Raw genomic sequence first — 41,497 nt, 5'->3', positions numbered from 1 at the left:
CGTCGCACGGGCCGGCCGCGTCGCACGGGCCGGCCGCGTCGCACTGGCCGGCCGCGTCGCACGGGCCGGCCGCGTCGCACTGGCCGGTCCCGTCGCACGGGCCGGCCGCGTCACACGGGCCGGTCCCGTCGCGCGCGGCGCCCGGCTCGTTGCAGGCGCCCGTCTCGTTCCGGGTGAGCGCGCCCGCCCTGGCCGTCGCCGGGCGCGCGGTGGCGGAGCTGGAAGCGGCGATCGGCCGTACCCTCGGCGGGGTCACCGACTCGCCGGCGTTCCTGGACGGGCGATTCGTCGGGAGCGCCGGGTTCGCCGGAACCGACCTGGTCGCCGCCGCCGGAACGCTCACGACCGCTTTGGTTCATCTCGCCGAGCTGGGCGTGGCACGGCTGCACCGCCTGCTGGACGCCGAGGTCACCGGCCTGACCCGGCAACTCTCGGACACACCCGGCGTGCACGCCGGGATGGTCGCGGTGCACAAACGGGCGGCCGGGGTGGCGCACCGGCTGCGGCGGTTCGCGGGGGCCGCGCTGATCGGCCCGGTGGAGACGTCGGCGGGGCAGGAAGACGTGCAGAGCTTCGGCTTCGAGGCGGCGGAGTGCCTGGACGAGGCGATCGGCGGTCTGCGCGACGTGCTGGCCTGCGAGATCCTGGCGGTGCACCAGGCGTCCCGGCTCGGCGCGGCCGTCGCGCCACCGGTGGCCGGCATCGCCGGGAGACTGCCGGGAAGCACGCATGATCGCCCGTTCGGCCGCGACCTGGACGTGATCATCGAGATCTTGGAAGCCGGTTAGGGCGATCCGCAAGGGTTCGCGCTGACGGGCGGCCGTGGTCTTCGGGTGGCGCCGTGGTCTTCGGGTGGCGCCGTGGTCTTCGGGTGGCGCCGTGGTCTTCGGGTGGCGCCGTGGTCTTCGGGTGGAACTGCGGCTGATCAGCGAGGGCTCGCCGTGGAGCCGCGGACCACCAGCTCCGGGCGGAACGTCGGCGCGCCCGGTGTCTCGTCCTGCAGCAGGCCGACCAGCTGGCCCACCGCCGCGTCCACGATCGCGTCCTCGTCCCAGGCCATCGTGGTCAGCCCCGGACTGACCAGCCCGGCCAGCTGATGGTCGTCGTAGCCGATCACCGACAGCTCGTCCGGGATCCGGACGCCGACGTCGCGGGCCGCCCGGTACGCCGCGAACGCCAGCGAGTCGCTCAGGCAGAACACCGCTGTCGGCCGGCCCGGATCGGACAGCAGCCCGGCGGCGACGGCCACCGCCTCGGCGGTCGCGGCGGGCGCCGCGACGGCGACCAGGTCCAGTCCGAGGCGGCCCGCCACTTCGACGGCGAGGACCTCGGCCGGGCGGCCGGGAGTGGACGTCAGCGCCGGGGCGAGCAGGCCGACCCGGCGATGACCGAGCGAGGCGAGATGGGCCAGGGCGGTGTGCACCCCGTACCGGTTGTCGAACAGCACACTGCCGGTACCGGGACGGCTGGTCAGCGCGTCACCGATCGCCACGACCGCGACCGCCGGGTCGAGCAGCCGCCAGTACGACGCGGACGGGTCGACGGGTGAGACCACGGCGCCGTCGACGCGCTGGGCGACGAACTGCTCGACGATCGTGCGCTCCTGTGCCGGGTCGGCGTCGGCGTCGGCGATCATCGCGTACCGGCCGTGCCGCCGCAGCGCCTGGGTCAGCATCACCGACAGATCCTGCTGCCACAGGTCGCGCAGCGAGCCGCTGACGCCGACCGAGCCGGTACGGCCGCTGGCGAGGGCGCGGGCGATCGGGTCCACGGTGTATCCGAGCTCGTCGGCGAGCTGCCGGACCCGCAGGATGGTGCCGGGGGAGCCGCGGACACCGCGAAGCGCGTACGACGTGGCGGCCAGCGAGAGACCCGCGGCGTCCGCCAGGTCCTGCAGGGTACGTCGCCGTGGCATCGACAGAGAGTAACACCGCCCGTTGTCTGAGATCACGTTGCTTTAACCGGGCGGAAGCGCTTCACTTCTCTCATGAGTGAAGCGCTTCCCCCTCCCGGTGGGGTGGACTGCCACCAGCATCTGTGGCCGTCCCGCTTCCTCGATGCGCTGCGGCGCCGCGACACCCACCCCTATCTGCGGGGGTGGACGCTGCATCTGGCGGGCGAGGAGCCGTACCCCATCAATCCGGACGACCACGACGTGAGCGCGCGGCGCGCGATCGAGCTCGCGGAGGGCAGGGAGCTCGCGCTGGTCTCGCTGTCGAGCCCGCTCGGCATCGAGCATCTGCCGGCCGGCGAGGGCAGCGAGCTGATCGACATCTGGCACGAGAGCGCCCTCGAGCTGCCCGACCCGTTCCGGGTGTGGGCCGCCGCCTCGGTCACCGATCTCGCTCCCGGCTCCCTGGCGAAGACCCTTGCCGAGGATCGGGTCGTGGGGCTGCAACTGCCCGCCACCGCGCTCGCCGACCCGGCCGCGATCGCCCGGTTGCGGCCGCTGCTCGCCGAGCTGGAGTCCGCCGGCAAACCGCTGCTCGTGCACCCCGGCCCGGCGCCCGCCTGCCCGCCGGACCTGCCGTCGTGGTGGCCGGCGCTGGTGCCCTACGTCGCCCAGCTGCACCAGGCCTGGCTGGCCTGGCACGTCTGCGGCCGGGCCCAGCACCCCACGCTGCGGATCGCCTTCGTCGCCCTCGCCGGGCTCGCCCCGCTGCACCACGAACGCCTGGCCGCCCGTGGTGGCGCGCTCGGCGCCCTCGATCCGTACGTGTACTACGAGACCTCCTCCTACGGCACCCGCGCCATCGACGCGATGGTCCGGGTGGTCGGCGTCGACGGGATCGTGAACGGGTCCGACCGGCCCTACGCGCGGTCCGGCGACCCCGGTCTCGGCGACGCGTTCCGGCACGCGATGTTCCGCACCAATCCCCGCCACCTGCTCACCGGAGAACCACGATGACGATCGACACCGTCGCGGTCACCGACCCCGCCGACCTGCCCGACCTGCCCGGCCGCGTGCTGACCCCCAAGGAGTTGCAGCGCTGGGTGACCGAGCTGGCCGCCCGCCCCGAACTGTGGGAGCCGCTCGTCCGCCACGACACCGGGAAACGGCACTACGCGTCGCTGTACCGGGACAGTGACATCGATGTCTGGGTGCTCTGCTGGAACGTCGTCGACGACACCGGCTGGCACGATCACGACACCTCCTCGGGCGCGGTGGCGGTGACCCGCGGCGCGGTCACCGAGGCGAACCCGCGGATGGGCGGCGAGCCGGTCACGCGGGTGGTGGAGGCGGGACGGGCGTTCGCGTTCGGGCCGGACCACATTCACCGGATGGCGGGCGCGGTCGACGGCTCGGTGTCGATCCACGCGTATTCGCCGCCGCTGTGGCGGATGGGCCAGTACTCGATCAGCCCGGCCGGGGTGCTGCGGCGCCACGCCGTGTCGTACGCGGACGAGCTGCGCCCTCTCGACGCCCCCGTCCCCTGACCCGGGAAGCCCGCACCGGCGGCGACCAGGGCACACCGAAGCCCGCACCGGCGGCGACCAGGGCACACCGATGCGGTGCGTGTGACTCCATCCCTGCCCTGGCGCCGAGGGAAGCGCACAACGACGTTACGTGTGCTCTGGTCGCGGCCCCCCAGCTGCCCTACCCCCCGGAGCGTGCCGGTAACCGAGTTGACGTCGGCGCCGTGCGGAAAGCGGCCGGTCACAGGCGGCCCCGACAAGGGTCAGAGGTCGGCCAGCTGGGGTAGCAGCGCCGCCGCCTGTTCCAAGCTGGCGCCCAGCGGAGTGTCGTCCTCATCCGGATCCAACGCCTTGTCGGCCAGCGCGAACGCCCGCAACACCACCCCGTCCGTCAACCGCCCCGGGGCCATCCGCAGAGCCCGCACCGCGGCGACCAGTTCGGCGGCGAGCATCATCGGGGCCAGCGCGGTCATCGTCCGCAGCGCCCGGGCACCCTGAGTGGCGAAACTCGCATGTTCCTCCAGCCCGAGCGAGATCGACAGCGTGCCGGCCGCGGTGGGCTGCATGCCGACACGGATCTGGGTGAGCAGGTCCTGGACCACGTATTCGCTGATCATCATGCCTGAGCTGCCGGGCGGGCCGGCGGCGAGGAAGGCCCGCAGACCGGTCAGGTCGGGGCGCATCAGCAGGCCGAGGCGTGCCGAGGAAAGAGATAGAACTGGTAGGAAAGCCGACCGCATCGCGTCGAGAGCGGTGGCTAGGGTGGCGGTGTGGAACTGCCCGTGGTGGAGGACGCCGTCGTCGGTCACCAGCGGGTTCTCGACGGCTGCGTTGAGTTCCGCGGTGAGCACTCCCTGCAATTCCCGGGCGGCGTGGATGGCGGGGGCGGTGACCTGGGGCACAACCCGCAGGCCGAAGGGGTCCTGGATGCGGACGGCCGGGCCGCAGCCCGCGACGAGGGCTTGCAGGCTCGCCGCGACCTTCGCCTGCTGGGGGTGCGCCCGCGCCTGGTGCACGGCCGGGTCGTACGCCTCGGGGTTGCCGCGCAGCGCCAGGAACGACAGGGCGGCGACCACGATCGAGGCGCGCAGCTGGGTCTGCACGCTGGTCAGGGCGAGCGCGGCGGTGGCGACGGTCAGCGCGCTGGAGCTGATCATCGGGAGCGCGTCGGTGCCGTCGATCGTGGTGGTCGGGCCGATGCCGTCGCGCCAGGGGCGTTCGCCGGCCAGGGTGAGCCCGAGCTCGGCGAGCGCGGACAGGTCGGCGGTGCCGATCGCGCCCCACGGGTGCAGGGTGGGCACGGCGCCGTCGTGCACGGCGGCGGCGAGCGCCTCGGCGATGTGCCGGGAGACACCCGAGCCTCCGGCCAAGATCTGATTCAGGCGTACGATCATGGCAGCTCGCGCCGTGACGTCGTCCTCCACCGGGCCGACGCCGGCGCAGTGGCTGCGCAGCAGCCGCAGGCCATGGTCGGTGGAGTCGCCGGTGCTCTCGTGGCGGTTGGCGCCGACACCGGTGTTCGCGCCGTACACCGCGCCGTGCTCCAGGGCGGCCCGCAGCACGGCGTGCCGCGCGCCGACGCGGGCCAGCGCCGCCGGGTCCACGGTGATGTTCGCCATGCCGGTGGCGATCGCCACAAGACTCTCGATGGCCAGCGACTGTCCATCCAGCGGGATCGGCGGAACACCGTCTTGTGCCTGCATAGCGGCCCTCACGCAGCTGTTAATGGACGGTAAAGGCGTGACCTCTGCCGTTGACATCCTATTCACTACAACGCAAGTATGAATAGCAGTATTCACGAGCTACCGCCAGGAGCGCCATGATCACATTCGACGACGTCGTGAAGGTCTATCCCGGCGGCAGCACGGCAGTCGACCACCTCTCTGTCGAGCTGCCCACCGGGAAACTGACCGCCCTGGTCGGGCCGTCCGGCTGCGGGAAGACCACGTCGCTTCGCATGATCAACCGGATGGTCAGCCCGACCTCCGGCCGGGTGCTCATCGACGGCCAGGACATCGCGACGCAGGACGAGGCCAAGCTGCGGCGCGGCATCGGCTACGTGATCCAGAGCGCCGGGCTCTTCCCGCACCGGACCGTGCTGGACAACGTCGCCACCGTGCCGGTGCTGCTCGGCAAGAGCCGCAAGGAGGCCCGCACCGCGGCGCTCGGGCTGCTGGAACGGGTCGGCCTCGCGCCCGAGTTCGCGAAGCGGTACCCGGCGCAGCTCTCCGGCGGCCAGCAGCAGCGCGTCGGCGTGGCCCGGGCGCTCGCCGCGGACCCGCCGATCATGCTGATGGACGAGCCGTTCAGCGCGGTCGACCCGGTGGTGCGCGGCCAGCTGCACGCCGAGTTCCTCCGGCTGCAGCAGGACCTCGGCAAGACGATCGCGCTCGTCACGCACGACATCGACGAGGCGATCAAGCTGGGCGACCGGGTCGCGGTCTTCCGGCAGGGCGGCATCCTGGCCCAGTTCGGCACGCCGCAGGACCTCCTGGAGAAGCCGGCTGACGACTTCGTGGCCGAGTTCGTGGGCCGCGACCGCGGGCTGCGGAGCCTGTCGTTCGACTCGGCGGCCGCGCTGCCGGTCCGCCCGGTCACCGAGGAGCCGTCGCTGCTCCTCGACGACGCCGGCCGTCCGGTCGGCTGGAAGGACGCGGGCGATCTCGGCGGCGTCTTCCGGGTCACCGACTCGCTGCGGGTCGTCACCGACCTGGCGATCACCTCACCGGTCGGGATCGCCGTCCGGGTCGACGAGTCCGGCAAGGCCGACGGCGTGGTGCGGCACCATGACCTGGTCGATCACCTGCTGGAGCGCCGGCGTTGATCCAGTACCTGCAGAACAACTACGAGGTGGTGCTGACCGCCCTGCGGCAGCACGTGTGGCTGGCGCTGGTCCCGGTTGTGCTCGGGTTCGTGATCGCGCTGCCGCTGGGGTACCTCGCGGTGCGGTTCACCTGGCTCTACCACCCGCTCGTCAACGTGTGCGGCGTGCTCTACTCGATCCCGTCGCTGGCGCTCTTCGTGTTCCTGCCGGTGCTGCTCGGCACGAAGGTGCTCTCCCCGATCAACATCGTGGTGGCGCTCACCATCTACACCGTGGCGCTGCTGGCCCGGACCGTCGCGGACGGCCTGCGCGCGGTCGATCCGACGATCGTCCAGGCCGCGACCGCGATGGGGTACCGCCCGCTGCGCCGCCTGGTCGACGTCGAGCTGCCGGTCGCGCTCCCGGTCATCCTGGCCGGTCTGCGGGTCGCCACCGTCGCCAACATCAGCCTGGTGAGCGTCGGCGCGCTGATCGGCGTCGGCGGTCTCGGCCAGCTCTTCACCCGGGGGTTCCAGCTGTTCTACCTGGAGCCGATCCTGGTCGGCATCATCCTGTCGGTGCTGCTCGCCGGCGTATGCGACCTGATCATCGTGCTCATCCAGCGCGCGGTCACCCCGTGGGCCCGGTTCCAGCGAGGCGGCGCGGCATGAACTTCTCCTACCTGACCGACCCGGAGAACTGGCAGTTCGGCGAGCCCGGCAGCTTCCCGCAGCTGATTCTCTCGCACCTGGGGTACTCGGCCCTGGCCCTGCTGCTCGGCGTGCTCATCGCGCTGCCGGTCGGGCTCTACATCGGGCACACCGGCCGCGGCTCGTTCCTGGCCATCAACGCCGGCAACGCGGGCCGCTCGCTGCCCACCCTCGGCCTGCTGATGCTCATGGTCACGCTGCTCGGGCTCGGTCTGCTGCCGGTGCTGATCGCGCTGACCGTGCTGGTCATCCCGCCGATCCTCACCTCGACGTACGCCGGGATGCGCAACGTCGACCACGCCGTGGTGGACGCCGCGCGGGGCATGGGCATGCGCCCCTGGCAGGTGCTCACCCGGGTGGAGTTCCCGATGGCGCTGCCGGTGATCATGGGCGGGTTCCGCAGCGCGGCGCTCCAGGTCATCGCGACCGCCACGGTGGCGGCCTCGGTCGGGCTCGGCGGTCTCGGCCGCCTGCTGATCGACGGGCTCGCCGTCAACGACTACTCCCGTGTGCTGGCCGGCGCCGTCGTCGTCGCCGTGCTCGCCGTCGTCCTCGACCTCATCCTGGCGCTCGTGCAGCGCTGGGTCGTCTCACCCGGCGTGTCCGGGCGGCGTGTCCGACGCGCCACCGTTTGATGTCCCTCCCACTTGAAATCCCTCCCACTGGAAGGTCCCTCATGTCCCGCATAAGAATGGTCGGCGCCGCGGTCACCGGCCTGGCCCTCGCGCTCTCCCTCGCGGCCTGTGGCGCCGACGAGGACCCGCTGGCCCAGGAGACCGGCGCGGCCTCCTCCGGCGGCGCGGTCACCGTCGGCTCGGCGAACTTCGCCGAGTCCGAGCTGCTCGCCGAGATCTACTCGCAGGCCCTGGAGTCCAAGGGCGTCGAGGTCAAGCGGTCGTTCAACATCGGCGCCCGGGAGCTCTACCTGAAGGCGCTGCAGGACGGCTCGATCGACCTGCTGCCGGAGTACAACGGCGCGCTGCTCGCCGCGCTCTCCCCGGGTGGCGCGCCGGAGGGCGTCAGCAAGCCCGAGGACGTGCTCGGCGCGCTGAAGAAGGTGCTGCCGGCCGGCACCGAGGTTCTCGAGCAGTCCACCGCCGAGGACAAGGACACCCTGACGGTCACCGCGGAGACCGCCGCGAAGCACAACCTCAAGACGATCGAGGACCTCAAGCCGGTGGCCGGCCAGCTCACCATCGGCGCCGGGCCCGAGTGGGGCGAGCGTTACCAGGGTCTCAAGGGCCTCAAGGAGGTCTACGGGCTCGAGTTCAAGGAGTTCAAGCCGCTCGACGCCGGCGGCCCGCTGACCGTCAACGCTCTCAAGGGCGGCCAGATCGACGTGGCGAACATCTTCTCCACCGACTCGTCGATCGTGCAGAACAAGTTCGTGGTGCTGGAGGACCCGAAGAGCCTCTACCTCGCGGAGAACATCCTGCCGCTGATCCGTACCGAGGCGAAGAACGACACGGTGGCGGGTGCGCTGAACGCGGTGTCGGCGAAGCTGACCACCGAGAACCTGACCCAGTACCTGGCCAAGGTGCAGGTGGACAAGCAGGACACGGCCACCGTCGCGAAGGCGTTCCTGAGCGAGAACGGGCTGGTCTGACCGGCGGCTCGGTCTGACCGGCGGCTTGGTCTGACCGGCGGCTTGGTCTGACCGGCGGCCTGGTCTGACCGGTCGCTGAGAACGGCCCGGCTCCTGGAACCCGCGAGGAGGAGCCGGGCCGTTCCGCTGCCGCTATGCCGGCGGGATCGCTATGCCGGCGGGATCGCTATGCCGGCGGGATGTTGTGGTTCAGCCGGAAGAGGTTCGCCGGGTCGACCCGGCGCTTGAGCGTGCGCAGCCGCCGGTAGACCTCGGGCGGGTAGGCGTGCCGCACCGCGTCGGGGTCCGCGTCGTCCACGCTCATGAAGTTCAGGTTCATCCCGCCGGTGCTCCACGGCCGCAGCCGGCGGATGATCGCGTCCTCGGCCGCCCGGATCGGCCGGGCCAGCTCCGGCCCGCCCATCCCGACCATGAACAGCGTGAACGCCGCGTCGCGCTGGGACACCGCGCTCGGCGCCGCGGGACTGCGGGACAGGGCCCCGCCGAGATGCCGGATCTCCACCATGGTGACCGGGAACGGCGCGTCCGGCCCGGCCATCTCGACGAGCGCGTCGACAGCGCCGGCCGGCAGCTCGCGCAGCAGGCCGGTGCGCTCGTAGGCGGTCACCGGGCCCTCCGGGTCGGCATGGATCGCCCCGAAGGCCGCATACGGCCGCTCGGACACCCCGTCGATGATCGGCTTCGCCACCTCGCGCAGCGGCCGGACCAGCGCGGCGCCCTTCGCGGCGTCGCCGAGATAGGCGATCCGCAGGCCGGCCACCGCCTTGCCGCGCAGCGGCGGCGGGAAGCCGTCGGCGTCGGGGAAGTGCATCAGCGCCACCGAGGACGACATCGCGTCCGGCACGGATTTCACCCATCGACGGTACGTGTGCAGCAGGGTCGCCGCGTCCGCCCCGGCGAACATGATCGAACCGCCGTAGAACGTGCTGACCGGGAAGAGGTCGAACTCGATGGCGGTGACCAGGCCGAAGTTGCTCTTGCCGCCGCGGAGGCCGAAGAAGAGCTCCGGGTCGGACGAGGCGGTGACGGTGCGCAACCGGCCGTCGGCCGTCACCACGTCGATGCCGCGGACGTGGTCGGCGGCGTAGCCGTACCGGCGGCCCAGCGCGGGGCTCAGGCCGCCGCCCAGGGTGTAACCGACAACGCCGATGGCGCCGGTGGAGCCGCCCAGCGGGGCCAGGCCGGCCGGGGCGGCCTTGTCGACGACCTGCTGCCAGAGCGCGCCGGCCTCGGCGCGCGCCACGCGCCGCTTCACGTCGACGGTGACCCCGCGCATCGCCCGGGTGGAGACCAGGACCGCGTCGCGGCCGATCGGGACCGAGGGCTGGTGGCCGGTGGCGAGGACGGCGACGGGTGCGTGGCGCTGCGCGGCATAGCGTACGGCGGCGCGCACGTCCCGGGCGTTCGTGGCGGCGACGACCACGCCCGGATTCGGCGTCCGCACCCGGTTGAACGTCGCGACCTCCGCGGCGTACCCGGGGTCGCCGGGCCGGAAGATCTTGCCCTTGAGGTCGCCGGGGAAGGCGGCCGGCATGCCCTGTGCCGGCATGCCCTGTGCCGGCATGCCCTGTGCCAGCGTGGCGAGTGTCGTCGCGCCGGCCATGCCGAGGACGGTCCGGCGTTTCACGTGCTCCATCGTGGGTGCTCCGTTTCAGGTGATTGTCGTCGACCTGAGCGAACCGGAGCCCGGGCGGCGCCGTGTCACCGTTTCGCCGAGGACACCCGCTTGAGTGTGCGCCGGAGCCGGATCGCCGCCCGGTCCTTGAGCAGCGACAGGGCACGGATCCCGTCCGCGTTGGGCTGCCGGCTCAGCGCGTCGGCGTGCTCCAGCATCCCGACGATGGTCTCGATCGCGGTCGCCAGGATGCGGGAGTCGTCCAGGTCGTCCGGGCTGGACGTCTCCGTCATGTTCGCCGGGCGCAGCTCGTCGAGGTCGCCGACGACGTGGCACGGATAGTCGCGGAGTTCCGCGATCTGCTGCTCGGCCATCTCCGCGACCCAGCCGGCGCGGTCCAGCCCGACGCCGAACCGCACGTCGTTGCGCCCGTTCTTGAGCACCGCGTTGACCAGGTGCCTCTGCACCACCAGCTGGTACGGGGTCCGGTGCGGGAAGCGGTCGCCGAGCGCCGCGTTGACCCGGCGCAGCACCTCGATCTCGGCGGCGCCGAGCGACGGGTTCGCGGTGGGGTCCTCGAGGTCGCAGACGCCGTCCGGGATCCCGGTGACCCCGGCGAACCGGTGCCAGAGCGTGTCGCGCGGCGCGCCCGGCCCGGGGACCGTGATCAGGTGGCGCCGCTCGGCGGGGACCAGGTCGCCCCACTTCCTCAGCATCCGGTTGGGGGTGTGCATCTCCCAGAACGTCTCGAACCGGCCCTGCTCGACCGCTGTCAGGAATTCGGTGAAGCTCCACTTGTTGCGGGCCCGGACGCTCTGCTGCCACATCGAGGGGAACGTGCGCCACAGGTCGCGGCCGCTGACGATGACGTGCACCTCGGCCGGGGCGAACGCCGCGACGCCGCGGGCCGCCTGCGCCGGGGTGGCGCCGCCGAGCGCCTCATTGCTGACGATCGCGTCGCCGTCCCATTTCCGGATCTCCTCGGCGAGCCTCGCCCAGGTCCAGCTGGCTCGCGGATCACGCCATTCGACCTCGCGAAGATCGGTCATCGCCTGGTCCTGGGCCCAGGACCCGCCGGGCAGCAGAATGCCCGCGCTTTTCAGCGCGTCCGCGTTGTTCCAGAGCACATTCTGTACGTAGGTGCTGCCCGTCTTGGGTGCGCCGACGTGCAGGAACACGCGTCGCGCCATGATGCCTCCCGAGCCTTCCAAGATCCGCTGCCAGACAGGGTGGCATACGAATGCGGCAGATGACCCGATGGCGAATTCTGTTCATTCCCCGGCCATTTCCCGATAACCGTTTCCGTGAAATCCTATCGGGTTAAAAGGAATGCTGTGTCTCCTAGGACTATTTCTCCTGGATCTTGGTGAGGCCGGTGGACGGCGCGACGATCGCGTTCCACTTCTGCAGCAGGCTGCCGTCACACCTGGCGACAGTGACCCGGCCGATCCGGTCGCCGAGCCGGGTGTAGAGCTCGGTCTCGCTCGGCTGCAGGCAGAGCCCGGCCGCGTCGACCAGCGTGTACGCCTTCGTGGCGTCGCTGTGCGCCACGTACCGGGTCCAGGTCACCTCGGCGGCGATCGAGGTGGCAGCGATCGAGGTGGCAGCGATCGAGGTGGCAGCGATCGAGGGGGCGCAGACGGTTACCGTCACGTACTGGCGGGTCGCGGCCGAGCGCGGGCTGCGCAGGCAGTAGGTGAGCTTGTCCTTCGTCGACGTGGTGGTGACCCGGCCCGTACCCCCGGCGGTCTTGTCGGTGACCGCCGGCAGGGTGAACCGCTGGTTCCAGGAGACGTTCGCGGCCACCGGGTTCGCGGTGCACGGCCAGGCGATCAGGTAGCCGTAGCCGACGTTGCCCTCGGTGACGTCGAGGCACCGGCCGAACTGCTGGTAGTTCACCAGTTGCTCGGTGCTCTCCCCAGCGGCGCCGGCGCCGACGCTCGGCTCCGGCTGCATCGTCGACGTCGCGTTGTACACGCTGCTCGTGCACGGCCCGTAGACCAGCCGGCTCTGCTCGGCGGCCGGGTTCTCCAGGTTGACGCACCAGCCGTTCAGCGACTTCGCGTCGTCGGTGCCGGCGAAGCTGGCGTGCCCGGCGTGCAGCGTCCAGAGCTGGCGCGGTGGCGACTGGGTGGTGGTGTCGTCCAGCGGCACCACACAGGGCTGGAACGTCACCACGACCGGGCTGCCGGGGGACGGGCTGCCGGGGGACGGGCTGCCGGGGGACGGCCGGGTGGCGTCCAGGCACATGTCGCTGCCCGGGGACAGGGCCGGTTTCGGGTGCGCCAGAGCCATGCTCTTGACGTACGCGAACATCTGCCGGTGCGGCCGTTGCCTGTCGCACGGCATCATCCACACCTCGTCGCCGGCCGCCGGCTGGTCCTTGCGGGCGTCCATGCAGAGCGCGCCGCTCGGATAGTTGTGGATCAGCCCCATCGGGACCTGCACGTTCGGCACCCGGAACGGATAGGTGGCCTCCAGCACCCGGGGCGTCACCGTGGAGGTGCGCGCTGTCCCGCCGGCGGTGCCGTCGGTGACCTCCCAGGCCCGCAGCTTCGCGGTGGCCGGCGCGTACATCGGCGGGCAGGTGAGCCGGCTCCCCGCGGCGTTCAGATACGTCACTTCGACCCGGTACGCGTTCCCGGCCGCCGGCGAGACCGTGCCCTGCAGCGTCCCGCACGGCAGCGCGGACGGCTTGCCCTTGCCGTCGGCGTCCACCGCCGCGCGGATGTAGCCGAGCGCCACCTGCAGCCCGGCCTCGGCAGCAGCGAGCGACGACCCGCGATCGGACACCCGGCGGACATCCTTGACCTGGCTGAGCAGCGCCGAGCTGAGCAGCCCGCTGATCGACAGCGCCAGCACCGTGATCAGCACGGCGACGGGAAGCGAACCCCGGTCCTCTCGCACGGGCCTGTATTTCAGCACGGGTCTGTATTTCAGCACGGGTCTGAATTTCATAGGCCTGCTTCTCCCGGGCATGCTCTTCATGGGGCAGCCCGCCCCTCGCCGCAGACCGTGGCGTTCGACGTGGTCGCCGAGGCGTCCGAGTTGAGCGCGGTGAAGAGGAACTCGGTGGTGTGGCTGCCGGCCGCCGGGCCCGTCGAGGCGAACGTCGCGGTCAGGCTCAGCCGCAGCTGCTGGCGCACGTTGCCGTTGCTGGAGACGGTGAACGGCGTGCTGCTGGTGATCTCCCCGGCCAGGGTGCTCCAGCCGCCGGACGGCGTGTCGCCGCTGGTCCAGGTGCGGCGCTGGAGCACGCCGTCGCGCAGCCGGAGCTCGGTGCAGAGCTGCGTGCCGCCGTTGACGTTCAGGTACTCGACGTAGTGGTCCTGCCCGTCCTCGCCGGTGCTCGGTGTGCTGATCGCGGCCGCGTACCGGATCTCGGTGTCCAGGCGCTCGAAGACCACGTTGAGCCTGCTCTGCAGGGACTGGGTGGCCTCGGCCTGGTTCGCGGTGTGGTACATCTGCGCGATCGCGGTGGCGACGATCGCGGTGAAGAAACCCATGATCGACATGGCCACGACCAGTTCGATCAGGGTGAACCCGCGGTCCTCGCGACAGTTCACGCGCACGTCCCGGTGATGGTGAGATCGGCGCCCCGGACCTCGACCGTGTCGCCGATGATCCCGCACTGGAAGACGCTGTACGACCCGAGCAGCCAGATGCCGCCGGCGAGCGCCTGGACCGGGCCGTAGACGGTCGCGTACGAGCCGGAGACGGAGATCGCCGGAGTGGCCGAGGAGCCGCTCAGCAGCCCGGTGGTGGCCGGTCTGCTCTTGCTGCCGATGGTCACCTTCGCGGCGGCGACGGTGATCGTCCCGGTGGCGACGAGCAGCGGGGCCACGTCGGTGGTGACGTTCACCGCGCACGGGACGTAGACGACGGTGGCTGTCGGGGGGACCGAGCCGGACGCGTACGTCCAGGTGCCGGAGGCGCAGGCCGAGGCGGGCACCGGGTAGTAGCCGGAGCCGGCCGCTGCCGCCCCGGTGCCGCCCGGCGCGTAGTCGGCGACCACCCGGGTGCCGGTCGGGACGGACGTGGTCACCCGCACCGGCGTGGGGGCCGTGCCGGTCACCGACTGGCTGGTGACGTACTCGATCCGGGGCGAGACGGTGACCCCGCTGCCCTCGATGCGCAGGTCGGCGTTGGTATGCACCAGGCCGGTGACGGTCAGCGTCGACGAGGCGATCCAGAGGGCGGCCGGGTTGGTGTAGCCGCTGCTGCGGTTCGCCCAGATGGCGGTGCCGCCGCCGGTCGCGGACGGGCTGGGCGACAGCGACGGGCTCGGTGACAGCGACGGGCTGGGCGACGGTGACGGGCTGGGCGACGGCGACGGGCTGGGCGACGGGCTCGGTGACGGGGCATAGGTGGGCGCGGTCGGGAAGACCGGGTCCGCGCCGGCGTTCACCAGCGTCGCCAGGAAGTACGCGCACGTGCCGCTCGGGCACTCCTTGTCCGGCCACTCGACGGCCACGACCACCCGGAGGAACGCGACCCCGGAGCCACCGCCCGCGCAGGCGCTCGTGCTCGTCGATCGCCAGCACTTCACCACGTACCAGTTCTGACGGTACGTGATGCCGTTCAGCCGGACGCCGACCGCCGCGGTGGGCAGCGCCGCGGTGGCGCCGTCGCCGGCGGCCGCGCCGGTGTCCCAGACCGCGACCGCGTCGGCCAGATATTGCTCGACGCCGGGGACCTGCGCCTGCCCGGCGACGGAGGCGCGGTCCCGGCGGGTCAGCACCGCTTCGCCGCCGAGACCGGTCGCCACCTCCAGCGCGGAGGTGGCGACCCGGACCGCGTCCTCCCGGTCGGCGTAGTGGTGGCCGAGCGCGAGGCTGCGGACGAAGAAGACCGTTGTCGCGGTGAGCACGGAGCTGACCAGGGCGATGGCGATCACGACCTCGACGAGCGTGAAACCGCCCTGGTCGACGGATCGCCGCACCCCGATCAATCCTTCCCTGACGACTCTTTTACCGCTGAATCGTCAGGAACGGCGTAAACCTGAGGATCAGGCCTGTTTGGTCTCCCAGAAGATCTTGGAGATCTCCTCGATCTTCTCGAGCAGCTTGCCGGCGACCTCCGGGTCGGCCGAGCCCTTCGCGCCGCTCGCGCCGGCCAGCTTGGTGGCCTCGTTGAAGAGCGCGTGCAGCTGCGGGTACTTCTCGAAGTGCGGCGCCTTGAAGTAGTCGGTCCAGAGCACCCAGAGGTGGTGCTTGACCAGCTCGGCCCGCTGCTCCTTGATGATCAGCGCGCGGGTGCGGAACTCCGGGTCCGTGCTGGCCTGGTACTTCTCCGCGATCGCCTTGACCGACTCGGCCTCGATCCGGGCCTGGGCCGGGTCGTAGACGCCACAGGGCAGGTCGCAGTGGGCGCTCACCGTGACGGACGGGGTGAGGAAGCGGGGCAGACGCATCAAAGGTGTCCCTTTTCTTGAGTGATTTCTTCGGTGATGAACTCGCGGTCGTGGTAGACGAGCCGGCCCGCGCCCGAACCGAGAACCACCTCGTGCACCTCGGCGACGACGACCGTCGCGTCACCGACGCCGACCAGGTGCAGCGGCCTGCCGCGCAGCGAGGCCAGGGCGCCGGCCAGCACCGGCTCGCCGGTGGGCAGCACGTCCCAGCCCTGCTCGGGCGTGAAACGGGGCCGGCCCGGGCGCGCGAAGTCGTGCGCCAGCACGGCGTGGTCCGGCCCGAGCAGGTTCACGACGAAGCTGGGCGCCTCGACGATCGCGCGGGCCGACCTCGTGCCCATCACCGAGAAGGACAGCGCGGGCGGCGTCACGGAGACCGACGCCACGCTTGACGCGGTCAGGCCCACCGGCCCGTCCGGCCCGATCGCGGTGATCACCGCGACGCCCGTCGGATACCGGCGGAACGCCGCCCTGAACTGGTCACCCAGATCGATCTCGGTGTGGAACACGGGCAAACGCTAAAACCTCAAGTTCAGTTGAGGTCAAGCGGGCCGTTCCCGCTCAGCGGGGGAACGCCTGTTCGTAGAGGTCACGCAGGCCGGGAGCGCTCGCCTCGCCGCTGTAGCCACAGATCATCACAGTCCCGCCGGACGAGGCCACGAAGTAATCCTTTCCGGTCTCGAACGCGCCGGTGCCCATCAGTTGCTCCGACGTCTCCCAGGCCTGGGCCACCTCGACCCGATCCGCGTCGGCCCCGTGAAAGACACGTGTCACATCGATGGTCACCGTTGAGTCGGTGACTGCTGCGACAGTACCCTCGATGGCGAGATCGGCGGAAGCCGCGAGGCGCGCGGCGGTGGGCTCCACGCACTTGGCCGCGATGCCGCCCGGACCGGTCAGGCGCACGGTGACCGGGTCGGCGCCCCCCTGCTGCGTGAGGATCTGCTGCGTGACGATCCAGCCCGCGCCCGCCGCCGCGATCAGGACGAGCGCCGCCGCGGCCAGGGCGTAGTGTCGTCTCCTGCCAACTCGGTTCTTATCAACTTGGTTCTCACCAGCCCGGTTCTTACTGGCTCGGTTCTTACCAGCTCGGTTCTTACTGGCTCGGTTCTTATTGGCTACGGCCGTCGTGCCATCGATCATCGTCTTCTCCAGGAGCCGCGCCACCTCGTCGGGAGACGCCGGTTCCCAGGACGCCGCCGGGTCGGCCTGGCGGATCCGGGCTCGCAGGTCGTCGTCGGTCATCGCCGTCTCCCTTCCGTCGAATCCTCATGTCCGGCCGGGCCCGAAGGCTTTCCCGAAGGCTTTCCCGGCGGGTTCCCGAGTCGGTCCCGCAACCGGCCCTTGGCCCGGTGCAGGCGGATGTTCGCGGCGTTCACCGAGATCCCGAGAACCACCGCGATCTGCGCGGGGGAGAGGTCCTCCCACGCCCACAGGCGCAGCAGCTCGGCGTCCTCGGCCCGCAGCCCCGCCAAGATCTCCAGCTCGCCGGGCTGGTCAATCTCGGTCACGGCGGGCGGTGGGTCCAATCGGGCGATCTTCGCGGCGAGGCGCTCTCGGCGGCGCCGCCCACGCTCCGCGTTGGCCAAGGTCAGACGCGCGATTCCGTACGCCCAGAGCACGTGCTCGCCCGGCATGTCCTCGAGGCGCCGCCAGCACGTCAGCAGGGTCTCGGAGAGCACGTCGTCGGCGGTCGCCGGATCGGTGCGCCGGGCGAGATACCGGCGCACCGCGTCGATCACCGCGGGCGCCACCGCCTCGAACCGCGCCCGTCGCGCGTCCGCGTTCATAAGGTCCACCTCCGCACATGTCCGGCAGGGGCCCGGCACTTTCGCCGAATATCGCCGGATCTCAGTCCGCCTCGGCCGGTTTGCCCTCAGCGCCCCCACAATCCGGCCGAATGTGGGAAGGACAACTCACGTGCGGCAAGGAGCTCGGGATGAGCGACGCTCAGGGCGGGGCAGGCAGGGGCGGCTGGTTTGCCGACATCCGGGTCAACACGAAGATCCAGGCGGGTATCGGCGTCGCCGCGGTCGCGGCCATCGCGGTCGGTGTCACCGGCTTCCTCGCGATCTCCAACCTCGGTGAGCAGAACGAGAGGCTCTACTCCGACAACGTCGCCCCGCTCAACTCGCTCTCCGTGGTGCAGCGCAACCTGCAGGGCATCCGGGCCCGATACCTGGAGTACGGCGTCGCCACCGCGGCCACCCGCGAGACGCTCGCCGACGAGATCGCCGAGCGGCGGGACAACGTCGGCACGGCCCTCGCGGAATACCGGAAAGGCGCCGTCAGCACCACCACGATCGACGCGTTCGACGAGGCGTACCAGAAGCTGGTCACCGACAGCGAACAGATCCTCGTCCCGCTCGCCGAGAAGGGCGACATCGCGGAGTTCGGCACGCAGTACCGGGAGACCATCATCCCCACGATGAACGCCGCCTCGGACGCGATCGAGGAGGAGAACAACGCGCAGATGGAGCAGGCGGCGGCCCGCGCCGCCGAGAGCGCCGACTCCGCCGCCACCGCCGAACGCCTGCAGATCGGCGTGCTGATCGCCGGTGTGCTGGCCGCGATCGTCCTCGGTCTCTCCGTCGCCCGGTACATCGTCCGGCGCCTCGACCGGGTCAAGCGATCGCTCACCTCGATGGCCGACGGCGACCTCACCGACACCGTCGACGTGGCCGGCCGCGACGAGGTCGGCCAGATGGCGCAGATGCTGTCCCGCGCGCAGACGCAGACGCGCGACGTGGTCGCGTCCGTCGGTGCCGCCGCGCACAGCCTCGCGGCGGCCGCCGAGGAGACCTCCACCATCGCGAACCAGATCAGCGAGGGCGCCGCGACCGCCTCCGAACAGGCCCGCCGGGTCTCCGCAGCCTCCGCCGACGTGTCGCTGAGCGTGACCACGGTCGCTGCCGGCTCCGACGAAATGGGCGCCGCCATCGCCGAGATCGCGCAGAGCGCCAACGCCGCCGCCGAGGTCGTCGGCAAAGCCGTCACCGTGGCCGCGACGGCGAACCAGACCATCGCCACCCTCGGCGAATCCAGCCGCCAGATCGGCGACGTCATCCGGGTGATCACCGCGATCGCCGAGCAGACCAACCTGCTCGCCCTGAACGCCACCATCGAGGCGGCCCGGGCCGGCGAGACCGGCAAGGGCTTCGCCGTCGTCGCCGGCGAGGTCAAGGACCTGGCCCAGGAGACCGCGCGGGCCACCGAGGACATCGCCCGGCGGGTCGAGGCGATCCAGAACGACAGCAACCACGCGGTCGCGGCAATCGGCGAGATCAGCGAGATCATCGGCCACATCAGCGACTACACGACCACCATCGCGTCGGCCGTCGAGGAGCAGAGCGCGACCACCGCCGAGATGAACCGGAACGTGACCGAGGCGGCCAGCGCCACCGACCAGATCAACACCGGGATCGCCGGCGTCGCCGACAACGCCCGGACCACCGCCGAATCGGTGGGGGACGCGCAGCGGTCGGCAGCGGAGCTGTCGCGGATGTCGAGTGAACTCCAGGCCGCGGTGTCCCGGTTCGTCTACTGAGGACGTTTTCGGTATGTTTCCGGATGTTTCGGCGGCCCCTTCCGCGAGGCCGCACGAAGATCCGTCTGAGTAGAATCCCCGGCTGCGGCGCCCGCGCGGCGGCAGAGGGGGAGAACGTCACATGAGCATGCCGCTACGGCCTCACGATGCGGCCCGGCTCGGCCGGTACGAGCTCGTCGGCCGGCTCGGCGAGGGCGGCATGGGAACCGTCTTCCTCGGCCGGGACCCGGACGGGCGGCCGGTGGCGATCAAGACGGTGCGCCCGGAGTACGCCGCCGAGGCCGAGTTCCGGGGACGTTTCCGCAGCGAGGTGAACCGGGCCCAGCAGGTGCCGCCGTTCTCCACCGCCGAGGTGCTCGACGCTGACCCCGATCACGAGCCGCCGTACCTCGTCGTCGAGTACGTCGACGGGCCCAGCCTGGCCGCCGAGGTCCGGGACCGGGGACCACTCACCGGGGCGGCGCTGCAGAGCGTCGCCGTCGGCGTGGCCACGGCACTCACCGCCATCCACGGCGCCGGCGTGATCCACCGCGACCTGAAACCGGGCAACGTGCTCTTCGCCCGCGGCGGCATCAAGGTGATCGATTTCGGCATCGCCCGCGCCTTCGAGGCGACGAGCCAGCACACGCGTACCGACCAGATGGTCGGCACCGTCGCGTACATGGCGCCGGAACGCTTCGACCCCGTCGACGGGCGCCCGGTCACCGCCGCGGCGGACATCTTCGCCTGGGGCGCCGTGGTCGTGTACGCGGCCACCGGCCGGACCCCGTTCGCGGCCGAGTCGGCGGCGGCCACCGCGATGCGGATCCTCACCCAGCAGCCGGATCTGAGCGGCGTGCCGGATGCGCTGGTCCCGGTGGTGGAGAGGGCGCTCGCCAAGGATCCGGTGGAGCGGCCCAGCGCCCGGGAGTTGCTGGACCTACTGCTGGCGTCCTCCGCGCCCGCGTCCATCTCACCCGCGTCCATCTCACCCGCGTCCATCTCACCCGGATCTTCGCCGTCCGCGTCCTCGCTCGGGTCCGCCGCGCCCGCGTCCTCGGCGTCTTCCTCGTCCGTCGGTCCGGCGTCCGTCGGTCCGGCGTCCGCTGGCGGGGCAGGCGCTGGCGGGGCGGTGGCTTTCGCGCCGGGTGCCGCGGTTCCCTCGTTGTCGGGTGGCCCGCCGCCGGCTCCGGGAGATGACGTCGCGATCGCTCCGCGCCGGTCGCGGCGGCGTGTCGCCGTCGCGCTGGCCGTCGTCGCCGCCCTGCTGGCCGGAGGGCTCGGCGCCGGTCTGCGATATCTGACCGGCGGTACCGCCGCGGACCTAGCCGCGGACGCCGGTTCGTCGCAGCCCGGCTCGAACACCTCACCGGGCCTCACATCTCCAGACCTCGGATCTCCGGATCCCGCCGCACCGGGAGCCTCGGCGCCGGGCGCGGCCGACCCGGCGACCGCCGCGGAGAAGCTGGCAGCGATCATGCGCGGCAATCGGCAGACCCTGATCCACGTGGCCGAGATCAACCGCGATCTCGCCCTTGAACAGCACGACTTGGAGGTCCAGGCCGGCGACGGTACGGGCACCAAGTCCCTGTTCGTGCTGGAGTCACTCGGCGTCGACTACATGATCCGGTCCATGCAGGACCCCGCCGCCGAACGCTGCATCGGCGTGAAGATCATCCCGGACGAGGGATCGCAGCTGGTCGCCGCCGATTGCACCCCCACCAAGGCCACCGTGTTCTCGTTGGCGAAGACGGAGAAGACCGACGACCGGGGACGGCCCACCTACTGGATCTACAACGACGCTTATGGGTACGTGCAATGGAGCTCGGCTCGCGAGGCGATGTTCGTGGAGGAGGTGGGCGACGGCGATCCACTCTCGACGTTCAGTTTCGTTGATCGCGGCCCGGTTCCCTCCTGATGTTTTTCGGCAGCCCGCGTTCGGCAGCCCGCGTTCGGCAGCTCGCGTTCGGCAGCTCGCGTTCGGCAGCCCGCGTTCGTCAGCCCGCGTTCGTCAGCCCACGTGGATGTGGGGCCGGCGTCTGCGGTCTGGCTCGGCCTGCCGGATGATCTCGCGCGTCACCGGCGCCACCTCGCCCTGACCGAAGATCAGATAGCGGGCGAAGTTCGCCACCGGATTGCCCTCGGTCCACTCGAAGTAGATGTGCGGCCGCCGGTGCGTGGTGTCGCGCACCCAGAGCAGTAGCGCCGCCAGGGCGCTCGGCACCGACGAACTCTCCATGGTCAGCACCCGGTAGCGCCCGTGCCGCAGCTCACCGCGTACGTGCAACTCGGTTTCGAAGTCAGACGCGTCCCGCACGGTGACCTCGACGAAAAGCACGTCACGCTGATCCGTCATGTCGTTGTCGGCGATGATCTGGGTCAGTTTCGCGGAGTACTCCCGGGCGTCCCGCTCCTCCGGCTCGTTCGCGATCAGCCGGATCTGCCGGTTGCCCGCCTCGGCGAGGAACCGCTCGGCCACCGGGTCGGCGTCGATCGACGTGACCCGCAGCTCGAACGCCCGGAACACCCGGGACAGCAGCGACACCACGAGAATCGCCGCGATGAAACAGGCCGCGATCTTCACACCGTCCGGCCGCTCGATCACGTTCGTCACCGTGGTGTACGTGAAGATCACGGTGATCACGCCGAAAGCCCAGGTCCGCTTCCGCTGCCCCCGATGGTGGGCGGAGAGGGTCACGGCCGTCGCGGCCGAGGTGATCAGCACGAGCACACCCGTCGCGTACGCGCCGCCCTGCGCGTCCACATCCGCGTCGAAGATCCACGTGATCAGAAACGCCGCGCCGGTGAAGACCAGCACGAGCGGCCGCACTGCCCGCGCCCACGACGGCGCCATGCCGAACTTCGGCAGGTAGCGCGGAACCAGGTTGAGCAGCCCGGCCATCGCTGACGCGCCGGCGAACCAGAGAATCGCGATCGTGGAGATGTCGTAGACGCTGCCGAACACGTTGCCCAGATTCTGGTGCGCGAGATAGGCGAGGGCCCGCCCGTTCGCCTCACCGCCCGGCTCGAACTCCGCCGCCGGGATCAGCACCGTCGTGGCGACGCTGCTGGTCAGCAGGAACACGCTCATGATGGCAGCGGCCGTGGTCAGCAGCCGCTTGCCACCCCGGATACGCTCCCGCAGGTCACCCTTGATGTGCGGCATGACCGCGACGCCGGTCTCGAAGCCGGACAGGCCGAGCGCGAGTTTCGGGAAGACCAGCAGCGCGATACCGACCATGGCGAGCGGGCTGCCGTGCGACGTGGTCATCGCGTGCGTCCAGTCGGTGACCACGTGCGGGTGGGTGACCACCTCCCACAACGCGTCACCGATCACCACGACGTTGAGCGTGAGGTAGACGCCGACCAGCGCGACCGCGATACCGATGGCCTCGGTGAACCCTTTCAGGAACACGGCGCCGAGCAGCGCGATCAGCAGCAGCGTCACGAGTACGTGCTGGTCCCGCAGCGACTCCGGCCAGAACGGGTTCTCGTCGATGTGCGCGGTGGCGTCGGCGGCCGACAACGTGATCGTGATGATGAAGTCGGTCGCCGCGAACCCGAGCAGCACCAGGACGAACAGCTTGCCCTTCCAGAACGACAGCAGCCGCACCAGCATGGCGATCGACCCCTCGCCGTGCGGGCTGTCCGCCGCCACGCGCCGGTACACCGGCAGCGCGCCGAGCAGTGTGACGAGCACGAGCACGAGCGTGGCCAGCGGCGACAGCACGCCGGCAGCGAGCGCGGCGATGCCGGGCTGGTACCCCAGCGTGGAGAAGTAGTCCACGCCGGTGAGGCACATGACCTTCCACCAGCTGTGCGGCTTCTCGGAGTGCGGCTTCTCGGAGTGCTGGTCCTCGGACCGCTCGTCGAGCCCTTCGAGCATCCATCCCCGTACCGTGGTCATGCCTGTCCTTCCCCCGCCTCCCCAAGATCATTGCCCGCGGGAAGCGGCGGATGCTCGCGCCCAGGCGTTAATAAAACGTGAAAGTCCTGGCCCCGGGCAGCCGAGACCCCGCCGGCGTGCGGCCTGGGTCGCTCGTGTGCCGCCCGCGCCGGGTGGGCGTGCGGCCTGGGTCGCTCGTGTGCCGCCCGCGCCGGGTGGGCGTGCGGCCTGCGACGGCCGCGTGCGGTTCGTGTCGGGTGCGGCGTGCCGCTGCTGTGTCGTTCCCCCTCGTGGTTTGGCGGTGTCAGGCGACGCGGTATCCGACACCGGGCAGTGTGGACACCAGCGGTGGGTCGCCGAGCTTGCGGCGCACCCGGCCGATCGTCACCGCGACCGTGTTGGTGAACTGGTCGGCGTTCTCGTCCCAGACCTTCTCCAGCAGGACCTCCGCGCTGATGAACCCCGGACTGGCCCGCAGCAACTCCTCCAGCACCGCGAATTCCTTGACCGAGAGACCGAGGTTCCGCCCGTCCCGGACCGCCGTGCGGCGCACCGGATCCAGCTCGATCCCGGCCACGCGCAACACCCGCGGGCGCACGTCGGGCCGGCGGCGGGCGAGAGCCTGGATCCGGAGGATGAGCTCGGGAAAGTGGAACGGCTTGGACAGGTAGTCGTCAGCGCCCACGGTGAGCCCGCTGACCCGGTCGCCGGGCGCGCTCGCGGCCGTCAGCATCAGCACCATCGGCCGGTCCGTGCGCTCGGTGATCTGCAAGCACAGCGTGTCACCGGGCAGTCCGGGGAGGTCCCGATCGAGCACGACGACGTCGTAGGGTGCGAGGTCAAGTTTCGCCGCCGCGGCCAGCCCGTCGTGGGCGACGTCAACAGCCATCCCGCTGTCGGTGAGCCCTTCCGCGACGACTTCGGCGAGCGCGTGATCGTCCTCGACGACGAGCACCCTCATGAGACCGCCGCCAGAGTGACCGTGACGCGCAGTCCACCGCCGGAACGGGCGGCCAGGTGCAGCCGGCCACCGTGCGCCGTGGCAACGGCCGCGACAATGGACAGTCCCAGACCGGACGAGCTCCCGGCCCGCTCGGCGACGACTCGCTCCGTGCCCGGTAGGCCAGGGCCTGTGTCGGCCGCGCCGGCGGGTCGGAGACGCTCGAACGGCTGCGCCAGCCGGTCGACGTCGCGCTGGTCGAGCGGTGGGCCACCGGTCTCGACGGTCAGCACGATCTCGTCCGGCCCCGGCACCGCGGTGATGGTTATCCAGCCGTGGTCGTGGTTGTGCCGCACCGCGTTGTCCACCACGTTCTCCACCAGGCGGGCGAGCAGAGCGGGACTGCCGCGTGTGGTGATGGCATCCTCGCCGTCAACCGGGTCGGATACCCGGTTGCCGGCGTGCGGTGAAACCTCGGCGGTGACCGTCAGCCGCTTGGCGTCTATCTCGGGAGCCCGCTGCCGCAAGGCCGTGGTGATCAGGGCGCCCAGATCCACGGTCTCCGCGTCGGCGAGGATGCCGTGTTGGGCCCTGGTGAGCACGAGAAACCCGTCGAGCAGGTGGTCGACCCGGTCCAGCTGGCCGCGCAGCCGGGCGGCGAGCGCCACGGTCGACGGCGCGGGATTCGGCTTGGCAACCGCGACGTCGAGGGCGGCGCGCATCGTCGCCAGCGGAGTCCGCAACTCGTGCGAGGCGTTGGCGACGAACCGGCGCTGTGCGCCGAACGACGCCTCCAGCCGGCCCAGCAGGTCGTCGATGGTGTCCGCGAGTGCTTTGACCTCGTCGGCCGGCCCAGCGACGGCCAGCCGGCGATCGAGACTCTCCGCCGTGATGCGCTGGGTGGCGGAGGTGATGGACCGCAGGGGCCGCAACACGCGCCCGGCCAGGACGCGGCCCATTACCAGCGAGACCAGCGCCATCATGAACAGCGCGGTCGCCGAGCTCGTCATCAGCTGACGGTCTTGCTGGACGGTGGCTGCCGGGCCGGCGCCGACGGGGGCGACGCTGGTGACCTGGCTGCCGGAGAGCAGGAAGGCCAGCGCCAGCAGCGTGGCGCCGGAGCCCAGGAAGACACTGGCGTAAAGGATGGTGAACCGTGCGCTCACGGTCCCGCGGCGAAGCCCGAACATGTGCACAGCATGCCCGGCGGGACTTAACAACGGCATGACAGGAACGCTTCGGCTGGTGTCATGCCGGGGTGCGTAGAACCGACGGCATGAGAAAGAGGAGCATCGTCGCGCTAGCCGTCGCGGTCCCTGCCATCGCGGTCGGTGTCGTCGTTCCGGTGCCGCGGGTGGCAGTGGGGGCCGGGGTGGCTTTCGCACTGTGCGCGGTCATGACCGTTCAGCTGCGCCAGCTGCTGCGGCGACGGTGGGCGGCGGTTCGGGGCTCGTCGCTGCTGATCGTGCTGCCCTATGTCGTGACGTCGGTGCCGCTGTTGCCGGACCCGTTCGCGCAGTGGTTGCTGCGCATCACTCCCGCTGCTGGATTCGCGGCACTTCAGACGGTCGTGCAGTACCCGCAGGTGGTCGCGCACTATGCGCCGTCCGCCGGCTACTTCCCACTGCCCTGGTGGGCGGGTCTGCTGGTGCTCGCGGCGTGGCCCGCCGCTCTGGCCCTGCTGATCCGCTGGCGCCGGGCACGCCGGTCGGTGAAGACCCGGGAGCTCATGTTCCACCGCGAAACGCACAGCGGATGTGTGAGACCCCGCGACCGGAAAGCCGGATGCGGTGGCGACCACCGCCATCCGTGACCCCTTGACCCCACAAGGACGCCGGTTTTCCGGCGCGGGCGGCGCTGCCGAGCGGCCGCGGGTACGCCCCGGTTCGCTCGGCACGTTGCCGCAACACATAGGCCGCTCTCGAATATCGAGCGGATAGGGCCCCGGACCTCGCCGACCCCTTCACATCGGTGGAGGTTGATGGCAGCGTGTCCACATGAGAAGGAGAAGCCCGTTCGTGATAGCTCTCGTAGCGGCTCTCGTAGCGGCATCGGCGGGACCCGCCGGCGCTCATGGGAAGCAGCCGAACCTGTCCTACCTGGACCCTGGCGGTCAGCCCCGTCTCGTCGAGAAGGTGCCGGTCAACGTCGTCTTCGTCGGCTACGAGCCGGCACAGGTCGCCAAGAGCGCCTTCCAGGCCGAGCTGGCGCCGTCCTACGAGCCGGTGGTGCGCTCCCGGCTCGCCTACGGGGTGACCGAAAAGCTCGGTATCACCTACACATACGACTACAAAGTCAGCTATGCCGATTCATCGTACGAGAATCGGTTCTTCGGAAAGCTGAAGCAACTCGCCAAGCCCGCGCCGCTCACCGCCTTTCAGCAGGAGTACAACGATCAGGCGAACAACGTCCTGGACATCCCGGACAACACCGTGATCGATGCGCCGAGTGTGGAGAAGTGGCTCGCCTTCAACCCGCCGCGGGGCGTCGACACCCGGCGGAACACGGTCTTCTTCGTCAACTGGTACGGGCGCTCCGACTTCCAGCACCACGTCTACACGAAGACCGGCGAACCGGATCCGGACACCGGGTACGACTTCGGCGTGAACCGGGACTCCCGCAAGATGATCGCCTGGGGCGGCACGACCGCCGATGACGAGGAGACCGGCCTCGGCGCGACCCGGCGGGTCTGGTTCCACGACCTGTCGGCTGGTCCCGAGTCGTGGACCAGCAACTACGACGTCGACAACCCGGACCTCGACGGCGACGGTGTCGTCGACTACCGGATGCCGCCGATCTGGGAGTACGCGGCGAACGGCTTCCGTTCCCCGGCCGCGCTCGCCGGCGACCTCGGCAAGATCACCCGGTACGTGGCGCTGAACCTGCTCTTCACGTCCTCGCCGCTCTACCCGGTGGAGTTGCCCACTCCCGAGCCGCCGAAGTCGCTGAACCTGGACGACAACACCTACGAGGGCTGGCCGGGCGTCGACGCCTCCGAGCAGTACGTGACGCCGAGCCTGCTCAAGGCGGAGCTGTCCGAGCTGCGCTGGCGCAACAGGTTGAGCTACGACTCGCAGGACCTGCCCTACGACGCGCGCGCCGAGCAGTGCTACCTCGGTCTGCTCACCGGCGAGACCTGCTATCCGGGCAGCGGATACCCGGCGTTCGCGAACCTCTACCTCTACAACCGGGAGAACCTGGACCGGGCGCTCGACGACGAGGGCAAGGTCGACTACGAGATCCCGATGTTCAACTACGCGGTCGGTGAGGGCGTCGGAGTGCCGGCGCTCGGGTTCGCCGACGATGACTACGTGACCGGCGACCAGAGTTACGTCTTCTCGTTCATCTCGCCGGAGGTGGTGGAGAGCGGCTACGGCCTGACCACCACGCAGATCCACGAGGTCGGCCACCACCTGGGCATGAGCCACCCGCACGACGGCTACGACAGCGCGACAGGCGTCGACTACGGTCCGGCCGGGGAGTTCTTCTTCGTCAACGCCGGCGACGAGAACAACTCGATGATGAGCTACATCGACGTGAACTGGGACTTCAGCCAGTTCGACCGGGACAACAGCGACCGGTTCCTGACCGCCGCCTACTGGGAGGCCGCCAACCGGCTGGCCGCCACGGTTCCGGCGGGCAAGGGCACGACCGCCTTGCGTACGGCCGACGGGCTGCTCGGCCTCGCGAAGAAGGCGTTCGGTGTCCACGAGTACCGGGCGGCCTACGCTCTCGCGGAGAAGGCCTACTACACCGTGGCCGCGATTCCGGACGCCGACCGGGCGTCCGTAGCGAGCACGCTGAAGTCCGAGGCGGACCAGGCGCGGCGCACCACCGAGGTGCACGAGCCGCACGAATTCATCGACACGCTGGCACCGGACAGCCCGCGCAGCCAGCCGTAAGCAAGCCAGCCAGCCAGCCGGCCGGCCGGCAAGCCAGCCGCCAAAAGCAAGCCAAGAAGTCGCAGAAAAGTCAGACAGCGGGCCGGTGGGGGCACACCGGCGACGGCCGTCTTAAAGGGTGAAGGCCGCGCCGGTGATGCCGGCGCGGCCTTCGGGGGTGTGTTGCGGGGATGTGTTGCTGGGCTGTGTTGCGGGGCTGTCAGCCCTTGACGCTGCCGGCGAGGAGGCCTCGCACGAAGTAGCGCTGGAGCAGCAGGAACACCGTCACCGGGACGATGATCGAGACGAACGCGCCGGCGGAGAGCAGGTGCCAGGCGGTGCCTCGGGTGCCGCTCAGGTTCGACAGCTGGACGGTGATCGGGGAGATCTCCGGCGCGCCGGCGAACGTGAGCGAGATCAGCAGGTCGTTCCAGACCCAGAGGAACTGGAAGATGCCGAACGCGGCGAGGGCCGGGGTGAGCAGCGGCAGCAGCACCCGGAAGAAGATCGCCACGTGGCCGGCGCCGTCCATCCGTGCCGCCTCGATCAGGCTGGACGGAACCTCCTTGATGAAGTTGTGCAGGATGTAGATCGCCAGCGGCAGGGCGAACGCCGAGTGGGACAGCCAGAGCGTCCAGAAGGTGTTCGCGATGCCCAGGTCGACGTAGAGCGTCAGCAGCGGGATCAGGGTGACCTGCAGCGGCACGATCTGCAGGGCGAAGATCGCGATGAACAGGACGTTCTTGCCCGGGAAGTTCATCCACGCGAACGCGTACGCCGCGAGTGACGCCAGGCAGAGCGGGATGATCACCGAGGGCAGCGTGATGACGATCGTGTTCAGGAAGAAGTCGGCCAGGTTGATGCCGTCCGGGTCGAAGACGGCCTGGTAGTTCTCGAACGTGACCTTCGGGTCGGAGAAGAACGTCCACCAGCCGGACGTCTTGATCGCCCGCTCCGGGCGGAACGAGGAGACCAGCAGACCGAACGTCGGCAGCGTCCAGAGCACCGCGATGACGAGGGCGACGAGCGAGGCCCACGGCGAGGTGAGCTTCTTCTTCGCCTTCGCGGCGGCGGAGACTTCTCCCGGGGTGACCGGGGGCGTGGTGGTAACAGGTGTCGCGGTGGTCATCACGCCTCCGAACGGCGAAGCTGGCGGATGTTGTAGACGACGATCGGGATCACGAGGACGAACAGCACGACCGCGAGCGCGGCGCCGAGACCCTGGTTGGCGCTGCGGAAGCTCTGGCTGTAGAACTCGTTGGCGATCACGCTCGTGTCGAAGCGGCCACCGGTCATCGTCTGCACGATGTCGAAGACCTTGAGCGTGGCGATCGCGATGGTGGTCAGCACGACGACCACCGCCGGGCGGATCGCGGGCAGCGTCACGAAGCGGAACATGCCCCACGGGGTGACGCCGTCGAGGCGGGCGGCCTCCACGATGTCGTCCGGGATCGCCTTGATGGCCGCCGAGAGGACGGTCATCGCGAAGCCGGCCTGGACCCAGATCATCACGATGATCAGCAGGAAGGTGTTCAGCGGCGAGTCGATCAGCAGCTGAACCGGCTTGCCGCCGAGCCAGACGATGACCTGGTTGATCAGGCCGATCTGCCTCACGTTGCCCTGGTCGGGGCGGTACTCGTACATGAACTTCCAGATCACCGAGGCCGCGACGAACGAGATCGACATGGGCAGGAAGATCAGCGCCTTGGCGAACGACTCGATCCGTGCCTTGTCGACCAGAATGGCGTAGAGCAGGCCCACGCCGGTCGCGACGAACGGCGTCAGGAGCACCCAGAACGCCGTGTTGCGGAGCACGATGAGCTGCTCCGAGTCGGTGAAGATGGTCTTGTAGTTGTCGATCCCGATGAACGCATCACCTGCGGCGTTGAAGAACGACTCGTAGATGGTGCGAAGACCGGGGTAGAGGAGGCCGACGCCGAGCATCAGCACGACGGGAGCCAGGTACAGGTACGCGACCACGCGGTCGCGTCGGCCGGCGAAACGGCCGGCGATAAACAGGATCACCCCGACGACGGCGGCGAACAAAAGGATCGCCGCGAACATCTGCAACAGCTTGTCGGCGGTGGTGGAGGCGGTGGTGAACACGCTGCCCGTTCCTCCTTGGGCGGATTAACCAAGACTCTAGATGAAGGTGGTGCTGGTGCTGCCCGCTACTGAGACTGACCCGCTACTGAGTCTGACCCGCTACTGAGTCTGACCAGCTACTGAGTCTGACCAGCTACTGAGTCTGACCAGCTACTGAGACGGATCGGGAGACTGGTAGGGCCGGTCGGGCGAAAGCCCGACCGGCCCTGATGTTTCCCTAGCTCATTACTGCGGCCAAGCCTTCTCGATGTTGTCCACCGTCGTCTTGGTGTCCTGGCCGGTGATCCAGTTCGTCGACTGCTTCCAGAACGCGTTCGAGCCGACCGCGGCGGGCATCATGTCCGAGCCGTCGAAGCGGAAGGTCGCGTTCGGGTCGAGCAGAATGGTCGCCGACAGCTGGTCGATCGGGTTCTTCAGGTTCTCCACCTTGAGGCCCTTGTTGGCGCTGACCCAGCCGGAGGAGAGCTTCGCCTTGGTGTTCGCCCACACGTCGCTCGACAGGTACGTCTGGAAGGCCTTGACCTCCGGACGGTCCGCGAACGCCAGGACGAACTCGCCACCGCCGAGAACCGGCTTGCTGGTGGCGTCCTGGCCCGGGAGGTAGAACGCGTAGATGTCGCCGTCCTCAGCGATCTTCGTTTCCGCCGGGAAGTTGGCGGCGTAGAAGCTGGCCTGGCGGTGCAGCGAGCACTGGCCGTCCAGGATCGGGAGACCCGCGTCCTGGAAGGTGGTGCTGGCGATGCTCTTGACGTCGCCGAGACCGCCGTTGACGTACTTGTCGTTCTTCAGGTAGTTGCCGGCCGCGTCGAACGCCGTGGCGATCGCCGGGTCGTTGAAGGGGATCTCGTGCTTGACCCACTTGTCGTAGGTCTCCGGGCCCGCGGTGCGGAGCACGAAGTCCTCGACCCAGTCGGTGACCGGCCAGCCGGTGGCCTCACCGGAGCTGATGCCGGCGCACCACGGCTTGCCACCGTCGGTCACGATCTTGTCAGTCAGGGCCTGCAGGTCCGCCAGGGTGGTGGGGACCGTGTAGCCCTTGTCCTTGAACTCCTGCGGCGAGTACCACACCAGGGACTTCACGTTGGCGCCCAGCGGCGCGGCGTAGAACTTGCCGTCGACCGTGCCGTAGGCCTTCCAGTCCTCGCCGAACCACTTGTCGACGTTGGCGGCCGTCTCGGCCGGAGCCTCGACCGCCTTGCCGGTCGCGACGAGCTGCTGGAGCAGACCCGGCTGCGGCACGAACGCGAGGTCCGGCGGGTTGCCGGCCTTGGCGCGAACCAGGACCTGGGTCTCGAAGGCCTTGTCGCCCTCATACTTGATGGTGGCGCCGGTGCACTGCTCGAAAGGCTTGTAGGAATCCTTGTGAGGGGTGTCCTCCGGGGTCACGATACCGGTGTAGATCGTGACCGTCTTGCCCTTGATGTCGCCGAACGAAGTGTAGGGCGAGCAGTCGATCGCTGCTGCCGAACTGTCGGTGGTACCGCTCTCGGAATCGTCGCTGTCGCCGCAGGCGGTCAGGCTGAACGCCAGACCGACGCTGAGGGCACCGGCGAGCGCGACCCGGGATCGCGAACTCCCACGTTGACCGAACATACCGCTCCCTATGTCATATAGAGCGCCTCCGGCGTCGACCACCCTGATCCTGGTGACGACACCGCCGTCCGAAGCGCTTCTTGACCAACAGTCAAGAGGTAACCAGCAAGTTGCGCAATGATTTCGTCGTGATCGAGTCGGTAACGATATCGCTGCGACGCCCTGGCACCTTAACCGGTTAAGGAGATTGGCGAAAGAGCCTATCGGAACGTGGTTCTTTGATCCGTCTTTATCCGTATTTTTCCCTCGCAAACCTGACGGTGAGTCGGTTTTGCTGGGCTTCGGGGGAACATGCTGTAGCCGCAAAAGGGAACCGCCGCAGTGGCTTTGGGCCGCTGCGGCGGTTCGGGGTGCGTGGGTGGGTTTGCACCGGCTTGCCGGTGGGGTTTGTGCCGGCTTGCCGGTGACCTTGTGCGGGCTTGTTGGTCACCTTGTCGGTCAGCTTGTCGGTCACCTTGCCGGTGACCCTGTTGGTGACCTTGTTGGTGACCCTGTCGGTAACTGCCGGTGGCTCAGCCCGCTACAGCGATGTATTTGTACCCGATGCGCCGCATCCGTTCCGCGTCGAGCACGTGGCGGCCGTCCAGGATGATCGGCGTGCGCATCAGTCCGATGAACTTCGACCAGTCCAATTCGAGGTACTGGGCCCACTCGGTGACCAGCACGACCGCGTCACAGTCGGCGAAGACCTCGTCGATGGTCTGACTCAGGTACGGCGCCAGCTCCGGCTGCTCGATCCGGAACCGCTCGGTCGCCACCGGGTCGTGCAGCTTGACCCGGGCGCCGCGGGCGATCAGCGAGTTCGCGATGTCCAGCGCCGGCGCGTCCCGCAGGTCGTCGGTGTTCGGCTTGAACGCCAGGCCCAGCAGGCCGATCTTGCGACCCTTGAGGATGCGCAGCTCGTCCTGGAGGCGCTCCACCGCGATGGCACGCTGCCGCTGGTTGACGTCGCGCGCCGCCTTCACGATCGGCATCTCGAGGTTGTACTCGGCGGCGGTCGCGATCAGAGCCTTGGTGTCCTTGCCGAAGCAGGAGCCGCCCCAGCCGACGCCGGGCTGCAGGAAGCGCGAGCCGATCCGCTGGTCCAGGCCCATGCCTCGGGCGACCTCGGTGATGTCGGCGCCGACCTTCGCGGCGAGCTGGCCGATCTCGTTCGCGTAGCTGATCTTGAGGGCCAGGAACGCGTTGGCCGCGTACTTGATCAGCTCGGCGGAGGCCAGGTCGGTGGAGACCAGCGGGACCGCGTTGGCGTCCTCGGGGCGCGGCAGGAACGTGGGCGGCGTGAACGTCTGGTTGATGATCGGGCGGTAGAGGCGGTTGAGCACCTCGAGGCTGCGCGGGTTGTCCGAGCCGATCACGATGCGGTCCGGGAAGAGGGTGTCGGCGATCGCGTTGCCCTCGCGCAGGAACTCGGGGTTCGAGGCGACCGCGAACTCGGTGGTGTTGCTGCCGGTTCCCTCGGGCCCGTTGTCCCGCTGCTTGAACGAGTCCCGCTGCTTGAACGAGTCCCGCTGCTTGAACGAGTCCCGCAGGATCGCGTCGACCCAGTTGCCGCTGCCGATCGGGACCGTCGACTTGTTCACCACGACGGTGAAATCGTTGTCGAGGGCCTGCGCCACGCTCTCCGCCGCGCTGCGCAGGTAGCGCAGGTCCGGGCTCCCGTCGGCGGCCGAGGGCGTCTGCACGGCGACGAAGACCACGTCGGCGCCGGGAACCGCGTCAGCGTAGGAGGTGGTGAAAGTCAGGTTCGGCGCGGCCTCGGCGAGCAGGTCCTCCATGCCGGGCTCGTAGATCGGACAGCGGCCCGCGGCCAGCATGTCGATCTTCGCCTGGTCGAGGTCGACGCAGGTCACCTCGTGCCCCAGGAACGCGAGACTGACACCGGTGGTCAGGCCGACATAGCCGGTTCCGACAACGCAAACCTTCATGCAATCTCCTCCGCCGCCTCTTCGCGGTTCTCCGCCGGCTCGCCGATCGCCCGTGTCGGCCGTGTGTTTGGCCTGCCTGTGTCGCTCGCCCGTTTGGTCGGTCCGCGGTTACGCCGCGTGTCCGCCTCGTGGCTCGCCCTTCTTTTTGGTCCGGCGGGCCGGTCGGCGTCCTGGCTGGGCGCCGCCCTGCGTGTTCCGCCGAATGATACACAGGCGGTTGATCCGTGATTTGTCCATGGATGAGCTGTTCATCCCGCTGGACGTCCCCGATGGACAGGTCGGATTCCCCGATCTCGCGCCGGTGAACCGGCTGGTGTCGTAGAAGCGGGCGCTGTTGTCACCGCGACCGGGGCTGTTGGCGCTGGTAAATGCCGGTGGTGGCGCGGTGATCGCGTTTTGTTGCTGTCCGTAGCCGATTCGGGGCGACCTGGCGGTTTCTCGACCCGCATCGCCCGGCGCGCCATTTCGCGCCATGTCAACGCGAGGTTTCCGGCTCTTGACACGGCGATGACATGGTTCCACGCTGCTGGGAGCGCTCCCAGATGAACGTCCATCGATGGAAGGTGTTGCCCCGTGAGGTTTAGATCCCCACGCAGTGCAGCTCAACCCGGTGCAGCCCAACCCAGCACACCCCAACCCAGTGCAGCCCAACCCAGCGCAGCCCAACCCGGTGCAGCCCAACCCAGTGCACCCCAACCCAGCGGACCCCCGGGCAGCCGGACCACCTCGAACCTCAGGCGAAGAGTGGCCATAGCCGGCGTCGCCGTTCTCGGCGCCGGCGCGGCCCTCGTAGCCGGCACGCCGGCGTACGCCGCGGCAGGGTGCACCGTCGTCTACAAGGTGCAGAGCCAGTGGCCCGGAGGCTTCACCGGCGACATCCAGATCAAGAACACCGGCGACCCGCTGAGCAACTGGAAGCTGGAGTTCGACTTCCCCGACGCGGGACAGAAGGCCGTGCAGGGCTGGAGCGGCGTCTACAGCCAGACCGGCCAGCACGTGACAGTGAACAACGCGTCCTGGAACGGCAGCCTCGCCACGAACGCCACGATCAGCTCCGGGTTCAACGGCACGTTCACCGGCTCCGCGAACCCGGTGCCGACCGCGTTCACCCTCAACGGCACCGCCTGCAACCAGACCGCGAACGTGCCGACCGTGCAGATCAGCAGCCCGGCGGCGAACACCCGGTACACCGCCCCGGCGTCGATCCCGATCGCGGCGACCGCGACCGCGGCGAGTGGGCAGACCATCAGCCGGGTCGAGTTCTACCACGACGGGCTGCTGCTGGGTTCGGACACCACGGTGCCCTACGCGTACACCTGGAACGGGGTGCCCGCCCAGTCGGCGGCGTACCACCTGCAGGCTGTCGCGTACGACGGCGCGGGGGTCAAGAGCAGCACCGCTGACGTGCCGGTCTTCGTCGACGCGGCGACCACCCCGTCGATCGTCGCGGACGCCACCTCCCTGTCGATCTCGCCCGGCGCGAGCGGCTCGTTCAAGCTGGCGCTGAGCAAGGCGCCGGCCGCGAACGTCAGCGTGGCAGTGGCCCGGAGTGCCGGCACCACCGCGGTCACCGCGACGCCGGCCACGCTCACCTTCACGCCGTCGAACTGGAACACCGGCCAGGCCGTCACTGTCGCGGCGTCCACCTCGGCGACCGCCGGGTCGACCGCCACGATCGCGGCGACGTCCAACGGCTACACCGCGGCGGAGCTCGGTGTCACGGTCGTCGAGGAGGGCTCGGTCGACGCCCGGTTCACGCAGCTCTACAACGACCTGAAGAACCCGGCCAACGGGTACTTCAGCCCCGAGGGCGTGCCCTACCACTCGATCGAGACGCTGATCAACGAGGCGCCCGACCACGGCCACGAGACCACCAGTGAGGCGTTCAGCTACTGGCTCTGGCTGGAGGCCGAGCACGGGCAGGTCAGCGGCGACTGGGCACCGTTCAACAACGCCTGGGCGACGATGGAGAAGTACATCATCCCGTCGCACGCGGACCAGCCGACCAACGCCAACTACAACGCGCAGAAGCCGGCGACGTACGCGGCCGAGTATCCGCAGCCGTCGCAGTACCCGTCACAGCTGGACTCGAGCGTCTCGGTCGGCACCGACCCGCTCGCTGCCGAGCTGAAGGCGGCGTACGGCACCGACGACATCTACGGCATGCACTGGCTGCTCGACGTCGACAACACGTACGGCTTCGGCCACTGCGGCGACGAGACGTCCCGCGTCGTCTACATCAACACCTTCCAGCGCGGCCCGCAGGAGTCGGTGTTCGAGACCGTGCCGCAACCGTCCTGCGACACGTTCGCGCACGGTGGCACCAACGGTTACCTCGACCTGTTCACCAAGGACTCGTCGTACGCCAAGCAGTGGAAGTACACCAACGCGCCGGACGCCGACGCGCGTGCCGTGCAGGCCGCGTACTGGGCGTACACCTGGGCGACCCAGCAGGGCAAGGCGTCGCAGATCTCGGACGCCGTGGCCAAGGCCGCCAAGATGGGCGACTACCTGCGGTACTCGTTCTACGACAAGTACTTCAAGCAGCCCGGGTGCGCGTCGACCAGTTGCCCGGCGGGCACCGGCAAGAACGCCTCGAGCAACCTGATGTCCTGGTACTACGCCTGGGGCGGCGCGTACGACACCAGCGCCGGCTGGGCGTGGCGGATCGGCTCCAGCACCAGCCACTTCGGTTACCAGAACCCGATGGCGGCCTACATCCTGTCCAACGTCGGGGCGTTCGCGCCGAAGTCACCGACCGCGAAGGCGGACTGGCAGGCCAGCCTGGACCGGCAGCTCGAGTTCTACCAGTGGCTGCAGTCCTCCGAGGGTGCCATCGCCGGTGGCGCGACGAACAGCTGGAACGGCAACTACTCGGCGCGGCCGGCCGGCACGCCGACGTTCTACGGTCTCGCGTACGTCGAGGCCCCGGTCTATGAAGACCCGCCGTCGAACCGCTGGTTCGGGATGCAGACCTGGTCGCTGGAGCGTCTGGCCGAGTACTACTACGTGACCGGCAACGCCAAGGCCAAGGCAGTCCTCGACAAGTGGGTGCCGTGGGCGCTGGCGAACTCCACCATCGAGGCGGACAGCTTCTCGATCCCGTCCGAGATGCAGTGGACCGGCGCGCCGAACACCTGGAACGCGTCGAACCCGCAGACGAACACCAACCTGCACGTGACGGTCACCGCGCACGGCGAGGACCTGGGGGTGGCGGGCTCGTTCGCCAAGCTGCTCACCTACTACGCCGCCAAGTCCGGCAACGCACAGGCCAAGACCGCCGCGAAGGGCCTGCTCGACGCCATCTGGGCGTACAAGGACGACAAGGGCGTCTCGGTGACCGAGACCCGTGCGGACTACAACCGGATGGACGACGCCTACAACGCCACCACCGGCCAGGGCATCTACATCCCGCAGGGCTGGACCGGCACGATGCCGAACGGCGACGTGATCAAGCCGGGTGTCTCGTTCCTCGACATCCGCTCGTTCTATCGCAGCGATCCCGAGTTCGGGAAGGTCGACGCGTACCTGAAGGGCGGCCCGGCGCCGACGTTCAACTACCACCGATTCTGGGCTCAGGTCGACGTGGCCACCGGCTACGCGGACTACGCCCGGCTGTTCCCGGAGGGCTGATCATGAAACTCTTCAGAATGGCGCCAAGACCCTTCAGGCTGGTGCCAAAGCCTTTCAGGCTGGTGCCAAAGCCCTTCAGGCTGGCGTCAAAGCCCTCCAGACTGGCGTCAAAGCCCTCCAGACTGGCGTCAAAAGCCTTCAGAATCGCGGCAGTCGCAGTGTTCGCCGCGGCCGCCGGCATCCTCGCGGTGCAGAGCCCGGCGCAGGCACACGGCGCCATCCAGGTGCCCGGCAGCCGTACCTGGTTCTGCTACCAGGACGGTCGCAACCCGCAGACCGGCGCGATCGAGCCGAAGAACGCTGCCTGCGCCGCCGCGGTCGCGCAGAGCGGGGTGACTTCGCTCTACAACTGGTTCGCCGTGCTCCGCTCGGACGGCGCCGGACGAGTCAGCGGGTTCCTGCCGGACGGCCAGTTGTGCAGTGGTGGAACCGGCGGCCCGTACAACTTCACCGGTTTCAACCTGGCCCGCACCGACTGGCCGCTGACCCACCTGACCGCCGGGGCGAACGTCCAGTTCAAGTACAACAACTGGGCCAAGCACCCGGGCACCTTCTACCTCTACATCACCAAGGACGGGTACGACCCGACGAAGCCGCTCGCCTGGAGCGACCTGGAGCCGACTCCGTTCGACCAGGTCACCAACCCGCCCGCGAACGGCGGGCCGGGCACCGACGACGGCCACTACTACTGGAACGGCAATCTGCCCGCGGGCAAGACCGGCCGGCACCTGATCTACTCGGTGTGGTCCCGCTCGGACAGCCAGGAGACGTTCTACGGCTGCTCGGACGTGGTCTTCGACGGTGGCAAGGGTGAGGTGACCGGTATCGGGAACGGCGGGACCGCCTCTCCGTCCCCGAGCACCCCGGCGTCCCCCAGTAACCCGCCGTCGCCCAGTAACCCGCCGTCACCCAGCACGTCGAACCCGCCGAATCCCACCGGTGGTTGCACCGCGATGTACTCCGTGGCGTCGGCCTGGTCGGGCGGATTCCAGGGCGAGGTGATGGTTCACGCCGGGGACACCGCGGTGAACGGCTGGACCGTCTCGTGGACGTTCCCGGGTAACCAGACCCTGGCGCAGACGTGGAGCGGGCGTGCCACGTCGAGCGGTTCGCTGGCGACCGTGAAGAACGAGACGTGGAACGCCGCGGTCCCGGCTGGCGGTCACGTCACATTCGGGTTCCTCGCCTCAGGGACGGCCGCCGCGCAGGTGCAGAATCTGACCTGCACGACCGGCTAACGAACTCTGCCGGCTGGACAAACTCTGCGGGCTGGACAAACCCTGCCGGCTGGACAAACCCTGCCAGCTGGACAAACCCTGCCAGCTGGACAAACCCTGCCAGCTGGACAAACCCTGCCGGCGCGAGAACCCGGCCACCCGGCGGTGTGATTACTTTCGCACCGTCGGGTGGCTTCAGCGGGAAAGACGGCTTGACTCCGCCGACATCGATTATTTAGCGTACCGGGATAAAGCGGAAAAACCTTCTCCTCAACACGGCCCGGGCGACCTCCCGCCGCGCACTCCTGCTCGGTGGCGCCGGTGCGGCCGTGCTCGCGGCTACCCCGGGCACGGCGGGACAGCGCAACCCGACGCTGCGGGCGCCCACCCGGGTCGGCACCTGGGCTGCCCCGGTCACCGCCCAGCCGGTCAGCAAGGTCTACACCCTGGCCGACCAGACGGTACGACAGGTCGTCCACGCCAGCATCGGCGGCGACCAGCCGCAGGTCCGGTTCAGCAACGAGTTCGGCGCCCATCCGGTACGCATCGGCGCCGCCACCCTCGGACTGCGGGCCGGCAGCGGCGCCAGCACCGACCTCGTACCCGGAACCGGCCAGCCGCTCACCTTCGCCGGTCGTCCTGACGCGATCATCCCGGCCGGCGGCACGCTGATCAGCGACTCCGCCGATCTCGTCGTCCCGCCCGGCGGCGACCTGGTGATCAGCCTCTACCTGCCGGAGCGCACCGAGGTCGGCACGGTCACCCCGCTGGCGTACCAGACGAACTTGGTCGCACCCGGCAACCTCACTGGGGTGGACAAGACTGGGGCGGACAAGACTGGGGCGGACAAGATTGGGGCGGACAAGACTGGGGCGGACAAGACTGCGACGGACAAGGCCAGCTCAGCGGTAGCTCAATCCTCGTACGTCTTCCTTTCCGGCGTCAGCGTCCGCGCTCGCCGGTCGACGTCCGCGATCGTCGCGTTCGGCGACTCGATCACGCGGGGCGCCAGAACCGTGGAGAACGCCAACCACCGGTGGCCCGATCTGCTGGCCGCCCGGTTGCGCGACGGCAACATCGACCGTGGCGTGCTGAACACCGGCATCAGCAGGAACCGTCTGCTCAGCGGACCGATCGGGCGGACCGGGCGTGCCGGTTCCAGCGCCTGGGCCGGGGAGTCCGGACTGCGCCGGTTCGAACGCGACGTGCTGGCTCAGCCCGAGGTCAGCCATGTGATCGTTCTTCTCGGAGTGAACGACCTCGGGCTCGTCACGCCGCCCACCATCGACCAGCTGATCGCCGGGCACCGTGACCTGATCAGCCGGGGCCGGGCCGCCGGGCTGAAGATGATCGGCGGGACGTTGCTGCCGTTCGGCGGTTATCGGGGCCGTCTCGACAACCCGGAGAGCCGCGCGAAACGCGATGCGTTCAACGCATGGGTGCGCAGGTCGGGCGAGTACGACGCGGTGGCCGACTTCGACGCGGCCATGCGAGACCCGGCTGCACCGTATCGGATCCTGCCCGCCTACGACAGCGGTGATCACCTGCATCCGGGCGACGCCGGCATGGCGGCGATGGCCGCGGCGGTCCCGCTGAACCTGTTCGAATAGGGTCGGCGCAGGCAAGTAGGGCCGTCTGCGCTGGCCCTGCTCGAACAGCCGCTACTCGAACAGGCCCTACTCGAACAGGCCCTACTCGAACAGGCCCTACTCGAACAGGCCCTACTCGAACAGGGACGGGTCGCCCGCGCCCACGCGCAGGATCTCCGGAACCCCGTCGGACAGGTCGATCACCGTGGTCGGCTCGGTGCCGCACTCGCCGGAGTCGACGACCGCATCCACGCTGTGGTCGAGCGCTTCCTTGATCTCCCAGCCCTGGGTCATCGGCTCCGGCTCGCCGGGCAGCAACAGCGTGCTGGAGACGAGTGGCTCACCGAGTTCGGCGAGAATGGCCTGGGCGGTGACGTGACTGGTGATCCGTACCCCCACGGTCTTCTTCTTGGGGTGCAGCAGCCGGCGCGGAACCTCTTTGGTGGCAGGCAGGATGAACGTGTACGGCCCCGGCGTGGATGCCTTCACCGCCCGGAACAGCGAGTTGTTGATCTGCACGAACTGGCCCAGCTGCGCGAAGTCGTGGCACATCAGGGTGAAGTGATGCCGGTCGTCGAGGTGCCGGATGGCGCGGATCCGGTCCAGGCCATCCTTGTTGCCCATCCGGCAGCCGAGCGCGAAGCACGAGTCGGTCGGGTAGGCGATCAGACCGTCCCCGCGAATCAACTCGACGATCTGATGGATGCTGCGCTGCTGCGGATTGTCCGGGTGCACGTCGAAGTACTTGGCCACTCCGGTAAGCCTAGTCCGCGCAGCTCCGTGGCCTGATCAACGGGGGACTGATCAGCGGGGACTGATCAGCGGGGACTGATCAGCGGGAACTGATCAACGGGGGAACTCACGTCCGCCGGTGATATTGGTTCTGCCGTGGCACTCGCTGCGGATCCAGTGACGCCGGCGGCAGGAACTCGGGCCGGCCTTCGGGTCCCGGCCTGATCTGCCAGCCCGAATCGCCGTGAATGACCTGGTGGTGGTACCCGCAGAGCAGCGCCAGCTCCCGCAGGTCCGTTTTGCCGCCGTCGGACCAGGGGTTCATGTGGTGTGCTTCGCACCAGCGTCCCGGCCGGTCGCAACCGGGGAACGTGCATCCGCGGTCACGCACCATCAGCGCCCGGCGCTGCACGCCGCTGACCAGCCGGCGGGTACGCCCAGCGTCCAGGACCTGGCTCTCGCCTCCGAAGATCAATGGCAGGATCCGGGAGTCGCAGGCCAGCCGGCGGACAGTCTCGGCCGACACCGGTTCGCCGTCCTCCAGCAGGCCGGGACCGAGCTCGCCGCGCAGCACGTCATAGGAAGCGGTGACCGCGAGCTGCGGGCGGGCCCCGCTCTGCTCCGGCAGGCTGCCTCCGGTCAGCGCCAGGCGGCACACGTCCACCAGGGCGTCCGCCCGTCGCTGCCCCGGCGTCCGCGTTTCACCTGTCTCTGCCAGTTCGGTCCGGGTGGCGGCGGGACGGCACAGCGGGTCCAGCGCGGCGGTGATGACTGCGGCGCTCTCGCTGTCGAGAAGCCCGCGCACTCGCACCCGCCCGTCACCGTCCGAGGTCAGCGTCAGGAACCGTTGCTCCCGCGCCTCCTGTTCCGCCAGCCGGAGCCGCGCTTCTGCCCGGGCATGG

At 69.6% G+C, this 41,497-nt stretch carries 34 protein-coding genes; 14 read left to right on the top strand and 20 right to left on the bottom strand.

Annotated features, from left to right (window positions below):
- Window positions 1-788: aromatic amino acid lyase (locus AB0F72_RS32120; protein WP_360439158.1), on the top strand; the 788-nt coding region annotated here is incomplete at its 5' end.
- Between the two features lie 137 nt (window positions 789-925).
- Here the strand turns inward: AB0F72_RS32120 and AB0F72_RS32115 are convergent.
- Window positions 926-1,915 carry a LacI family DNA-binding transcriptional regulator gene (locus tag AB0F72_RS32115; protein WP_360439155.1) on the bottom strand — a complete coding sequence of 330 codons (990 nt, stop codon included), beginning with the start codon at window positions 1,913-1,915 and terminating at the stop codon, window positions 926-928.
- Window positions 1,916-1,987: 72 nt separating this feature from the next.
- Between AB0F72_RS32115 and AB0F72_RS32110 the strand changes: the two genes are divergently transcribed.
- Together AB0F72_RS32110 and AB0F72_RS32105 are read left to right on the top strand one after the other, a co-directional pair.
- Complete coding sequence (locus AB0F72_RS32110; RefSeq protein ID WP_360439152.1) at window positions 1,988-2,908, top strand: amidohydrolase; 921 nt, start codon at window positions 1,988-1,990, stop codon at window positions 2,906-2,908.
- On the top strand, window positions 2,905-3,438 hold the full coding sequence (locus AB0F72_RS32105) for a cysteine dioxygenase family protein (protein WP_360439149.1): 534 nt from the start codon (window positions 2,905-2,907) through the stop codon (window positions 3,436-3,438). The genes AB0F72_RS32110 and AB0F72_RS32105 overlap by 4 nt, the downstream gene beginning before the upstream one ends.
- A 242-nt stretch (window positions 3,439-3,680) precedes the next feature.
- Here AB0F72_RS32105 and AB0F72_RS32100 read toward each other — a convergent pair whose 3' ends face one another.
- Entirely contained in the window at window positions 3,681-5,120 is a 1,440-nt protein-coding gene (locus AB0F72_RS32100) for an aromatic amino acid lyase (RefSeq protein ID WP_360439146.1), read from the bottom strand.
- Window positions 5,121-5,236: 116 nt separating this feature from the next.
- Between AB0F72_RS32100 and AB0F72_RS32095 the strand changes: the two genes are divergently transcribed.
- The 4 genes from AB0F72_RS32095 to AB0F72_RS32080 are packed head-to-tail and all read left to right on the top strand — an operon-like array spanning window position 5,237 to window position 8,536.
- Complete coding sequence (locus tag AB0F72_RS32095; RefSeq protein WP_360439143.1) at window positions 5,237-6,241, top strand: ATP-binding cassette domain-containing protein; 1,005 nt, start codon at window positions 5,237-5,239, stop codon at window positions 6,239-6,241.
- Entirely contained in the window at window positions 6,238-6,891 is a 654-nt protein-coding gene (locus tag AB0F72_RS32090) for an ABC transporter permease (RefSeq protein ID WP_360439140.1), read from the top strand. Before AB0F72_RS32095 ends, AB0F72_RS32090 begins: the two co-directional genes overlap by 4 nt.
- Window positions 6,888-7,565 (top strand): ABC transporter permease subunit, encoded by a 678-nt coding sequence (locus tag AB0F72_RS32085; RefSeq protein ID WP_360439137.1) that lies wholly within the window; start codon window positions 6,888-6,890, stop codon window positions 7,563-7,565. Before AB0F72_RS32090 ends, AB0F72_RS32085 begins: the two co-directional genes overlap by 4 nt.
- A gap of 41 nt (window positions 7,566-7,606) precedes the next feature.
- Window positions 7,607-8,536, top strand: coding sequence for an ABC transporter substrate-binding protein (locus tag AB0F72_RS32080; protein WP_360439134.1), 930 nt, complete (start codon window positions 7,607-7,609; stop codon window positions 8,534-8,536).
- A gap of 166 nt (window positions 8,537-8,702) precedes the next feature.
- Here the strand turns inward: AB0F72_RS32080 and AB0F72_RS32075 are convergent, their stop codons facing one another.
- From AB0F72_RS32075 to AB0F72_RS32035, 9 genes are all read right to left on the bottom strand, one after another.
- Window positions 8,703-10,163, bottom strand: coding sequence for an FAD-dependent oxidoreductase (locus tag AB0F72_RS32075; RefSeq protein ID WP_360439131.1), 1,461 nt, complete (start codon window positions 10,161-10,163; stop codon window positions 8,703-8,705).
- A 74-nt stretch (window positions 10,164-10,237) separates the two neighbouring features.
- Window positions 10,238-11,341: a hypothetical protein gene (locus AB0F72_RS32070; protein WP_360439128.1), complete on the bottom strand. Its 1,104-nt coding sequence runs from the start codon at window positions 11,339-11,341 to the stop codon at window positions 10,238-10,240.
- 157 nt (window positions 11,342-11,498) lie between these two features.
- Window positions 11,499-13,058: a hypothetical protein gene (locus AB0F72_RS32065; RefSeq protein ID WP_360439126.1), complete on the bottom strand. Its 1,560-nt coding sequence runs from the start codon at window positions 13,056-13,058 to the stop codon at window positions 11,499-11,501.
- A gap of 77 nt (window positions 13,059-13,135) precedes the next feature.
- Window positions 13,136-13,723, bottom strand: a complete 588-nt coding sequence (locus tag AB0F72_RS32060) for a prepilin-type N-terminal cleavage/methylation domain-containing protein (protein WP_360439123.1) — start codon at window positions 13,721-13,723, stop codon at window positions 13,136-13,138.
- The gene (locus tag AB0F72_RS32055) at window positions 13,714-15,093 is read right to left on the bottom strand and encodes a prepilin-type N-terminal cleavage/methylation domain-containing protein (RefSeq protein WP_360439120.1); all 1,380 of its coding nucleotides are present in this window, start codon (window positions 15,091-15,093) and stop codon (window positions 13,714-13,716) included. The genes AB0F72_RS32060 and AB0F72_RS32055 overlap by 10 nt, the downstream gene beginning before the upstream one ends.
- Window positions 15,094-15,159: 66 nt before the next feature.
- On the bottom strand, window positions 15,160-15,564 hold the full coding sequence (gene sodN, locus AB0F72_RS32050; RefSeq protein WP_360439117.1) for a superoxide dismutase, Ni: 405 nt from the start codon (window positions 15,562-15,564) through the stop codon (window positions 15,160-15,162).
- Window positions 15,564-16,073 (bottom strand): flavin reductase family protein, encoded by a 510-nt coding sequence (locus AB0F72_RS32045; RefSeq protein WP_360439114.1) that lies wholly within the window; start codon window positions 16,071-16,073, stop codon window positions 15,564-15,566. The genes sodN and AB0F72_RS32045 overlap by 1 nt, the downstream gene beginning before the upstream one ends.
- A 52-nt stretch (window positions 16,074-16,125) precedes the next feature.
- Window positions 16,126-16,809, bottom strand: coding sequence for a hypothetical protein (locus AB0F72_RS32040; protein ID WP_360439111.1), 684 nt, complete (start codon window positions 16,807-16,809; stop codon window positions 16,126-16,128).
- Complete coding sequence (locus AB0F72_RS32035; RefSeq protein ID WP_360439108.1) at window positions 16,806-17,354, bottom strand: sigma-70 family RNA polymerase sigma factor; 549 nt, start codon at window positions 17,352-17,354, stop codon at window positions 16,806-16,808. The genes AB0F72_RS32040 and AB0F72_RS32035 overlap by 4 nt, the downstream gene beginning before the upstream one ends.
- Window positions 17,355-17,503: 149 nt before the next feature.
- Between AB0F72_RS32035 and AB0F72_RS32030 the strand changes: the two genes are divergently transcribed.
- Both AB0F72_RS32030 and AB0F72_RS32025 read left to right on the top strand, forming a co-directional pair.
- Window positions 17,504-19,111 carry a methyl-accepting chemotaxis protein gene (locus tag AB0F72_RS32030; RefSeq protein WP_360439105.1) on the top strand — a complete coding sequence of 536 codons (1,608 nt, stop codon included), beginning with the start codon at window positions 17,504-17,506 and terminating at the stop codon, window positions 19,109-19,111.
- 121 nt (window positions 19,112-19,232) lie between these two features.
- Entirely contained in the window at window positions 19,233-21,008 is a 1,776-nt protein-coding gene (locus AB0F72_RS32025) for a serine/threonine-protein kinase (protein WP_360439102.1), read from the top strand.
- Window positions 21,009-21,101: 93 nt separating this feature from the next.
- Here AB0F72_RS32025 and AB0F72_RS32020 read toward each other — a convergent pair whose 3' ends face one another.
- From AB0F72_RS32020 to AB0F72_RS32010, 3 genes are all read right to left on the bottom strand, one after another.
- Complete coding sequence (locus AB0F72_RS32020; RefSeq protein WP_360439099.1) at window positions 21,102-22,997, bottom strand: amino acid transporter; 1,896 nt, start codon at window positions 22,995-22,997, stop codon at window positions 21,102-21,104.
- A gap of 283 nt (window positions 22,998-23,280) precedes the next feature.
- Window positions 23,281-23,937, bottom strand: coding sequence for a response regulator transcription factor (locus tag AB0F72_RS32015; RefSeq protein WP_360439096.1), 657 nt, complete (start codon window positions 23,935-23,937; stop codon window positions 23,281-23,283).
- Window positions 23,934-25,106 carry a HAMP domain-containing sensor histidine kinase gene (locus AB0F72_RS32010; RefSeq protein WP_360439093.1) on the bottom strand — a complete coding sequence of 391 codons (1,173 nt, stop codon included), beginning with the start codon at window positions 25,104-25,106 and terminating at the stop codon, window positions 23,934-23,936. Before AB0F72_RS32010 ends, AB0F72_RS32015 begins: the two co-directional genes overlap by 4 nt.
- Window positions 25,107-25,192: 86 nt before the next feature.
- On the opposite strand from AB0F72_RS32010, the gene AB0F72_RS32005 reads away from it, so the two are divergent.
- Both AB0F72_RS32005 and AB0F72_RS32000 read left to right on the top strand, forming a co-directional pair.
- Window positions 25,193-25,729, top strand: a complete 537-nt coding sequence (locus tag AB0F72_RS32005; protein ID WP_360439090.1) for a hypothetical protein — start codon at window positions 25,193-25,195, stop codon at window positions 25,727-25,729.
- Window positions 25,730-25,934: 205 nt separating this feature from the next.
- Entirely contained in the window at window positions 25,935-27,818 is a 1,884-nt protein-coding gene (locus AB0F72_RS32000) for a hypothetical protein (RefSeq protein ID WP_360439087.1), read from the top strand.
- A 199-nt stretch (window positions 27,819-28,017) separates the two neighbouring features.
- Here AB0F72_RS32000 and AB0F72_RS31995 read toward each other — a convergent pair whose 3' ends face one another.
- The 4 genes from AB0F72_RS31995 to AB0F72_RS31980 form a co-directional block, all read right to left on the bottom strand.
- Complete coding sequence (locus AB0F72_RS31995) at window positions 28,018-28,926, bottom strand: carbohydrate ABC transporter permease (protein WP_360439084.1); 909 nt, start codon at window positions 28,924-28,926, stop codon at window positions 28,018-28,020.
- Complete coding sequence (locus AB0F72_RS31990; RefSeq protein WP_360439167.1) at window positions 28,926-29,861, bottom strand: sugar ABC transporter permease; 936 nt, start codon at window positions 29,859-29,861, stop codon at window positions 28,926-28,928. Before AB0F72_RS31990 ends, AB0F72_RS31995 begins: the two co-directional genes overlap by 1 nt.
- A 267-nt stretch (window positions 29,862-30,128) precedes the next feature.
- Complete coding sequence (locus tag AB0F72_RS31985) at window positions 30,129-31,496, bottom strand: ABC transporter substrate-binding protein (protein WP_360439081.1); 1,368 nt, start codon at window positions 31,494-31,496, stop codon at window positions 30,129-30,131.
- Between the two features lie 512 nt (window positions 31,497-32,008).
- Window positions 32,009-33,424 carry a UDP-glucose/GDP-mannose dehydrogenase family protein gene (locus tag AB0F72_RS31980; RefSeq protein WP_360439078.1) on the bottom strand — a complete coding sequence of 472 codons (1,416 nt, stop codon included), beginning with the start codon at window positions 33,422-33,424 and terminating at the stop codon, window positions 32,009-32,011.
- A gap of 744 nt (window positions 33,425-34,168) precedes the next feature.
- Between AB0F72_RS31980 and AB0F72_RS31975 the strand changes: the two genes are divergently transcribed.
- The 3 genes from AB0F72_RS31975 to AB0F72_RS31965 all read left to right on the top strand — a co-directional run bounded on the left by AB0F72_RS31975 (window position 34,169) and on the right by AB0F72_RS31965 (window position 39,884).
- Window positions 34,169-37,057, top strand: a complete 2,889-nt coding sequence (locus tag AB0F72_RS31975) for a glycoside hydrolase family 48 protein (protein ID WP_360439075.1) — start codon at window positions 34,169-34,171, stop codon at window positions 37,055-37,057.
- A gap of 158 nt (window positions 37,058-37,215) precedes the next feature.
- Window positions 37,216-38,295, top strand: coding sequence for a lytic polysaccharide monooxygenase (locus AB0F72_RS31970; RefSeq protein ID WP_360439072.1), 1,080 nt, complete (start codon window positions 37,216-37,218; stop codon window positions 38,293-38,295).
- 308 nt (window positions 38,296-38,603) lie between these two features.
- Window positions 38,604-39,884 carry a GDSL-type esterase/lipase family protein gene (locus tag AB0F72_RS31965; RefSeq protein ID WP_360439069.1) on the top strand — a complete coding sequence of 427 codons (1,281 nt, stop codon included), beginning with the start codon at window positions 38,604-38,606 and terminating at the stop codon, window positions 39,882-39,884.
- A gap of 111 nt (window positions 39,885-39,995) precedes the next feature.
- Here the strand turns inward: AB0F72_RS31965 and AB0F72_RS31960 are convergent, their stop codons facing one another.
- Together AB0F72_RS31960 and AB0F72_RS31955 are read right to left on the bottom strand one after the other, a co-directional pair.
- On the bottom strand, window positions 39,996-40,616 hold the full coding sequence (locus AB0F72_RS31960; protein WP_360439066.1) for an L-threonylcarbamoyladenylate synthase: 621 nt from the start codon (window positions 40,614-40,616) through the stop codon (window positions 39,996-39,998).
- Window positions 40,617-40,722: 106 nt separating this feature from the next.
- A partial coding sequence (locus AB0F72_RS31955) for a DUF222 domain-containing protein (RefSeq protein ID WP_360439063.1) occupies window positions 40,723-41,497 on the bottom strand: 775 nt, incomplete at its 5' end.

Origin of the sequence: Actinoplanes sp. NPDC023936, assembly GCF_040639325.1 — a bacterium.
Taxonomy (GTDB): Bacteria; Actinomycetota; Actinomycetes; order Mycobacteriales; family Micromonosporaceae; genus Actinoplanes.
This window is presented reverse-complemented; position numbering and strand designations above follow the sequence as displayed.

Bases quoted from the DNA above. Each gene is read 5' to 3' on its own strand.
- AB0F72_RS32115 (WP_360439155.1), bottom strand. From the start codon at position 1,915: ATGCCACGGCGACGTACCCTGCAGGACCTGGCGGACGCCGCGGGTCTC.
- AB0F72_RS32110 (WP_360439152.1), top strand. From the start codon at position 1,988: ATGAGTGAAGCGCTTCCCCCTCCCGGTGGGGTGGACTGCCACCAGCAT.
- AB0F72_RS32105 (WP_360439149.1), top strand. From the start codon at position 2,905: ATGACGATCGACACCGTCGCGGTCACCGACCCCGCCGACCTGCCCGAC.
- AB0F72_RS32100 (WP_360439146.1), bottom strand. From the start codon at position 5,120: ATGCAGGCACAAGACGGTGTTCCGCCGATCCCGCTGGATGGACAGTCG.
- AB0F72_RS32095 (WP_360439143.1), top strand. From the start codon at position 5,237: ATGATCACATTCGACGACGTCGTGAAGGTCTATCCCGGCGGCAGCACG.
- AB0F72_RS32085 (WP_360439137.1), top strand. From the start codon at position 6,888: ATGAACTTCTCCTACCTGACCGACCCGGAGAACTGGCAGTTCGGCGAG.
- AB0F72_RS32080 (WP_360439134.1), top strand. From the start codon at position 7,607: ATGTCCCGCATAAGAATGGTCGGCGCCGCGGTCACCGGCCTGGCCCTC.
- AB0F72_RS32070 (WP_360439128.1), bottom strand. From the start codon at position 11,341: ATGGCGCGACGCGTGTTCCTGCACGTCGGCGCACCCAAGACGGGCAGC.
- sodN (WP_360439117.1), bottom strand. From the start codon at position 15,564: ATGCGTCTGCCCCGCTTCCTCACCCCGTCCGTCACGGTGAGCGCCCAC.
- AB0F72_RS32040 (WP_360439111.1), bottom strand. From the start codon at position 16,809: ATGACCGACGACGACCTGCGAGCCCGGATCCGCCAGGCCGACCCGGCG.
- AB0F72_RS32035 (WP_360439108.1), bottom strand. From the start codon at position 17,354: ATGAACGCGGACGCGCGACGGGCGCGGTTCGAGGCGGTGGCGCCCGCG.
- AB0F72_RS32030 (WP_360439105.1), top strand. From the start codon at position 17,504: ATGAGCGACGCTCAGGGCGGGGCAGGCAGGGGCGGCTGGTTTGCCGAC.
- AB0F72_RS32025 (WP_360439102.1), top strand. From the start codon at position 19,233: ATGAGCATGCCGCTACGGCCTCACGATGCGGCCCGGCTCGGCCGGTAC.
- AB0F72_RS32020 (WP_360439099.1), bottom strand. From the start codon at position 22,997: ATGACCACGGTACGGGGATGGATGCTCGAAGGGCTCGACGAGCGGTCC.
- AB0F72_RS32015 (WP_360439096.1), bottom strand. From the start codon at position 23,937: ATGAGGGTGCTCGTCGTCGAGGACGATCACGCGCTCGCCGAAGTCGTC.
- AB0F72_RS32010 (WP_360439093.1), bottom strand. From the start codon at position 25,106: ATGTTCGGGCTTCGCCGCGGGACCGTGAGCGCACGGTTCACCATCCTT.
- AB0F72_RS32005 (WP_360439090.1), top strand. From the start codon at position 25,193: ATGAGAAAGAGGAGCATCGTCGCGCTAGCCGTCGCGGTCCCTGCCATC.
- AB0F72_RS31995 (WP_360439084.1), bottom strand. From the start codon at position 28,926: ATGACCACCGCGACACCTGTTACCACCACGCCCCCGGTCACCCCGGGA.
- AB0F72_RS31990 (WP_360439167.1), bottom strand. From the start codon at position 29,861: ATGTTCGCGGCGATCCTTTTGTTCGCCGCCGTCGTCGGGGTGATCCTG.
- AB0F72_RS31985 (WP_360439081.1), bottom strand. From the start codon at position 31,496: ATGTTCGGTCAACGTGGGAGTTCGCGATCCCGGGTCGCGCTCGCCGGT.
- AB0F72_RS31980 (WP_360439078.1), bottom strand. From the start codon at position 33,424: ATGAAGGTTTGCGTTGTCGGAACCGGCTATGTCGGCCTGACCACCGGT.